This window comes from Albidovulum sediminicola, assembly GCF_025751575.1.
GTDB classification, from domain to species: domain Bacteria; phylum Pseudomonadota; class Alphaproteobacteria; order Rhodobacterales; family Rhodobacteraceae; genus Albidovulum; species Albidovulum sediminicola.
Genome location: NZ_JAOWLA010000014.1, coordinates 1 through 54,642, shown reverse-complemented (window position 1 = coordinate 54,642; position 54,642 = coordinate 1). Strand labels below are relative to the sequence as shown.

Sequence of the window (54,642 nt, the reverse complement as noted above, 5' to 3'; positions counted from 1 at the left end):
CCATGCGGTGGGTCAGAACCGGGCGCGCCAGCGCCAGGACATCCTCGGCCGAGGGCGCCAGGCGTCCGTCCAGCAGCGCGCGTGCCCGCACGCCCAGCATCAGCGCCTGCGCCGCGCGCGGCCCCGGGCCCCAGGCCACGGACCCGGCCACCGCCGCGCCCGCCTCGGGCTCGCCGGGGCGGCAGGCGCGGACCAGATCCAGGATAAGGTCGACCACTTTCTCGCCCACCGGCATCCGCCGGACGGTGCGCTGCGCGGCGATCAGGTCATCGGCGCCAAAGACCTGCGTGGCCTCGGCCATCTCGGTCCCCGTCGTCGCGATCAGGATGTCGCGCTCGGTCGCGCGGTCGGGGTAGTCCACGTCGATCTGCAACAGGAAGCGGTCCAGCTGCGCCTCCGGCAGGGGATAGGTCCCTTCCTGCTCGATCGGGTTCTGGGTGGCCAGCACATGGAAGGGTCGCCCCAGCGGCCGATGCTGGCCCGCAATCGTAACCTCGCGTTCCTGCATCGCCTGCAAAAGCGCCGACTGCGTGCGCGGGCTCGCCCGGTTGATCTCATCCGCCATCAGAAGCTGGCAGAAGACCGGCCCCTCGATGAAGCGGAAAGACCGCGTTCCGTCGGCTGCGGTCTCCAGCACCTCGGACCCCAGGATGTCGGCGGGCATCAGGTCCGGCGTGAACTGGATGCGCGAGGATTTCAGCCCCATCACGGTCGAAAGCGTATCGACCAGCATGGTCTTGCCCAGCCCCGGCAGACCGACCAGAAGCCCGTGGCCGCCGCACAGAAGTGCCGTCAGCGTCAGGTCAACGACCCTGTCCTGCCCGATGAAGCGGCGGTTGATGGAGCTCTTCGCCTCCGCCAGCCGGCGTCCAAGATCCTCGATTTCGGCGATCAAATCGGCGCCCGCGGTCATGACAATCGCTCCTTCCTCGTGGTAGTTCCACCATAAAGGCAGATATCGGAAGCGGCACCAATGACTAAAACGCCAGCCGAACAACAGATCGTGAAGCCCTCGGCGGAAAACCTCGCGGCGGCGGCGAAGGCGGCGGGCAAGAAGGGGCCGCCGCCCGTGCACCTGTGGAACCCGCCCTTCTGCGGCGACCTCGACATGGAGATCCGCCGCGACGGCACCTGGTTCTACCTCGGCACACCCATCGGGCGGCACGCGCTGGTCAAGCTCTTCTCCTCGATCATCCGCAAGGACGGGGAGGACTATTTCCTCGTCACCCCGGTGGAAAAGGTCGGCATCCGCGTCATCGACGCCCCCTTCGTCGCGGTGGACGCCAACGCCACGGGCGAGGGTCGCGAGCAGTCGATCACCTTCCTCACCAATGTCGAGGACGAGGTCACCGCCGGTCCCGACCACCCTATCCGGGTCGTCCGCGATCCGGAAACCGGCGAGCCCTCGCCCTACATCCTCGTGCGCGCCAACCTGGAGGCGCTGATCGACCGCAAGACCTTCTACCGCCTGATCGAGCTTGGCGCGCATGAGGCGCACGCGGGCGAAAGCTGGTTCGGGCTCTGGTCGGGCGGGCGCTTCTTCCCCGTGATCCCCTCGGCGGAGCTGGGCTGAGATGCCGAGGTTTGCGGCAAACCTGACGTGGCTCTTCCAGGAACTGCCCTTCATGGAGCGCTTCCGCGCCGCGAAGGATGCGGGGTTCGAAGGGGTCGAGGTGCTGTTCCCCTACGATCACCCGACGCAGGACATGCGCGACCAGCTGATCTTCAGCCGCCTGAGCTTCGTCCTGATGAACTGCCCGCCGCCAAACGCCACTGGCGGCCCACAGGGCTTCGCCGCCGTTCCGGGGGTCGAGGCGCGGTTCCGCCGCGACTTCGACCGCACGCTGCGCTTCGCACAGGTGCTCAAGCCGCTTCACATCCATATCATGGCGGGCGCGGCCGAAGGCCCGGAGGCAGAGGCCGTCTTTATCGAGAACCTGCGTTGGGCTGTGGCGCGCGCGCCGCGGCAGAGCCTGACGATCGAGCCGATCAACAGGATCGACATGCCGGGCTATTTCCTCGCCGACTACGACACCGCCGCGCGCGTGCTGGATGCGGTCGCGGCGCCGAACCTCGCGCTGCAATTCGACGCCTACCACGCCCACCGGATCACCGGCGACGTGATGGGCACCTGGGCTGCCCATGGCCACCGCGCGCGCCACGTTCAGGTCGCGGGCTTTCCAGGCCGCCACGAACCCCTGGGCGGAGAGATAGACTATCCCGCCTTCTTCGCGCGGCTCGATGCCGACGGCTACACCGGCTGGGTCAGCGGGGAATACGCGCCGGAAACGGTCACCGGCGCGGGCCTGGCCTGGATCGGCTGAACGCCTAGCAGCTGCCGCCGGCGCAGCCCTGTCCGGGTTGCTCCACCTCAAAGGTCGCATGGCGCAGGCCGAAATGCGCCTCCAGCATCGCCTTGACCCGGACCAGGACTTCTCGCGGCTCCTGACCCGCGGCCAGAACCAGATGCGCCTCAAGTGAATTGCGGTGCTCATCGATCTGCCACAGGTGAAGGTGATGGATGCCCGCCACCCCCTCGACCGCGTCGATGTGCCGCCGGATCTCCTCGGGGTCGAGCCCGGCGGGCGCGGCCAACATCAGGATACGGATCGCCGGGACGATCTCGACGAAACAGTGCCAGAGGATCCAGAGCGAGATCACCAGCGTGATCAGCGGGTCGGCCAGGCGCCAGTCGTACCACATGACCAGAAGCCCGCTCACGATGACGGCGACCGAGGTGCCCGCGTCCGACAGGTTGTGCAGGAAGGCCGCACGAATGTTCATGCTTTCGCGCGACAGCCGAAAGGTCAGCGCCGCCGTGATCAGATCGATCGCCAGCGCCAAGGCGGCAAGGGAGACGACAATCATCCCCTCGACCGGCGGCGGGTCGATCATCCGCTCGATCGCGGCGTATCCAAGCCAGAGGCAGATGACGATCAGCGTCGTGTAATTGACCAGCGCCGCGACGACCTCTGCCCGTCCGTAGCCGAAGGACATCACGGGATTGGCCGGCCGGCGGGCGATCCGGCGCGCCGCGAAGGCAATGACCAGCGCCAGCGCGTCCGAGAGGTTGTGGATCGCATCCGCGACAAGCGCAACCGAGCCCGAGATGACCCCGCCCGCGATCTGCGCCACCGTCAGGATCAGGTTGACCACGACCGCCGCCGCCACCTGCCAGTCGCCCCGCCCTTCAGGGTCATGCAAGTGACCATGGGAATGACGGTGTCCGTGATCATGGGGCAAGGTCGGCCTCGGTGTTCAGGGTCGCGCGCTCAGCGGATCACGCGGCGGTTGCAGCGTCAAGCGGGGGGCCTTCTGCCCCCCGCACCCCCCGAGAGTATTTGAGCCAGAATGAAAGAGGGGCGTCTTCTTCGAGCCGAATGTTCATTCTGGTCCAAATACTCCGGGAGCGCGAGGGCAGCGCCCTCGCTTCCATGCCCTCGGGATCAGTGCGCCTCGGCCCAGTTCGCGCCCTGCCCGGAATCGGCGATCAGCGGAACGTCCAGATGTACCGCGGGATGGGCCGCCCCCTCCATTGTCTTGCGCGCAGCCGTGATCAGGTCTTCGACGGCGCCGTCCTCGACCTCGAACAACAGTTCGTCATGAACCTGCAGGAGCATGGTCGCGGGCAGGCCGCGGATCGCATCCGGCATGCGGATCATGGCGCGGCGGATGATGTCGGCGGCGGCCCCCTGAATCGGTGCGTTGATCGCCGCGCGGCGGGCGAAGCCCGCGGTCGGTCCCTTGGCGTTGATCTCGGGCGTGTGGATCTTGCGCCCGAAAAGCGTCTGGACGAAACCCTTGTCCTTGGCGAAGGCGACCGTCCGGTCCATGTATTCGCGAATGCCGGGAAAGCGCTCGAAATAGGTGTCGATGAAAGCCTGCGCCTCGGCCCGCGGGATGCGCAGGTTCCGCGCGAGGCCGAAGCCCGAGATACCGTAGATGACGCCGAAGTTGATTGCCTTGGCCCGCCTGCGGACCTCGGGCGTCATCTCGTCCAGGGGCACCCCGAACATCTGGCTTGCCGTCATCGCGTGGATGTCGATGCCGTCTCGGAACGCCTGTTTCAGCGCCGGGATGTCGGCCACATGGGCGAGGATCCGCAGCTCGATCTGGCTGTAGTCGAGGCTGACGAGCCGCATGCCGGGACCGGCCACGAAGGCCTCCCGGATGCGGCGGCCCTCTTCGGTCCTGACGGGAATGTTCTGAAGGTTGGGGTCGGTCGAGGCCAGACGCCCGGTGTTCGCGCCAGCGATCGAATAGCTGGTGTGGACGCGGCCCGTGTCCGGGTTGATGTGGCCCTGCAGCGCGTCGGTGTAGGTCGATTTCAGCTTCGAGACCTGCCGCCAGTCCAACACCCGCGCGGCCAGATCGGCCGGGCGGCCAAGGTCGGTGTTGGCGGCGATGTCCTCCAGCACGTCGGCACCCGTGGAATAGGCGCCGGTCTTGCCCTTTTCGCCGCCGGGCACGCCCATGGCGTCAAAAAGGATCTCTCCCAGTTGCTTGGGCGAACCGACGTTGAAGGGTTGGCCGGCGATCTCATGGATCTCCGCTTCCAGCCCGGCCATCTTCTGGGCGAAGGCGTTCGACATGCGCGACAGCACGTTCGGATCGACGCGGATGCCCGCCATCTCCATCTCGGCCAGGACCGGGACCAGTGGGCGTTCCAGGGTCTCGTAAACCGTGGTCACGGCGGCGCGGTGCAGGTCGGGCTTGAAAGCTTGCCAGAGGCGCAGCGTCACGTCGGCGTCTTCGGCGGCGTATTTCACCGCGTCATCGACCGGGACCCGATCGAAGGTGATCGCGGATTTGCCAGAGCCCAGGAGCGACTTGATCTCGATCGGCTTGTGGCCGAGGTAGCGTTCCGAGAGCCCATCCATGCCGTGGTTGTGCAGCCCCGCGTGCATCGCGTAGCTCATCAGCATCGTGTCATCAAAGGGCGCGATGCGGATGCCGTGGCGGGCGAAGATCTTCCAGTCGTATTTCATGTTCTGGCCGATCTTGAGGATCGAGGCATCCTCCAGCACCGGTTTCAGCGCGGCCAGCGCCTCGTCCAGCGGCATTTGGCCATCGCTGAGCGCGTCGCCCGCGAAAAGGTCGCCACCCTGACGGTGGCCCAGCGGGATGTAGCAGGCCTGCCCCGGCACCACCGAAAGCGAGATGCCGACCAGCGCGGCGCGCATCTCGTCGAGGCTGGTGGTTTCGGTATCGACGGCGACATGGCCCGCCTCTCGGATCGCCGCGATCCAACGGTCGAGCGCGGCGCGGTCGCGGACGCATTCATAGTCACCGTGGGAGAAGGGCACCGGCGTTGACGCCGGCGCCGGGTCGTCGGCCGCCTTTTCGGCGTGATCCGGCGTCAGGCTGTTGTCCGCCATGACCGGCGGCTCGATCTTCAGCGCCTCGGCCACGCGGCGGGTCAGGGTCCGGAACTCCATCTGCGAAAGGAACGCCATCAGCGGTTCGGCCTCGGGGTCGCGCACCTCCAGTGCGTCGAGCGATTCGGTCACGGGTGCCTGCGCATCCAGCGTCACCAGCCGTTTCGATACCCGGATCAGGTCGGCGTTTTCGATCAGCGCCGCGCGGCGCTTGGGCTGCTTGATCTCTTCGGCCCGCGACAGGAGCGTTTCCAGATCGCCATATTCGTTGATCAGAAGCGCGGCCGTCTTGATACCGATGCCCGGCGCGCCCGGCACGTTGTCCACGCTGTCGCCCGCCAGCGACTGAACATCCACGACACGTTCGGGCGGGACGCCGAATTTCTCGATCACCTCGTCGCGGTCGATGGTGCGATTCTTCATCGCGTCGAACATCACGACGCCGTTGCCCACCAGTTGCATCAGGTCCTTGTCGGAGGAGATGATGGTGACTTCGCCCCCCGCCTCGGTCGCGCGCCGCGCCAGGGTCGCGATGATATCGTCGGCCTCATAGCCCTCCATCTCAAGACAGGCGACGTTGAAGGCGCGGGTGGCCTCGCGGGTCAGGGGGAACTGCGGGCGCAGATCCTCGGGCAGCTCGGGGCGGTTGGCCTTGTACTTGTCGTAGATGTCATCGCGGAAGGTCTTGGACGAATAGTCGAAGACGACCGCGATATGGGTGGGACCGGTCCTGCCCCGGTTCTGGGTCAACTGCCCCCAAAGCATGTTGCAGAACCCCGCGACCGCGCCGATGGGCAACCCATCGGACTTGCGCGTCAAGGGTGGCAGCGCGTGATAGGCGCGGAAGATGAAGGCCGACCCGTCGATCAGATGCAGATGGCAGCCCTTGCCAAAGGTCATGTCGCGTCTCCCCCTGCGCCGTCGTCACCGGAGTATTGTCACGTTCCGCGTGGAGGTTCCACCCGCCGCGGGTCCCGCAGGAAGGCGCTAGTGCGCGACGCTGTTGGAAAAGAGGTTGATGACCAGCACCCCGGCCAGGATCAGCCCGAGGCCCGAAAGGGCGGCGGCATCCAGGGTCTGGCGCGCCCAGAAATATCCCACCAGCGCAATCAGCACGATGCCCAGCCCCGACCAGATCGCGTAGACCACGCCCGTCGGCATGACGCGCAGGGGAAAGGACAGGCACCAGAAGGCGAAGGCATAGCCCGCAACGGTGACGACCGTGGGCGCGAGGCGGGTGAAACTGGCGGACCGCGCGAGCGCCGTCGTGGCGATCACCTCGGCGACGATGGCCGCCAGCAGGAAGGCATAGGCCTTGAACATGCCCACCCCCGGGGTCAGGACGGCCGAGCCGGCCTAGTGATCGTCATGCGCATGGTCGCGGTCGATCACGAATTTCTTGTCGCAATAGCCGCATTCGACGAAGCCCGCGTCGTGCGGGATCGTCAGCCAGACGCGCGGGTGGCCCAGCGCGCCCTCGCCCCCGTCACAGGCCACTTTCCAGGTCGTGACAACCTCGGTCTCGGGGGCGGGGATGGGCATGGGGCAAGCTCCGTCAGGCATTGGATTCCGGCGCGGCATGATAGCGATCCTGCGGGCGGCGGCAAGCCGCCCCGGCCGCTTTCACCGCCACACTGGTGAAGTCAGTCGATGCGCTGCAGCATCCGGCCCAGAACGCGGCCGCCCAGGATGTGCAGATGGTAGTGCGGCACTTCCTGCACGCCCGCCTCTCCGGCGTTGGAGATGGTGCGATAGCCGCCGCCGCCTTCGCCCGGCGTGGCGCCGACGATCCGACAGACCTCGGCCGCGGCGCGGGTGAAGTCCGCGATCTCCTCGGCGCTGGCGCCGGTCGCGAAATGGTCGAAGTTCACATAGGCCCCCTTCGGGATCACGAGCACATGGATCGGGGCCTGCGGACCAATGTCATGGAAGGCAAGCGTATGCTCGGTCTCCAGCACCGTGTTGTTGGGGATCTCGCCGCGCAGGATGCGGGCGAAGATGTTCTGCGGGTCGTAGGTATAGGCCATGTCGTTCCTCAGTCGTCAAAAAGATGCGGCGTCGATGCGAGCTTGCGCGCCTGTTCATCGGGGATGGACAGGAAGCGCGCAAGGGTGGCGGCATTGTCTTCGGCGCGGGCGCGCGGATCGAGGCACATATGTGCCGCGCCGGCGGCCTCGGCCAGCCGGTCGCCCTCAAGCGCGAACTGCCGGCGGATGGCAGGTAGCAAGGCCAACATGGTCGACGGCGGCGTGCGATCGCCCGCAAGGCCCACACGGTGCGCGTGCCCTTCCAGGTAGTCGTCGGAAAACTCGGTCCGGATTTCCAGCACCCGGACCCGCGCCGGGTCCGCGGCGCAGTCGCGGATCAGGTCCGCGTTGGAAGGATCGAGGCAGATCGCCAGGCGGTCGGTTCCGTAATGTTCGAAGATCATCCGCAGCACCGCGCGGCGGTGGCGTGATCGCTTGTCGAGGGATCGTTCGATGCCGCCAAGGTCAGGCAGGACCGACGCGGCCTCGTCGAAGATGTAGTCAAGCGCGGGCACGCCCGTCACCCCCCGGATGGCCGTGGCCAAGCGCTTTGCGACGTGCCATTTCTTGCAGGAGAGGACGAGGAGTTCGCGCCCAGCGCCGATGGTGCCGCCAGCTTCCCAGATCCGGGGCGCGAAGCGGCGCCCCTCCCGCCCGAGGCCGGTCATCAGGGCGACCGTCGGGCGGCCGCCGCCTGATGCGTCCACAACTCCGCTTTGCTGGTATTGCCGCGCCAGGCGCCGCCGCAGGCTCAACGCCCCGGCGCTGATCTTGCGCGCGAACAGGCTGTCTTGCGCCAGCAGGAAATCGTAGTGGTCGTCATGAAAGGTCGTTGGCATCCCGTAGTCGGTGAAGGCAAGGAAGGTCAGCGTTCTTGCCTGGATCTCGTTTGCGGGCACCAGATGGCGCACCAGCGTCTGGAAGAAGGTTTCGTCCGGGATCCAGGTGGCGCGGAAGAAGCGCACGACATCCGGGCGCGCGTCGCAGAAGACCAAGAGCTTGTCGATGGTGTCGCGCCTGAGGCACCACCACTGGCTGCCGATCATCATCCGCAGCCCCGCCGGAACCGGCCGCTTCAGCCCCAGGCGCCGCTGAAGCCCGAGGCTCCAGTAAAACAGCGCCTTGCGCCGCCGCTCGTTGAAAAAATGCCGGTAGATCAGGCGTTCCTCGCGGATGCCGGTCTTGATCCAGCCGCTTTGATGGAAATCGAAGCTTTCGATGTAATCGACATCCGCCGCATCCAGGAAGGCATGGGCCTGCGCGGCCGGTTTGATCGCCATGCAATCGCCGGAAATCATGTAGTAATGGGTCGCGTCCGGAAACGCCCTGCGCGCGGCCCGCACGGTCTCCAGCGTGGCGGCGACCAGGCTCCACTCGCCCCAGCCGCATTTGATGCGCCGCCGCGCGAAGGTGACGCCCGCCACCCCTTCCAGCCCCTGCCGGATGCGCGCGAAGGCGTCATCGCCCGACCGGCCGTCGAAATGGATCGCCACGCAGTCCCCGGCCTCAGCCAAGCTTGTTGCCTGGCGGATCACGCCCTCGGGGTCTTTGTGACACAGCAGGATGAAAGCGATCTTGGCCATGGACGATGCTGAACTTGAATAAGGCAGGCGCTTCGCTCAATAGCTTTTTCGGTGTTCGAATTGACAGAGGTTATTTCAGTTTCCTAAAGCTTTGTACGGTAGAGGCCGTCTTTCGGGCGGCTGTGACAAGGAAGTGGTTCATGGGTTTCCCCGGTACGTGGATGACCGAAAGCGAAAGCATGGTCTATCGCGTCGTCCCCAAATGCGCCTGTTCGACCATCGGGCAGATCATGTTCTACTCCGACCATGGGCGTTTCTTCGACGGCGACATCCACGATGCGACCGCCGGGCTGCACAAATGGGCGCAGGAGGAAAGCCAGGGCCCAATCGAGGCCAATGTCCGCGCCCACAGGTCCTATGCCTTTTCCTGCGTGCGCAATCCCTACACGCGCATCCTGTCCTCGTTCTTCGACAAGATCTGCGGCATCCAGCGCAACGGCAAGCGCTATCGCGGCAAGCTCGTCCCGATGCTGGTCCAGAAATACGGGATCGAGGTCGGAAGCCCGGATTCGGGGTTCGAGTTCGACCAGATCCGCAGCTTCCGGCGCTTCCTTTTGTTCGCGCGCGACACCATCCGCTGGCACCGGCCGATGGACCCCGACATCCACTGGTCCGCGATGTCGGGGCATATCGCGACCTTCATCGCCAACGGCGGGCGCTACGACCACATCCTGTGGACCGAGAGGTTCAACGAGGGCATGCAGACCGTGCTGGACAACGTCCCGACGCGCCACCCCGTGCATCTGTCCGAGATCCCCCGCTTCAACGAAAGCGAGGGGCACGGGCCAAAGCGCGCCCACCCGGTCGAGGACTACTTCGACGACCTTTCGATGCATCTGGTCTATGAGATCTACAAGCGCGACTTCCTGCTGTTCAGATACGATTTCGAAAATCCGGCCAACAAGATGCCGGTCGGGGAGATCGACCTGGACGAGGTGCACGCCAAGCTCGGGGAATGAGATGCCGGGCGGCCTGAAACCTCCGCGGACTGGCGAGACGGGGCAAGGCCCCGGGGTTCGGGCCACGGCGCTGCGCCTTTTGCCCCGCTGGCTCGTTCGCCACGCCGACTTCGGCTTCGCGGCGCTCCTGACGCTATCGGCGGCGGGCGTTTGGACCTTCGCCACCCTCGCCTCCGAGGTGATGGAGGGCGAGACCCACGCCTTCGATACCGCGCTTCTGCTGGCGCTCAGGACGCCCGGCACGCCTTCTGACCCGCTCGGCCCACCCTGGGTCGAGGAGATGGCCCGCGATGTCACTGCGCTCGGCGGGGTCGGCGTGCTGACCTTCCTGACGCTGGCGGTCACGGGTCTGTTGTGGTTGCAGTGCCGGCGCGGCTCGGCCCTGTTCCTGCTGGTCTCGGTCGGCATGGGGCTCGCGCTCAGCTCCGCCGCCAAGTCGCTTTTCGACCGGCCGCGCCCGGACCTCGTGCCGCATGGCTCGCATGTCTATACGGCCTCCTTCCCCTCGGGGCATTCGTTGATGTCGGCTGTGACCTATCTCACGCTCGCCGTCCTTCTGGCGCGAACCTTCCCGCAGCGGCGGCTCAAGGCCTATGTCGTGGCACTCGCCGTGCTGGTCACCGTTTCGGTCGGCGCAAGCCGCGTCTACCTCGGCGTCCACTGGCCCACGGATGTCTTCGCGGGATGGGCGGCGGGCGGCGCCTGGGCGCTGTTCTGCGCCGCCGTGGCGCGCGGGCTCGCACGGCGTGGCGCGATCGAGCCCGACCCCGGCGACTGAAGCCCCGCGCGGCCGGAAAAGGCCCGCCCCGACGGACGGCCCTTGCCTGCGCGGGCGCACGGGTGCTAGCTGGCGCCCAAGAGAACAGGGAGGAAACGGGCATGGAATACCAATCGCTCGAGCGGTTTTCGTTCTTCATCGGCATCGCGGCACTGACGCTGGTCTGCCTCGTACTCGTTCTCCTGTCGCCCTGGGCATGGGTCGGCGTCGCGATCTTCGGCGCCCTGACGCTGGTCGGCATCCACGACGTGCGCCAGACCCGTCACTCGATCCTCCGGAACTATCCGATCCTTGGCCACATGCGCTTCATGTTCGAAGGCATCCGCCCCGAGATCCGCCAGTACCTGATCGAAAGCGATCATGACGAACTGCCGTTTTCCCGCGACGAGCGCTCGATCGTCTACCAGCGCGCCAAGGGGGTGGAGGACAAGCGCCCCTTCGGCACCCGCGCCCGGGTCTACGACGCGGGCTACGAATGGATCACCCATTCCATCCAGCCCAAGCATATCACGGACACAAATTTCCGGGTCGACATCGGCGGGCCGGACTGCAAGCAGCCCTACAACGCCTCGATCTACAACGTCTCGGCGATGAGCTTCGGCTCGCTGTCCTCCAACGCGATCCTGGCGCTGAACAGCGGCGCGAAGGCCGCGGGCTTCGCCCATGACACCGGCGAAGGCGGCATCTCGCGCTATCACCGCCAGGGCGGCGGCGACCTGATCTGGCAGATCGCCTCGGGCTATTTCGGCTGCCGCACACCGGATGGCCGCTTCGACCCGGACCGCTTCGCCGAACAGGCCGCCGACCCGCAGATCAAGATGATCGAGGTAAAGCTGAGCCAGGGCGCCAAGCCCGGCCACGGCGGCATGCTGCCCGCCGCCAAGGTCACGCCGGAGATCGCCGAGGCGCGGGGGATCCCCATGGGCGTCGACTGCATCTCCCCCGCCGGGCACAGCGCGTTTTCCACGCCGCTGGAGTTCATGGCCTTCATCGCGAAGCTGCGCGAGCTGTCCAAGGGCAAGCCGGTCGGCTTCAAGCTTTGTATCGGTCACCGCCGGGAATTCATGTGCATGGTCAAGGCGATGCTGGAAACCGGGATCACCCCCGATTTCATCGTCGTCGACGGCAAGGAGGGCGGGACCGGCGCGGCGCCTCTGGAGTTCGCCAATCACATGGGGATGCCGCTGGTCGAGGGGCTCACCTTCACCCACAACACCCTGCGCGGCGCCGGGCTGCGGGACCGTATCCGCATCGGGGCCTCGGGCAAGCTCATCACCGCCTTCGACATCGCAAAGGCCTTCGCGCTGGGCGCGGACTGGGCGAATTCGGCGCGCGGCTTCATGTTTTCCATCGGCTGCATACAGGCGCAGGCCTGCCACACCAACCACTGCCCGGTCGGTGTCGCGACCCAGGACCCGCTGCGCGCCCGCGCGCTGGTGGTGCCGAACAAGACGCAGAGGGTGATCAATTTCCACAAGAACACGCTCAAGGCGCTGGGGGAACTGACCGGGGCCGCCGGCCTCGATCACCCCTCGGGCTTCCTGCCGCACCACCTGATCGTGCGCGAGACCGACCACGACATGGTCACCGGCGACGAGGTCTATCCCTACCTGCCCGAAGGCTTCCTGCTGCGCGAGGAGCAGGATCGTTTCGGCTACCTGCTGCGCTGGAAACGCGCCCACCCCGCAAGCTTCGCGCCACAAGGGGCCTATGTCTGAGTACGGTCATTCGCTGTGCTCGGCCGAGGGTGATACCGATGATCTCAATGCCTCGCGAACAAGGCCACGAGACGGGAGCCCGAAGTTGCGTTTAAGTGACAAACTCGATGCTTTCCTCGCCGGACGGACTATCGAAGGTACGAGGAGCATATCGCGGGGTGGCGCCAAGCGGCTGGGCCACACGACGTCGGCAAACCCAAAACTCTATTCTTTCGAAGCACGAAGCCAGCTGAATGGGACATGGCATGTGGATGGACCTCATGTGCCCCGCCTTGGGTTCATTGGCGCTTACTCCTACGTAAACAGTTTTAGCTACGTCAGAAACGAAACATTTATCGGCCGGTATACCTCTGTCGGTTGCCGCGTGAGCATCGGGGCGCTCAGACATCCGATCAGCAGCCTTTCGACGTCCAACCACCTGCTCTGTGACGCGCGGCCTTATACCGAAAAGGAAGCCGAGAGTGTCCGGTTCTACAGAAACACCAGGAGAAACGTGGTTATCGGTTCTGATGTATGGATCGGCGACGGAGCGGTCATCATGCCGGGCATAACGATTGCCGATGGTGCCGTTATCGGCGCGAACTCTGTCGTAACGCGCGACGTGGGGGCGCACGAGATCGTCGCGGGTGTTCCGGCAAAGACCATAGGCCGGAGGTTTTCGGAGCCGCTTTCCGAGCGACTTATCGAGGCCAAGTGGTGGGAATACCAGAACGACCTTCTGCGCACCCTGCCCACCGGAAATGTGTTCGCGTTTCTTGAGGCGGTGGAGGGTGCCCCTCTTCCACTTGCCGAACTGGCCACTTTCAAGATCCGAAAGTTCACGTCCGCGTTAAAGGCGTTGTTCCCGCGAACGTGACGGCCCACGATCTGATCCACGGCGCCGCGGATGGAAGCGACTGGCCATTCTGACGCCAGGGTCGCTTTGGATCGCGAACCAATGATTTTGAACCCGCCTGGAAGGATCGCAAGTCCGTTCTTTGTCGCTCCTGACTGTCGGCCAAGCGCATCCGAAAGACGATGTCGATCACTCTATCTCGAACGGCACCGCTTGGCGGGCGTTGTGGTTGATCGAGATGCGGTGGGTCAGCGGCGGGATGGAGCGGTGGCTGCATTCGCGCCATTCGCAGATGCGGCAGCTGGCGCCGATCGGTTCGAACCTTGTCGTTCGCTTGGTGTCGAGGTCGTCGGCATAGACGATCTGGTCCGCATGCGCGACCTCGCAGCCCAGGCCGATAGCGTAGTAGCGCGCGCGCTCGTCGAAGCTGGCGCGCCGCTCGGCCTTTGAGAAGGCAAGACAAAGATATCCGATGCCGTCGGAGGTGACGGCCAGCTGCCGCAGGATCTCCTGCCCCGTCGCGAAGGCCTGGTGGACGTTCCAGCGCGGGCAGCTGGCGCCGAAGCGGGTGAACTGGAAGGCCGTGGCGCTGTGGCGCTTGGTGACGGTGCCCGCGCGGTCCACGCGCACGAAGAAAAAGGGCACGCCCTTGTGCCCCGGGCGCTGAAGCATGCTCAGGCGGTGCGCGATCTGCTCGCGGCTTGCGCCGAAGCGCAGCGCCAACCGGTCGATGTCATGGCGTGCCTCGCGCGCGGCATCGGCGAAACGGGCGTAGGGCAGAAGCACCGCGCCGGCAAAGTAGTTCGCGAAGGTCATGCGACAGACCTCGCGCGCGCTGCTCGTGTGGAAACCGGCCTGGTCGAGCAATGTCTCCATCAGCCGCTTCTGTTCGAGAAGGCCGACCTGGTAGGCCATCTGGAACAGGTTCGTCGCCGGACTTGAGGCCTGGCTGAGATAAAGCCGCCGCCCCCGTTCGTCGAAGCGCCGGATGACGTTGCCACCGCCGTCATCGGTCAGGCTGATGGTGACGCCATGGGCCTTTTCCAGATGCTGCGCCAGCGCGTCCAGAGGGCCCTGGCCCGCGCCCGTCAGCCGGCCCGAGAACGCCTCGGCCGCGCGGTCCAGTTCGTCGATGTAGTTGTCGTGGCGGTGGAAGTAGTCGCGCACCTCCTCATAGGGTTGCGGGGTGATGGAGGCTTCGAGCCCGGGCAGCGAGGTGTCGAGCCGCCCAAGCTGCATGCGGGTGTTCTGGAAGACCTTGTAAAGGTGCAGGAACGCCTCGGCGAGGTTCGGGGCGGTGTTAGCCGCGGCCTTCAGCTCCTGGTTCAGCACCTTGTTTTCCGCGAAGACCGGATCGTTCAGGACCTCTTGCAGTTCGACCGAAACCTTGCCGGAGCCGTCCATCAGCAGTCCAGACAGGTCGAAGTCGAACTCGTCCACCAGCGACAGGATCACGGCGGCGGAGAGCGAACGCTGGTTGTTCTCGATCTGGTTCAGGTAGCTGGTGGAGATCGACAGCTTGCGGGCCAGTTCCGCCTGCGTCATCCCGCGTTCGAGACGGACGTTGCGGATTCTGGCGCCCGCGAAGATCTTCTTGGTGCCCTCGGCCATTTACGCAATTTCACTTTTTCTGTTTTGCATTTTGCATACTCACGCATTGTAACACGATCACTCCTAGATTCGAAGCCGATCCTGAGGCATGGCGGGACCCGGAGGGCCGCATTAGCGGCCGAGGGAGGAAAGAATGCCAGACGTCGCCTTGGCGACCGGCGCGGCCCTTGTGGGCGGCACCGGTGCGGAGGGGCATCCCGATGGCGGACGATCCTGCACCGAAGCATGAACCGACAAGCGCCGACCGGCACCGCAGGCACGCTCGCCCGCAGCCGATCAAGGACCGGCCTCGCGTCGGCATAGGGAAGGAGGAACCGATGCCCGGATACAAGGAAGTCTATGACACCTGGAAGGCAGATCCCCTGGGTCACTGGGCACGCGCGGCCGAGGCCGTAAGCTGGGTCAAGCCGCCTAGCACGATCCTCGACGACAGCGCCGCGCCGATTTACCGCTGGTTTCCAGATGCCGAGTGCAACACCTGCTACAACGCGCTCGACCGGCATGTCGAGGCAGGACGCGGCGATCAGCCCGCGATCATCCATGACAGCCCGGTGACGAACAGCAAGACGACGATCACCTATGCCCGGCTGCAGGACCGCGTGTCGCGCCTGGCCGGGGCGCTTGCCGCGCGCGGCGTCGCGAAGGGCGACCGCGTGGTGATCTACATGCCGATGATCCCGGAGGCACTGGTGGCGATGCTGGCCTGCGCCCGGATCGGGGCGGTGCATTCAGTCGTCTTCGGCGGCTTCGCGCCGCATGAGCTCGCGGTCAGGATCAATGACGCCGCGCCCAAGGCGGTGCTGAGCGCCTCTTGCGGGATCGAGGGCAGCCGGGTCATCGCCTACAAGCCGCTTCTGGACGAGGCGATCGCCCAGTCGCAGCACAAGCCCGATTTCACCCTGGTGTTCCAGCGGCCCCAGGCCGAGGCCGCGATGACCCCAGGCCGGGACTTCGACTGGATGGCCGAGGAGGCCCAGGCAAGCCCCGCGGGCTGCACGCCCGTGAAGGGGTCCGATCCGCTCTACATCCTCTACACCTCCGGCACGACGGGCCAGCCCAAGGGTGTCGTGCGGGACAACGCCGGCCATATGGTGGCACTGCTCTGGTCGATGCGGAACCTTTACAACGTGCGGGCAGGCGACGTGTTCTGGGCGGCCTCCGATGTCGGCTGGGTCGTGGGGCATTCCTATATCTGTTACGCACCGCTCCTGGCGGGCTGCTCGACGATGGTGTTCGAGGGCAAGCCGGTGGGCACACCCGATCCGGGCACCTTCTGGCGCATCGTGGAGGAGCATGGGGTCAAGGTGCTGTTCACCGCACCGACGGCCCTGCGCGCCATCCGGCGCGAGGACCCCTCGGCCGAATACCTTCACCGTCACGACCTGTCGGGACTTCAGGCGCTGTTCCTGGCAGGCGAACGCGCCGACCCCGACACCATCCGCTGGGCCCAGGAGCATCTGCAAAAGCCGGTGATCGACCATTGGTGGCAGACGGAAACCGGCTGGGCGATCGCCGCCAACCCACTCGGGATCGAGATGCTTCCGGTCAAGCCGGGCTCGCCCACCGTTCCAATGCCCGGCTATCAGGTCGAGGTGCTGGACGAAGGTGGCCACCCGGTCGCGCCTGGAACGCTGGGCGCCATCGCGATCCGCCTGCCCCTGCCCCCCGGCACCCTGCCGACGCTCTGGAAGGCCGAGGACCGGTTCCGCAAAAGCTACCTCACCGCCTTCCCCGGCTATTATGAGACCGGCGACGCGGGGATGAAGGACGAGGACGGCTATGTCTACATCATGGCCCGCACCGACGATGTCATCAACGTCGCCGGCCACCGCCTGTCCACCGGCGCGATGGAGGAGGTGCTGATCTCTCACCCAGATGTGGCCGAATGTGCGGTCATCGGCATCGGAGACAAGCTGAAGGGCCAGGCGCCGCTGGGGCTCGTCTGCCTCAACGTGGGCGCGGACCGCGACGAAGCGGAGGTTCAGGCCGAATGCGTCGCGCTGATCCGCAAGGAAATCGGCCCGGTCGCGGCGTTCAAGAAATGTATTGTGGTCAATGCGCTGCCGAAGACACGATCAGGCAAGATCCTGCGTGGAACCATGGTATGCATTGCGGACGGCACTCCGTGGAAGATGCCCGCGACCATAGACGACCCCGCCACGCTTGATGCGATCTCCGAACGGATCGCCGGGCTTGGCGAACCGACCAACTGACCCAGACCCGGAAAAGGAGATTGCTGTGAAAGACGTTGTCATTCTGGATGGTGCGCGCACCGCCATCGGCGCTTTCGGCGGCGCGCTGGCCGGCACCGCGCCGACCGATCTTGCATCGGCGGTGGCGCGTGAGGCCATGTCGCGCAGCGGCGTGGACCCCGCGCAGATCCAGCACGCGGTCTTCGGCCATGTGATCAATACGGAACCGAAGGACATGTACATGGGCCGCGTCGCGGCCGTGAACGCCGGTGTTTCCGAGGATGCGCCCTGCCTGACGGTGAACCGGCTTTGCGGTTCGGGCGCCCAGGCCATCGTCTCGGCGGCGCAGCACATCATGCTGGGCGATGTCGACTATGCGCTGGCGGGCGGCGCCGAAAGCATGTCGCGCGCGCCCCATTCGACCCAGATGCTGCGGACCGGCGTCAAGATGGGTGACGGCAGCTTCACCGACATGATGATCGGCGCGCTCAGCGATCCGTTCGGCGTCGGCCACATGGGCGTCACCGCCGAGAACGTGGCCGCCGAACACGGGATCACCCGCGATCAGCAGGACGCCTTCGCCGTGGAAAGCCAACGGCGCGCGGTGGCAGCCATTGAAGCCGGGCGCTTCAAGTCCCAGATCCTGCCGATCGAGGTGCGGGTCCGCCGTGACGTGGTGGCCTTCGACACCGACGAACATCCCAAGGCCGGCACCACGATGGAGACACTGGCCAAGCTCCGGCCCGCGTTCAAGAAGGACGGGACCGTGACGGCGGGCAATGCCTCGGGCCTCAACGACGGCGCGGCCGCGCTCGTGCTGGCCTCGGCCGAGGCGGCCGAGAAAGCGGGCCTGAAGCCTCGGGCCCGGCTTCTGGGATACGCCCACGCGGGCGTGCGCCATGAGGTGATGGGCATCGGCCCGGTTCCGGCGGTCGCCAACCTTCTGAAGAAGCTCGGCATGAATGCCGCCGATTTCGACGTGATCGAATCGAACGAGGCCTTCGCGGCCCAGGCCTGCGCGGTGAACGCGGGGCTTGGCCTCGATACCGCCAAGGTGAACCCGAACGGCGGCGCCATCGCGCTTGGCCATCCGATCGGCGCGACGGGCGCGATCCTCTCGATCAAGGCGCTTTACGAACTGGAACGCAGCGGCGGGCGCTACGGTCTTGTGACGATGTGCATTGGCGGCGGGCAGGGCATCGCGCTAGCCTTCGAGCGGATGAACTGACAACGCCGGGCGCCCGCCCGACCAGGCGGGCGTCCCGATCCAGGGACGGGAGGGAACCGACATGGCCGAGACCGACAAGGAAACCGGGGCGCTGGACATCGCCGAAACCGGGGCGCGTCTCCTGACGCTGACGCAACGCATGATGTCCGCCGCGGCGCAGGCGCAGGCGCATTCGGTGCGCACCGCGACCGGCTCCGAGTTCTCGCTGATGGACGCGGCGACGCTGGCCAAGGCCTACGGCGCGGTCTGGGCCGACGCCCTGTCGAACCCGGCAGAGTTCTGGGAGACCCAGATCAAGGCCGGAACGAACATGATGAACATGTGGCAATCGCTCCTCGCGCCAGAGGACGAGGCGGCGGGCGCCAAGCCCAAGGATCGGCGCTTCGCCGATCCGGCCTGGTCCGAAGACCCGATGTCGCGGGTCTATCGCGACGTGTTCCTTACCTTCGAGAAGGCGACGAAAGAGCTTCTGGACGGCCTTCCCAAGGAGTCGAAAGACCATCTTCGCGTCAGTTTCTACACGCGCCAGATGCTGAGCGCACTGTCGCCCTCCAACTACCTGCTGACCAATGCCGCCGCGCGCAAGAAATTCATCGAGACCAAGGGCGAAAGCCTGCTCAATGGGCTTGAGAACCTTCTTGTCGACCTTGAGCGCGGCGAAGGCCGGGTGGACCTGGCCACCAACGACCCGACTGCCTTCGAGGTCGGCGTCAACCTCGCCACCACCGAGGGAAAGGTGGTGTTCGAGAACGAACTGATGCAGCTCATCCAGTACGAGCCGCGCACGGAAAAGCAGCACGCGATCCCGCTGCTTCTGGTGCCGGCCTGGATCAACAAGTTCTACATCCTCGACATGCGGCCGGAAAACAGCCTGGTGCGCTACATGCTCGACCGCGGGCATTCGGTCTTCGTGATTTCCTGGGTGAACCCGACCAAGGCGCACGCCGACAAGGATTTCGCCGATTACATGAAGCTCGGGCCGCTGACGGCCCTCGACGTGATGCGGGACATCACGCAAGAGGAAAAGGCCAATATCCTTGGCTTTTGCATCGGCGGCATCCTCGTGACCGCGACGCTGGGCTATCTGGCCGCGACGGGCGACCAGCGCATCAACGCGGCCACGACGCTTGCCACGATGGTCGATTTCAATGACGTGGGGGAGATCGGCGTCTTCATCGACGACAACCGTCTGAAAGTGCTACGCGAGCACATGAAGGACAAGGGCTACCTTGAGAACCGCCACCTGCAGGACATGTTCTCGATGCTGCGGGAGAAGGACCTGATCTGGTCCTTCGTGGAGGCGAGCTATCTGCGCGGCGACAAGCCCCGGGCCTTCGACCTGTTGTTCTGGAACTCCGACTCCACCCGCCTGCCCGCAGCGATGCTGCTGTGGTATCTTGAGGAGGTCTACCTCCAGAACAAGCTGCGCACACCGGGCGGGCTTGAGATGAACGGGGTCCGCATCGACATTTCCAAGATCAAGACGCCCTTCTTCATCCTGGCAACCGAGGACGATCATATCGCGCCCTGGACCTCGATCTATCCCGCGACGCAGATCCTGGGCGGCGAGGTCGAATTCGTCCTCGGCGGGTCGGGACATATCGCGGGCGTCATCAACCCACCGGCCAAGCGCCCGAAATACGGCTTCCGTACCGCCGCGAAATACCCACCGACCACCGAGGGCTTCCTGGAAGCCGCGGTCGCGCATGAAGGCTCCTGGTGGCCGCATTGGGCGGAGTGGCTGGAGGCCAAGGACGGCCGCATGGTCGCCCCCCGCAAGCCCGCGACGCGCGGCCGCTACAAGGCGATCGAACCGGCGCCGGGCCGCTACGTCAAGGCGAAGTGAACGGCGCGCGCGACACGGTCGGTCGCCCGGCGGGTCAGGCCCGGCGGGCTTTCCGGGCATTTCCCACGCGCACGACATTCCCGACAGTGTCAGTCGGCGAGCGCTCCCATGGCAGGGCCTCGCTCGCACTCTTGCGCAGAAGCGCCGTCACCGTCTCGTTGATCCGCACGATCTCGAAGCCGGCGACATGCGCCAGAGCGCCAAGCGTCCCGGCGGTGAAGTCGGTGACATGGGCGATATGGAAATATGCCCATAGGTCGCGCCCATAGGCGCCTTCGGCCACCGCGTTAAGACCCGGCACTTCGACCAGCAGATAGTCGTCCGGGGACATTCGTTCCCGCACCTCGGCCAAAAACGCCTTGGGATCGTGGACGTGCTCACGGACATGGGGCAGAATGGAGACCTTTGGCCCCTCGGCAAGCCTGCTGGGAAAACTTGCTACTTCAAAGTCATGGCCATATTCCGCGCGGGCGAAGGCGATCGCCTCGACATCGAGGTCGAAGCCGTAGCGGGCCGACTGCGCGAGAAGCGTAAAGTCTGAGGCCTCGCAAAGCGTACAGGAGCGCTCCTCGAGCGCCATGTCCAGATACAAGGCACGCGTCTTGCGAATCGCCTGCCTGGGGCCGCGCGTCATCCGCCGAAACGCGCTGTAAAGTCCGAGAAGCGACGATCCTTCGGAGCGCGCCTTCCCGTCGTCCGTGACTTCGCCATCTGATCGGCTCCTCCCTTCCTTCACATCGAGCCTGATACCGTTGCGGATCAACGGCAAGGCGATGGAGGCTGACGACAGCGATAGGGTTGCAGAGCAGAAGTTAAAGCGCTCTTTTCGGGCGCCACACCCCCGCCGGGGCTTCTCGTTCCGGGTGCGAGATGCGGGGAAAGATCTGTGCATGCCGGCTCGCAGCCATTCGATCGCTACACCGGGCCGAAAAAGAAAAGGGCTCGGGTGCGTCCACCCAAGCCCCTGAAATCTATGGCGCACCCGAAGAGATTCGAACTCCTGACCCCCAGATTCGTAGTCTGGTGCTCTATCCAGCTGAGCTACGGGTGCGTGGGAGTGGCATTTAGCGGTGCCGCCGGGGCATTGCAAGGGCGAAAACGACAGAACCCGCAGGTTCGTCGCCAGGCAGGCGTCGCGGCCTATGCGGCCTTCGCGCGCGGGACGACCAGACGGAAGAGTGTGCCCTCCGCATCGGAGCGGACAAGCTCCAGCCGGCCCCCGTGTCCCTTCACCAGTTCGGCGGCGATCGCGAGGCCGAGCCCGGTGCCGCCTTTGCGTGCGCCCCCCTGGAACGGCTGGAACAGGTGTTCGCGCGCCCGCTCCGGCAGTCCGGGGCCGGTGTCGCCCACGCTGATCCACCAGCCGTCCTCGCCCTCCCCGATGGCAATCTCGACCGTGCCGGGCTGGCCGGTCTGTTCGATCGCCTGGCGGGCATTGCGCAGAAGGTTGGTCAGCACCCGGTAAAGCTGGTCGCGATCCGCCCGCACGACGATGTCGTTGGCGACATCCGTCACGATCTCGACCCCGCTGTCACCCGCGGCCAGGCGTTCGGTCTCTGCCACCTCGCGCGCCAGCGCCGCGAGGCCGAAGCGGCTGAGCGTGGGCGGCGGCTCCTCGGCCTTGCCAAAGGCCAGCGTCGTCTCGCAGAGCCCGACCGCGCGGCTGATCGACCCCACGAGCTTGGGCGCCGCGCGTTTCACCATCGGATCGTCGCTGCTTTCCATCCGGTCGGCAAAGATCTGCGCCGTCGCCAGGATGTTGCGCAGGTCGTGGCTAACCTTGGCAACCGCCCCACCAAGCTGGGCCAGCCGCTCCTTCTGGCGCAGGGACTGGGTCAGCTGCTTCTGCATCATCTGCAGCGCCACTTCCGCCTCGCGCAGTTCGACGACGCCGGATTGCGGCTCGATCACCCGGCGGGCGTCCTCGGGGGCGTCGGCGTAGGTGCGCATGCTGTCCACCACACGCTTGATCGGCGTGACCAGAACTCGGCGCACCGCGAAGAATAGAAGCGCCGCCGTCAGGACGGAGATCACCGCCGAAAGCCCCAGGATGCGCAGGCCGTAGTCGATCATCGCCTGGCGGAGCGGCGCGGCGGCCATCGTCGCCTCGATCAGGAGCCCGGCCCGCTTCACCGGGTCGCCAATCACGCGGATCACCCGGTCGCGCGGATCGAACAAGGCCGTGACCGCATCGCGGATCAGTTCCCAGGCCGGGGCATGGCGCAGATCGAAGGTCTCCTCAATCGGTCCCGGGATGGGCGAGGAGAGGACGAGCTGGCGGATCTCGTCCCGGCGCAGGACGACGTTGAACACCTCCGCATTGGCCAGAAGCTCGCGCTCCACCGCCTCGTCGATCATGTCGCCAGCGGCCAGCAGCGACAGCGAGGCGATCTGCGCGCGTTCCAGTCGCGACAGGATGTAATCCTCCCTGAAGCGTGCGACCGAGGGCACGAAGATCAGCACCTCCGCCAGCATGACGAAGACCATCGTCAAGAGCAGGAAGCGGCCTGACAGCGTGTTCAAAAACATAGAAACTTTCCCGGCGGATGACCGGCAGCTGATGATCTGGACCATGGCTAGCAAAACCGGCCCGCGAAGAACAGGGAATAGCGGGGCAAACATTCCCCCTTGCCCGCGCAAAGCGTGCAAAAATCCTCTGGGGCGAGTTGACTTGCCGACCGACCGCGTCTATGAGCCGGGCTTCGAATGACAGCGACCTTCGAATCCATCCGGGTTTGGGTCGCCCCTACCGGAGTTGAAGCAATGAAGCGCACCTTCCAACCGTCGAACCTCGTCCGCGCCCGCCGTCACGGCTTCCGCGCGCGCATGGCGACCAAAGGTGGACGCAAGATTCTGAACGCCCGCCGCGCGAAGGGCCGCAAGGTTCTCTCGGCCTGAGGCCAGAAACCGGCATTGACGGCATGATGCCGCCGGTGGCTCCCGTGGATGGGCAAGGCCCAGAGACGGTGACGCCGCCGGCGGTTTCCGTTTGTCTTGAGGTCCTGGCCAAGCGCGCGGATTTCCTGCGTGCGGCGCAGGCCCGGCGGCAGGGCACGCCCGCATTCCTCTTGCAGGCCCGTCGCCGCCGCCCGGAAGAACCCGGCGGCACAGCCATCCGCGTGGGCTTCACCTGCTCGAAAAAAGTGGGCAATGCCGTTGCCCGAAACCGCGCCAAGCGCCGCCTGAGAGAGGCCGCGCGCCTGATCCTTCCGCAGCACGGCCGCGCGGGTTGGGATTACGTGCTGGTGGGGCGCCGGGACGACACTGCGAACCGGGACTTCCAGCTTCTGTTGGGCGATCTGGTCCGGGCACTCGCCCAGGTCCACGGCAAGGACAGATGAGCCCGCTGGCCCATATCGTCGCGCTGCCGGTCCGGGCCTACCGGCTGCTCTTCAGTCCCTGGGTCGGGCATGGTTGCCGCTACCACCCCACCTGTTCCGCCTACGCGCTTGAGGCGCTGGAAAAACACGGCGCCTTCAAGGGCGCCTGGCTGGCGGCCCGGCGCATCCTGCGCTGCCACCCCTGGGGCGGCTCGGGCGTGGACAACGTCCCGGACTAGCGCTTTCGCAACCCGCGCAGGATCGTCTCGATGATCAGCCAAAGCAGGATGATCATCGGCAAGGCAGCCAGTTGAGTGCCTGCCGGGTGCTTCGCCTCCGTCCCCTGCTTGACCATCTTCAAGAGCACGCCAAGCCCCTTCGGCGGCTGACGAATCTCCGCGCGGAAATCGCGGACCGTCTTGACCAGGATCTTGCGGTCGCCTGCCGGGTCGCGCTTCATCATCCGCTTGCAAAGATCCAGCCGACCAAGAAGGTTGTTGAGTTCGTTCACCACCTCATCCAGCCAGAGAAGCCCGCTCTGCGCCTCTGTGGACATCTTGTCGAATGCGGCTGACCGCTGAAGCCTTAGCGTCGACTTCTGCTTGGCCATGAAATCAAGGATCTTCGACTGCGCGGCCTTGATCTTCTGCCGGTCCGACTCGCCGTTGGTGAACTTCTTGACCGCCTTGCGCAGTTCCTTCTGCAGCCGTGACAACCCCTTTTCGGCTTCGCGCAGGGCCTTGAAGGCGGCGGCATCTTCCGGTGTTGGCTTGGCCATCCTTTTCCTACCTTCCGCTCCCCTGCGGCAGCGTAGCAGCCGGTCACCACAAAGCAAGCAGCGCGGCGATTCCCCTTGGCGGCAAAGCCCGGACAGGGTAGGGGACGCGCATGCTTGACGATCTTGACGACATCCACCCGCTTTTCGCGGGGGCCCCGGCCTCGACGGAGTTCAAGAAGCTTCGCAAGCGCATCGTGCGAGAGACGCGCGAGGCGATCGAGGCCTATGGCATGATCGAACGCGGCGCGCGCTGGCTCGTGTGCCTGTCAGGCGGCAAGGACAGCTACACGCTTCTGGCGGTGCTGCACGAACTCAAGTGGCGCGGGCTCTTGCCGGTCGATCTGCTGGCCTGCAATCTCGACCAGGGCCAGCCGGGCTTTCCCGCGACCGTGCTGCCGGAATTCCTCACCCGCACGGGGGTCGAGCACCGGATCGAATACCAGGACACCTATTCGGTCGTCACCTCCAAGATCGCGCCGGGCGGGACGATGTGCAGCCTCTGTTCCCGGCTTCGGCGCGGGAACCTCTACCGCATCGCACGGGAAGAGGGCTGTTCAGCGGTCGTTCTCGGCCATCACCGGGACGACATCCTCGAAACCTTCTTCATGAACCTCTTTCACGGCGGTCGTCTGGCGACGATGCCGCCGAAACTGCTGAACGAGGACGGGGACCTTTTCGTCTACCGCCCGCTGGCCTTTGTGGCCGAGGCCGATTGCGAGAGATTCGCCCGCGCCATGCACTATCCGATCATCCCCTGCGACCTCTGCGGCTCGCAGGAGGGGCTTCAGCGCCAGCAGGTCAAGCAGATCCTCGACGGGTGGGAGGCACGCAGCCCCGGCCGGCGTCAGGTGATGTTCCGCGCGCTGATGAACGCGCGGCCCTCGCACCTGCTGGACTCCGCGCTTTTCGACTTCGCGGGCCTGACACGCGGGGCGCCTGCGGGGTCCGACACGCCGCCGAACCTGCGCGATCCGGACTGATCGCGCGGGTGCAACGCGGGGTTGACGGTACCGCCCCCCCCGGGCCCCAGCCTTCGGCACCCCTGCGATTGCAGGAAACCGCTTGACCTTTGATCGCCTGTTCTGTTGAACCGGCGCTGACCTTGAATGACTGGCGGTGTGTCCCTCATGGACGATCAGAACAAGAACCTCATCCTCGCAACCGTGCTTTCGGCGGCGGTCATCTTCGTGTGGTACACCTTCTTCACGCCGCCCATGCCGGAGCCCGACGCGACGGCGCCCGCCGAGGTGGCGGCCACCCAGTCCGTGCCCGCCGCGGCTGAGCCGACCCCGGCCCCTGCCCCCGAAACCGCCGCGACCACGACCGCCGCGCGGGTGGAGATCGACTCGCCCCGCCTCAAGGGCTCGCTGTCGCTCGCGGGCGGGCGCATCGACGACCTGCAACTGCACGATTACAAGCAGACGCTCGACGCAGGTTCGCCTGACGTGCGCCTGTTGGCCCCGGTCGGCTCCGCCGATGGGACGAAGCCTTATTACGCCGTCTACGGCTGGCAGCCCGCGGGCGGGCTTGATGCGGCCCTTCTGCCCGACGCGCGCACCGTCTGGTCCGCGCCCGAGGGCGCACGGCTGACGCCGGAAACGCCGCTGACGCTGACCTGGGACAACGGCGCGGGCCTGGTCTTCCACCGCATGGTCGCGCTCGACAGCAACTACATGTTCACGATCACCCAGTCGGTCGAGAACAACACCGGCGCGCCGGTCCGGCTTGCGCCCTACGGCATCATCGCCCGGCACGGCATCCCGGAAGACCAGCGCATCTACGTGCTGCACGAGGGGCTCGTGCGCGGCTTTGACGGCAAGCTGGAAGAGATCAAGTACGACAACATCCCCGAGCTTGACCTCGTCGCGGGCGAGGGCAACGCCGATATTCAGCAGGTGGCGGAGAACGGCTGGATCGGCTTCACCGACAAATACTGGATGGCCACCCTGATCCCGATGCCTGGCCAGGCCTTCACCTCGGTCGTGCGCTACGCCGCCGCCAACGACATCTACCAGGCCGAGACCCGCCTTCCGGTGATGGAGGTCGCGCCCGGCGCCAAGGGCGAGGCGACGACCATGCTCTTTGCCGGCGCCAAGGAATGGGAAACGATCAAGCGCTACGAGAACGACCCGGGTTTTCTTGACAGCCTCGCCGGGATCGAGGCCGATCCGGGCCGCCCGACGATCGCGGGCTTCATCGACTCAATCGACTGGGGCTGGTTCTTCTTCCTGACCAAACCGATGTTCTGGCTTCTGCACCTGCTGCACGGCCTGATCGGCAACATGGGCTGGGCGATCATCGCGCTGACCTTCGTGATCAAGACGCTGGTCTTCCCGCTGGCGCGGAAATCCTATGTCTCGATGGCGAAGATGAAGGAGCTTCAGCCCGAGATGGAGGCGATCAAGGCCCGCACGGGCGACGACCGGCAGAAGCTTCAGCAAGAGATGATGGCGCTCTACAAGAAGGAAAAGGTCAACCCGGCCTCGGGCTGTCTGCCGATCCTGCTTCAGATCCCGATCTTCTTCTCGCTCTACAAGGTGATCTACGTCACGATCGAGCTTTACCACGCGCCGTTCTTCGGCTGGCTGCGTGACCTTTCGGCCCCCGACCCCTCGTCGATCCTGAACCTCTTCGGCCTGCTGCCCTACGCCACGCCGGAGCAAGGCTCGCTGTTCTTCATGTTCTCGCTCGGGGTGCTGCCGATCCTGCTCGGCATCTCGATGTGGTTCCAGCAGAAGCTGAACCCCGCTCCGGCCGATCCGGCCCAGGCCGCGATCTTCGCCTGGATGCCGTGGATCTTCATGTTCATGCTGGGGTCCTTCGCCTCGGGCCTTGTGCTCTACTGGATCACCAACAACACGATCACCTTCATCCAGCAGTACACGATCATGTCGATGCACGGGAAACGCCCCGACCTCTTCGGCAATATCAAGGCCGGGATGAAACGCGGCCAGTCGGGCAAATGACCGCCCGGCTCGCCCTTCTGTGCCGGCATCCGATCAAGTCGATCGGATACGAGGAAATCACGCGCGCGACCCTGAGCGAGGGCCGCGCGCTGCCGTTTGACCGCGAATGGGCGGTCGCGCATGAAGCGGCGAAGTTCGGACGCGCGCTGAGCGAATGGGCGCCGAAGCTGAACTTCCTGCGCGGGGTTGTGGGTCACCGGCTCATGGCGATTCGCGCCACGACCGACACGGACAACCGCCGCGTCACGCTGACCCATCCTGAGGCCGCGCCGATCACGGTGGCGCCCGACGATCCCAAGGACGCCGAGCGCCTCATCGCCTGGCTTCGCCCGCTCTGGCCCGCCGAGCGCCCCGCGCCCGCCTTCGTCGGCCATATCCCCGGGCAGGCGATGACCGACTGGGCCGATCCCTTCATCTCGATCCTGAACCTTGCGTCGCTGCGCGAACTTTCCACCCGCATGGGGCAGGAGATCTCCCCCCACCGCTTCCGCGGCAACCTCTGGCTGGACGGGCTGCCCCCCTTCGCCGAGTTCGACCTGATCGGCAAGACGCTCCGCATCGGCGACGCGGAGCTTGAGATCCGCCAGCGCATCACCCGCTGCAAGGCGACCACCGTGAACCCCGACAGCGGGCAGTCCGATGCCGACACGCTGGCCGCGCTCAAGGCCGGCTGGGGCCACCAGGATTTCGGCACCTATGCCGTTGTGACCCGCTCGGGTGAGATCGCGCAGGACGACAAGGTGACGATCCTGTGACCCTCTCGTACCCCCTGGCCCCCGAACCCGACGACTTCGCCCGCGAACGCGGCCGCAAGCTCTTTGCCGGCGACGTCGCCTTCCTCAAGGGCGTCGTGGCAATGGACGGGCTCCCTCCCCCAGACAGGATCGAGGTCTGTTTCGCGGGGCGATCGAACGTGGGCAAGTCGAGCCTCATCAACGCGCTGACTGGCCGCAGGAGCCTCGCCCGCGCCTCGAACACGCCTGGGCGCACGCAAGAGATCAACTACTTCACCACCCCCGGCGGCCCCTACCTGGTGGACCTACCCGGCTACGGCTTTGCCGAAGCGCCTGTGGCGGTCGTCAGGAAGTGGCAGGCGCTGCTCAAGGACTATCTCTCGGGCCGCCAGACCCTGCGCCGGGCCTTTGTCCTCATAGACACCCGCCACGGTGTCAAATCCGTGGACGAGGAGATCCTGACGCTTCTCGACAAATCCGCCGTCACCTTCCAGGTGGTGATGACCAAGGCGGACAAGGTCTCGCTCAAGGACCGCGAAAAGGCCCTCGCACAGGTGCGCGGCGCGCTTGCCAAGCACCCCGCCGCCTACCCGGAAATCGTGCTGACCTCCTCCGAAAAGGGCGATGGGATCGAGACGCTCCGCGCCCTCATCGCCTCCCTCGAATAGCCCTTCTTCATTGCGCAAATACCCCGGAGGGGTCCGGGGAGGCAGCGCCTCCCCGGCGGATCGCCCGCGGCAGCGGGCGAAACCCTGTCAGACATGCTGTCCCGCGTTGACCTCGATCTCGGTCCCGGTGACATAGCTCGACGCCTCCGTGCACAGGAACCAGATCACATCGGCTACTTCCGATGGCTGGCCCAGGCGGCGCAACGGCAACCCTTCGACGATCTTCTCGGTCCCCGGCGACAGGATCGAGGTCTCGATCTCCCCCGGCGCGATCGCATTGACCCGCACGCCCAGGGGCCCAAAGTCATGCGCCATCTCGCGCGTCAGCGCCTTCAGCGCCGCCTTGGAGGTCGCATAGGCAGCGCCCGCGAAGGGATGCACCCGGCTTCCCGCGATCGAGGTCACGTTGACGACCGCGCCCTTCGCGGCGGAAAGCTCGTCCTTCAGCCCCCGCGCCAGCACGATCGGCGCGAAGAAGTTGACGTGGAAGACCTTGCCCCAGTCGCGCAGGTCGGTGTCGATGGAGTTCAGCCGGCTCCCCCCCTGCCCCTTGGGCGAGATCCCCGCGTTGTTCACCAGCGCGTGCAACTTGCCGCCAAGGCGCGCGCGAATGACCTCGATCGCCGCCATGGTCGCGGCCGGGTCGGCCAGATCGATCTCGATATGATCCTCGCGCCCGCCGCCCCAGGGGCAGCCCTCGGGGAAGGGGTGGCGGGAACAGGTCAGGATGCGCCAGCCTTCGCGCGCGAAGCGCTTCACCGTCGCATGCCCGATGCCGCGCGACGCGCCCGTCAGGAGGAGTGTCTTCTGTTCGGCCATTGGGCGATCTCCGTTTTTCCTGGCGGCAAACTAGGGCATCGCGGGCGAAAGGCAACTCCCCCAAGACACTTGGCAGGGCGGCCTCAAGGGGCTAACAAACGCGGGACAGCCCATGGGACGCCCGATGAGAAAGCAAGACATGAACCGTGACTGGATTGCCACCGCCCGGACCCTCTCCGAGGCGCTTCCCTATCTTCAGCGCTACGCCGGCGCGGTCGTCGTCGTGAAATTCGGCGGCAACGCGATGGGGGATGAGGACGCGATGGCCGAGTTCGCCCGCGACATCGTCCTGATGCGCCAGGTCGGCGTGAACCCGGTCGTCGTGCATGGCGGCGGGCCGATGATCAACGACCTTCTCGGCAAGCTCGGCATCAAGTCCGAGTTCGTCCGCGGCAAGCGCGTCACCGACAAGGCCACCGTCGAGGTGGTGGAAATGGTGCTCTCGGGCCTCGTCAACAAGCGGATCGTCCAGGCGATCAACGACCAGGGCGGGCGCGCCGTCGGTATCTCCGGCAAGGACGACGACCTGATCGTGTGCGAGGCTGACGACCCGGAACTGGGCTTCGTCGGCCGCCCGGTCGAGATGAACGTGCAGATCCTGCGCGATCTCTTCGGCGCGGGCATGATCCCGGTCGTGGCCCCTGTCGCCACCGGCCGTAACGAGAACGAGACCTTCAACGTCAACGGCGATACAGCCGCGGGCGCGCTGGCCGGCGCTCTCAAGGCCGATCGCCTTCTCCTGCTGACCGATGTTTCGGGCGTGAAGGACGAAAGCGGCTCCGTCGTCACCCAGCTTACCCCGCAAGAGGTCCGCGACCTGACTGACAAGGGCGTGATCGCGGGCGGCATGATCCCCAAGACCGAGACCGCGCTGGCGGCGCTTGAGGCCGGGGTGCGCGCCGTGGTGATCCTTGATGGCCGGGTCTCCAATGCCTGCCTGCTGGAACTGTTCACCGATCACGGCGCGGGCTCGATCATCCGCACGACCGAACCCCGGGTAAAGCCGCGCGGTCAGTGATAAGCCTTGAAGAGATCGCCGCGCTGGCCCGGCCGCATTTCCTTGCGGTCTTCGGCGCGCTGCATCCGGGCAACGAGGACGGCGCACCAGCCGGCACCGGGACGCTGGTGCTTCTTGGCCCCGCGGAGCCCGGTTTCTGGCCGCATCTGACCTCCGGGCCGGAGTGGCAGGACGGCGCCCCGGACCCCGTGGACCGCTGGTCGAAGCGGGTCATCGGACAACTGGCGGAGGCTCTGGGCGGGCAGCCGCTCTTCCCCTCGGACGGGCCGCCCTACCCGCCGTTCTTCCGCTGGGCGCTCGGCTCCGGCAGGGCCTGGGCCTCGCCCGTGCGAATTCTGGTTCATGACCTGGCAGGGCTTTGGGTTAGTTACCGGGGTGCGATCGCGCTGCCGCAGCGGCTTGCCCTGCCCGATCCGCCCGAGAGCCCCTGCACCCGCTGCGCGGCCAAGCCCTGTCTCACCGCCTGTCCCGTGGCGGCGCTGACGGGCGCGGACTACAACCTTGCCGCGTGCCACGCCTTTCTGGACCGGAGCGAAGGCCACGCGTGCCTTTCCTCGGGTTGCGCGGTTCGCCGCGCTTGCCCGGTGTCACAAGCCTATGGCAGGTTGTCGGAACAATCCGCGTATCACATGAGGCAGTTTCACAAATGACACCAGCCGGGCACCGCCGCCTGATTCTCACACGCCACGCGAAATCCGCCTGGGACGATCCCCGGCTTGAAGACTTCGACCGCCCGCTGAACCGGCGCGGCCGCCGTGCGTCGCTGGAACTGGGCGAGTGGCTGCATTCGCGCGGATACGAGCCCGAAGAGGTGCTGTGCTCCACCGCCAAGCGGACGCGGGAAACCTGGGCGACAGTGTCCGCCGCGGCGCTTGAGGTAACCCCGAAGGTGGAGTTCATCGACGCGCTCTATCACGCCGGGCCGGACGTGATGCTGGAGACGTTGCGCAAGGCTTCGAGCGATTGCGTGATGATGATCGGCCACAATCCCGGCATTGCCGCGCTGGCCTCGATGCTGCCGGCGCGCGCGCCGATGGACCCGGACTTCCCGCGCTATCCGACCGGCGCGACGCTGGTGGTGGATTTCGATATCCCGGCCTGGGAAGAGGTCGGCGCCGGAAAGGGCTCCGTTCTGGATTTCTTCGTGCCTTCGGGCCGCGACTAACCAAAGGAAAAGCCCCGGCGAACAGGCCGGGGCTTCGGTTTTCGGCGCCCGCGTTCAGTGCCCGAGGATCTGGCTGAGGAACAGCTTGGTCCGATCGGACTGCGGGTTGTTGAAGAACTCCTTGGGCTCGTTCTGCTCGACGATCTGGCCCTGGTCCATGAAGATCACGCGGTTCGCCACGGCCTGGGCAAAGCCCATCTCGTGGGTCACGCAGAGCATCGTCATCCCCTCTTCGGCAAGCTCGATCATGGTGTCGAGCACTTCCTTGATCATCTCCGGATCAAGCGCCGAGGTCGGTTCGTCAAACAGCATGATCCGCGGCTTCATGCAAAGCGACCGCGCGATGGCCACCCGCTGCTGCTGGCCGCCCGAAAGCTGACCGGGGTACTTGTGGGCCTGCTCCGGGATCTTGACCTTGGAAAGGTAATGCATCGCGGTTTCCTCGGCCTCTTTGCGCGGGATCTTGCGAACCCAGATCGGGGCCAGCGTGCAGTTTTCCAGGATCGTGAGGTGCGGGAACAGGTTGAAGTGCTGGAACACCATCCCGACCTCGGAGCGGACCTTGTCGATGTTCTTGAGGTCCGAGGTCAGTTCGGTGCCATCGACCACGATCTGGCCGGCCTGATGTTCCTCAAGCCGGTTGATGCAGCGGATCAGCGTCGATTTCCCCGACCCCGAGGGGCCGCAGATGACGATCCGTTCGCCGCGGTTCACGGTCATGTTGATGTCACGCAGGACGTGGAACTGACCGTACCACTTGTTCATGTTGGTGATCTGGATCGCGACCTCGTCCGACACCTGCATGTGGCTGCGGTTGATCTCTCGGGTAATGGCGTGCGGGTCCGACATGGGAACCTCCTTAACGATGATCGCGCTTCAGCTTGCGTTCGAGGTACATGGAGTACCGCGACATGCTGAAACAGCAGGCGAAGAAGATGAGGCCGACGAAGATGTAGGGCTCCCAGTAGATGCCCTTCCATTCGATCGCGGCCCGGACGACCTTGGTCACGCCCTGCAACGGGTCGTGCAGACCGACCAGCGCGACAAGCGTGGTGTCCTTGAAGAGCCCGATGAACGAGGAGACGATCCCCGGGATCGAGATCTTCAGCGCCTGCGGCATGATGATCAGCCGCTGCGCCTGCCAGTAGTCGAGGCCGAGCGCATCGGCCGCCTCGTACTGGCCGCGCGGAAGCGCCGCGAGACCGCCCCGCACCACCTCGGCGATATAGGCCGCCGAGAAGAAGGTGACGAGGATGATCACGCGCAGGATCAGGTCGAAGTTCGTCCGCGGCGGCAGGAAGTACTGCAAAAGCAGCGACGCTGTGAACAGCATGGTGATCAGCGGCACCCCCCGGATGAACTCGATGAAGCCCACCGAAAGCGCCTTGATCAGCGGCATGTCCGAGCGCCGGCCAAGCGCCAGCAGAATGCCCATCGGGAGCGAGGCCGCAATCGCCGTCACGCCGATGACGAAGGCCAGAAGGAAGCCCCCGAACTCATCCGAGTCGACATGCGTGATGCTGAACGGAAGGAGCGAATGCAGTGCCCCGGTGATATGCGACTGCACCGCAAGCCACCAGACCATTGCCGCCACCACCCCGGCGCCGGTTCCAACCACTACACCCAGCTGGCCCTTGGTCAGGCTGTAGACCAGCGCCAGGATGGCAAAACCCGCGAGCGCGCCGATTGGCCCCCAGATCGATCCGCCCCACAGCAGGTAGAAGCCGATCGCCGGATAGAGCAGCGTCAGGATCATGAGCTTGCGGGGCGCCAGCCAGGCAACGGCGGTCAGCGCGCCCAGCACGATCACTACGGCCAGAAGCGCGGCCACGCCCGCATCGGCACCAGCGATCGCCTGCGGAAAGGCTACGGAAATCCCGATCAGGGCCAGCACGGTCAGGACCGTGACCACCCCGGCCATGATCGTGTTGACGGTGCGGTTGCCGAGGTAAAGCACCGGCGCCAGGGCCACGAACATCAGAGCGAAGGCCAGCGTCGGACGCCAGAAGAGCGGCTGCGGATAGAACCCGAAGAGGTACTGGTGCCAGCGCTCGCGCACCATGGCCCAGCAGGCGCCGGTCGCCCCCTCTCCGTGGCGGGCTGCGATGATCTCCCGGCACTCCATGAGCGAACCGGCCTCCCAGACGCCGTTGAGCAGCCAGGGTAGCGCCCCCTTGACCAGGAGGACGACGGTCAGAAGCCCAAGGATGGTCAGAATGGCGTTGAGCGGGCTGGAGAACAGATTCTCCCGCGCCCATTTGATGGCCCCGCGCTGCGAGGCGGGCGCCTCTTGCGGCGGAAGCATTTCCTTGCGGACGAAGGTCGCTTTCGTCATCTCAGCGCTCCTTCAGCTTCATGGCTGTGTTGAAGACGTTCATCCCGGAGGAGATGATCAGGCTCAGGACCAGATAGATCAGCATCATGAGCAGCATGCACTCAAGCTCGCGCCCCGTCTGGTTCAGCGTGATGCCGCCCAGCGTGCCCTTGAGGTCCAGGTAGCTGATCGCCATGCCAAGCGTCGTGTTCTTGGTCAGGTTCAGATACTGGCTGATCAGCGGCGGCACGATCACCCGCAGCGCCTGCGGCAGGATCACCAGCCGCATGGTGCGTCCCGGGCGCAGTCCCAGCGCATAGGCCGCCTCGCTCTGCCCCTTGGAGATGGCGAGAATACCCGCGCGGACCGCCTCGGCGATAAAGGCGCCGGTATAGAGCGAGATCGCGATCAGGAGCGCTGTGAAGGAATGCGCGACGTTGATCCCGCCCTGGAAGTTGAACCCCTTGAGCTCGGGATATTCCAGGTGGAAGCCAAGCGCATAAAGCAGGGCGATGATCGGCGCAAAGAGGATGATGAGGCTTTTCCACCAGGTGACGGGGCGCTCGCCCGTCGCCTCCTGCACCGACTTGGCGTTGGCGATCAGCCTCCCGTTGATCCAGACGCAGAGCGCGATCAAGGCCAGCGCCGCCACAACCGACAGGTTGATCGGAACATCGAGGATGCTGAAACTGCCCAGCGGGTGGTCGAGATAGGGCCGCGGGATGCTCGTCCCGCGGTTGGTGAAGGCAACGGAATCGAAGAGGATCTTCGAGGCCGCCGGCGCCTCGCCCGCCGCTGCCATCTCCTCGGTCACGCGGAAATCGCGCGGGGCCGGCGCCGTTTCGGAGAAGACGACGAAGGCGAGGATGATCCAGAGAAGCAGGGGAATGTTGCGGAACGTCTCGACATAGACGGTCATCAGCCGCGACACGACCCAGTTGTGCGACAGGCGCAGCACACCCGCCATCACGCCGATCACCGTGGCAAGGATACAGCCGATGAAAGCCACCAGAAGCGTGTTGAGGAGCCCCACGAAGAGCGCCCGCCCATGCGTGCTGTCATTCGTGTAGGGTATCAGCTGCTGGTCGATGTCGTAACCGGCGCGCTGGAACAGGAAGCTGAAGTTGATGTCCTTGTCCTTGGCGGCCAGGTTCACGATCGTGTTGTTCAGAAGCCAGGCCAGAAAGGCCAGGAAAAGCACGAGCACGACGATCTGGATCGTATAGGACCGGTACCGCGTGTCGTAGACGAGCATGCTCAGCCGAAAGGGTTCTTTCGGCACGCTTGCAACATGAGCCATGGAATTCTCCCCGACGATAGTCCGGTTATCCGACCGGACGGCAATCCGCGGGGTTCTGTCGCCCCGGCTGGATCGATCGTTCTTATCGCTTGACGAAAAGGGCGCGCCGTTGGGCGCGCCCTCTGTGCTTGCCGATCAGCGGAACGGCGGAGCGTACTGAAGACCGCCCTGGGTGTAGAGCGCGTTCAGACCGCGCGCGAGACCGATGGAGGTCGACTCGCCGATCGTGGCGGCGAAGATCTCGCCATAGTTGCCGCTCGCGGCGATGGCGCGCTTGGCCCATTCCTTGTCGAGGCCCATCATCGCGCCCAGATCGCCCTCAAGGCCGAGGAGGCGCTTGACTTCCGGATCCTGGGTGGAGGCGGCGACCTCTTCGATATTGGCCTGGGTGATGCCCTTCTCCTCGGCCGCGACGAGCGCGTAGAAGCTCCAGCGGACGACGTCGCCCCAGTTGTTGTCGCCATGGCGCACGGCCGGCCCAAGCGGTTCCTTCGAGATGATCTCGGGCAGGATCACATGGTTTTCGGCATCCGGCATGGTCGCGCGGACGGCGGCGAGGCCGGAGGCGTCGGTGGTGAACGAGTCACAGGCGCCGGCCAGGTACTGGCGCTGCGCTTCGGAGTCGTCGGCGACGGTCACGGGCGTGTAGCTGATGTTGTTCGCCTTGAAGAAGTCGGCGAGGTTCAGCTCGGTCGTGGTGCCGGTCTGGATGCAGATCGTGGCCCCGTCCAGTTCCTTGGCGGAGGACACGCCGAGGTCCTTGTGAACCATGAAGCCCTGGCCGTCGTAGTAGTTGACCGCCACGAAGTCGAGCTTGAGGTCGTTGTCGCGCGAGAAGGTCCAGGTGGAGTTGCGCGCCAGCATGTCGACCTCGCCCGAGGCCAGCGCGGTGAAGCGCGTCTCGCCGGTGGTCGGCACATATTTCACCTTGGACGCATCGCCGACGACAGCAGCGGCGACGGCCTTGCAAACCGCGACGTCGAAGCCCTGGTAGTTGCCGTTCGCATCCGGGGCGCCGAAGCCGGTCAGGCCCGTGTTCACGCCGCAGATCAACTCGCCGCGGGCCTTGACATCGTCAAGGGTGCCAGCCGAAGCGATGCCCGCCAGCAGGGCCGAGGCCGCCAGCGTGCCTAGGAAAACCGATTTGTTCATTCTTACCTCTTCCTGAATTTCCACCCTCTCCGGGCGGTTCTGTTCTAGCCTTGCGGCCGGGTGATCTTGATGGGTTCAAGTCCCATTGAGCGCAAGTTTGCGAATATTCGCCTACCCGCGTCAAGCTGGGAACACGATGGAGCGACCTCACGTCAAGCTTTAATCGCCTTTTCGGCCGTCATCTCGCATTCACGCAGGGCCGTGGGAAATTTCTGTCACGTATCCACGGCAATCAGTTTAAGGAAGTTATGCGCAGACATGAAATCCGCGGCCTTCTTGGTGGCGACCGCTGCGGCCTCTTCGTCCTCGCCCCAAAGCTCCGCCTGCCAGCATTCATCGATTCGACTCAGGGTCAGGGCCTCCTCGGCCGTCAACCGGCCGTGGTGAATCGCGAGTCCAAGAACGAGCGAGCCGGAAATGCCGACGAACTCGTGCAGGGCTGTCAACTCGAATGGCGACAGCCTGCGAACCTCCCGCGCGAGCGCGCCGATGCTTTGCCCGGGTTGTTCCAACGGCACGACGCCGGGCCCGGTGGAAAGCGGCGCGCCCAGTTCCGACCGCGCCCAGTCCAGAAGCGGATCCCAGCCCGCCGACTGGCGCGCGACAAGCCCCTCGGGGCCTTCCGCGCGGTAACACAACAAGTCGGAGGCCCCGTAGGCCGCGATCAATTCGGCAACCTCTTCGAACTGGGCCGAGACCTTGTCGACCGCGGCATTTGCCGCGCGCGTGAGTGGCATCGACATGGGGTCGACGGCACTCTCCTGGGCCTGCCACTCCTGCGCGATGGCCAGTGCGAGGGGCTGCGTCGGAACCACCAGCGGCGCCTTGGCCGGTGTCCTGACCTGCCGCTCATCGAGCCAGACCCCCCAGCCGCCCTCGCAGGGCCGTGCGCTTGCCTCGGTCCAGAACCGTTTTGCCGTCCAGCCGCTCACATCCCCCTCCATAGTTCGTCAAGCACACCGTCGAGGTCGTCGAAAGAGCCCAGGACGCAGGCTGCGCCCGCCTCGGAAAGCGCCTCGGGACTATGGTAGCCCCAGGCCACCCCGATCGCCGGCATGCCCGCCGCGCGCGCCATCTCGATGTCATAGGTCGTGTCGCCCAGCATCACCGCGTCGGCCGAACCCACCCCGGTTTCGGCAACCGCCGCCAGCAGCATCGACGGGTGCGGCTTGGAGGGGTGGTCGTCCGCGACCTGGCGGGTCAGAAACCGCCCCGCCAACCCATGGGCGTCGAGGATATGGGTGAGGCCCCGCCGGGACTTGCCCGTCGCGATGCCGAGCATCACCCCCTCGCGCGCGTCAAGCGCGTCGAGCGCCGCCCGCGCGCCGGGAAACAGCGGCGACAGCCGCCCCGCGCGCAACTGGCCGAAGGCGGACTTGTAAGCCTCCACCGCCGTGCGCCGGGTGGGTTCGCCCGCCTGCGGCAGGAGCCTGGCAATCGCCTGGTCCAGCGAAAGTCCGACGATGGACAGCACCTCGTGCCGCGGCGGCAGGGCGTGATCCACGGCGGCAAAGGCCTCTGACATCGCGGCGACGATATGATCCTGGCTGTCGACGAGAGTCCCGTCGACATCGAAGACCACCAGCCTCGGGGTGCTCATGTCTCGTCCTCGAACGGGTCGGCGGGGGCGTCGGCCTCGGCCCAGCCCACCGTTTTCCACGTGCGTTTCATGTGGTCCGGCAGGGGTGCGGTCAGGGTGACGCGCTTGCCGGTGATCGGATGGTCGAAGCTGATTGAGCGGGCGTGCAGGTGCAGCTTGCGGCTGATCTCTCCGCCAAGCTGCGCGCCCCAACCGTCGCCCAGGTTTTCCTGCCCCGATCCGCCATACTTGCCGTCCCCGACGATGGGATGGCCGATCTCGGCCATATGGGCGCGCAACTGGTGCGTGCGCCCGGTCACGGGAACGAGGCCAACCCAGGCCGCGCGCGACCCCAGCGCATCGATCACCGCGTAGTCGGTAGTGGCGCGCTTGGCGCCCTCGGTCTCATCGATCTTCGAGGGGTGGACCGCGATCATCTTTTCGCCCTCTCCGCCACGGCCGTGACCGGGGGCCTTCACAAGGCCGAAGCGGATGGTGCCCATGCGCGGGCTCGGCACACCGGCGACGGCGGCCCAGTAGATCTTGCGGGTCGTGCGCGCCCGGAACGCCTCGGACAGCGCGCGGGCGATGCGGTCGGTGCGGGCCAGAAGCAGAACGCCCGAGGTGTCCTTGTCCAGCCGGTGGACCAGCTTGGGGCGGTCCTTGTAGCCGAACTTCAACGCCTCGGTCAGCCCATCGACGTGGCGATGCCCCTGCCCCGATCCCCCTTGCGAAGGCAGACCCGGCGGCTTGTTCAACGCGATGATATGTTCATCCTTCCACAGGACCGCCGACTGGATCATCCGAACGTCGGCCTCCGGCAGGCCAGGGGTCTGCACCCGCTCGACCGCAGGGGCGGCGTCGGGCAAAGGCGGCACGCGCACCTCCGCCCCAGGGCCCACGCGGGTCGAGGCCTTGACGCGCCCGCCATCGACCCGAAGCTGGCCGGTGCGGCACATCTTTTCGATCGCGCCTTGGGTGACATGCGGGAAACGGCGTTTGAGCCAGCGGTCCAGCCGGCTTTCGCCCTCTTCCTCGGTAACGGTCAGGTTCTGGACGCTCATGCAAAGGCCCAACGTGTAAAGGACATGCCCGCGACGATCGCCGCAAGCGACAAGACGACGGAGCCTGCCACATAGGCCGTCGCGATCGTGGTCTGGCCGCGCTCCCAGATCGTCAGCGCGTCGAGAGAGAAGGCCGAGAACGTCGTGAACCCGCCCAGAACCCCGGTCATGAGGAAGGGCGCCAGCCGCATCCCGTCCCGGTGGGCAAGCACGACAACCATCACCCCCATCAGGAAGGACCCCGCCACGTTCACCGCCACGGTCCCCCAGGGGAAACCGGGGCCGATCAGCCGCATCGCGGCGACATTCGTCATATAGCGGGCCGAAGCACCGATTGCGCCGCCAAGGGCGACCTGGAGCAGGGTCTGGATCATGCCGTCTTCCTGTGGCGGGGCGGCGGCAATGTCAACCGGCAAGACCGCTAGGCATTCCGCTTGTCCCTGAGCTTGGCGAACCAGTCGAGCCGCTTCTTCAGCTCGCGTTCGTAGCCACGCTCGACCGGTTGGTAGAAGACCGGGCGCCGCATGGTTTCAGGGAAGTAGTTCTGCCCCGAAAACCCGTCCTCTGCGTCATGGTCATAGGCGTAGCCCGCGCCAAAGCCCTGTTCCTGCATCAGCCGCGTGGGCGCGTTCAGGATATGCTTCGGCGGCGGCTCCGAACCGGTGCGCCGGGCGGCGTCGCGCGCGGCCTTGTAGGCGACATAGCCCGCGTTCGACTTCGGCGCGAGCGCGAGGTAGGTCACCGCCTGCGCCAGGGCCAACTCGCCCTCTGGGCTGCCCAAGCGTTCATAGGTTTCCCAGGCGTGCAGGCAGACGGTCTGCGCCTGCGGATCGGCCAAGCCGATATCCTCAACCGCCATGCGGGTGATGCGCCGCGCGAGAAAACGGGGGTCCTCCCCCCCTTCGAGCATCCGGGCGTACCAGTAAAGCGCTGCGTCGGGATCGGACCCGCGCACGGATTTGTGAAGCGCGGAAATCAGGTTGTAATGTTCGTCGCCCGACTTGTCGTAGCGGGCCGCGCGGCGCATCAGGCGCTTGGCCAGCGCCTCCGCCGTCAGGGGTTGGTCCACCTTCCAGGCCGCGACCTGTTCCACGAGGTTCAGAAGCGCCCGCCCATCCCCGTCCGCCATCTCCAGCAGCGCCTCGCGTGCGGGCGCCTTCAGGGGCAGCGGGCGGCCCAGTTCCTGCTCCGCCCGCTGCACCAGGCGTTCAAGGTCGGCCAGCGTCAGCCGTTCCAGCACGATGACCTGCGCCCGGCTAAGGAGCGCCGCGTTCAGCTCGAAGGAAGGGTTCTCCGTCGTCGCCCCGACCAGCAGGATGGTCCCGTCTTCCATATGCGGCAGGAAGCTGTCCTGCTGCGCCTTGTTGAAGCGGTGGATCTCGTCCACGAACAAGAGCGTGCCACGACCCTGCGCGTGGCGCAGCTTCGCCGCCTCGAATACCTTGCGAAGTTCAGGCACGCCGGAAAAGATCGCGCTGATCTGAACGAAGCTCAGCTCGGTCGCATCCGCCAGAAGCCGGGCGATCGTCGTCTTGCCCACCCCCGGCGGTCCCCAGAGGATCAGCGACGACAGGCTGTCGGCCGCCAGCATCGCGCCGAGCGGACCATCCGGCCCCAGGATCTTTTCCTGGCCGATCACCTCGCCAAGCGTGCGCGGGCGCAGACGGTCGGCCAAGGGCCGTGCCCCCGGATTGGCGTTCGTCGTCGGCGGTGTGTCGAAAAGATCGGCCATGCGCGCAGAATACGTTCCCCCGCGACCGAGCGAAAGGCCGCTCGTGGCCAAGCGGGGCTTAGTGCATGTGGGGAACGAAGCGGATGCTAACCGCCTGATACTGCACGCCGTCGATATCCATGACCCGCCCCGCAGGTGACATTTCCAGGCCACACCGTGCAGCCCAGCGGCTCCAGTTCGTCGGCAGCAGCGCCAGCATCTGAGAGATGCCCAGTTCCCGCGCGGCGCGCGACATTTCCAGGACCATGCGCGCATGCACCCCGCGACGGATCGCGGCGGGGACCGATTGCTGGACGAAACCGCGCGTCACCTCCCAGATCTGCGGGTCTACCGGGGCTTCCTCGTAAAGCAGATCGCTCGGGATCGCGTCGAGCAGACCGCGCTGCGCATCGCGGATCATGTAGCTGTAGACACCGCAGCGCGCGGTGGTCGGTGTCATCCTGAGGCCGCCCAGGACCTCACCATAGTCATGCACGACGAGCCAGCGGCTGGCAGGGGTGTCGTACTGATCGTACTCCATCCCCATGGCTTCGGGCAGATTCCACTTGTTGTGCACGATGAAGGACTGTCGACGCGCGCGCATGAAATTGGCGAAAAGCTCGCCATGATTGTGCAAATTAGCGAAAGAGAGTGTCGTGCTTTCCATGCCCTACCGTGGCCTGCGTTCGTTGTGTCTTGTTCCCGGTTTCGGTGGTTACGCCTTCCTGCCTATATCAATCGATAATCGCGCGCGCGCTGCACCGCCTCGGCCGTCGTGCGGGCGAGCAGGGTCTGGCGCGCCGAGTTCAGCCGCGCCTTCAGCGCGCTTTCGGAGATCTTCAGCTTTGCCGCCGCCGCAGCGTAGCGATCGCCATCGGCGATCAGGCGCAGCGCCTCGGCCTGGGCCTTCGAGAGGCTTGTCGGCGGCTCGGTCATGTCATGCAGGTTGTTGATGATCGCGGCGAAGTCCGCAATCTCGGCGTCCGTGTATTCGCGGTCCGAGCGGCTGGCCGAGGCGATCGTCCGGGACTTGATCGGACCGCAGGCGACCGCGAAACCGTAGATCATCCCGTAGTCGCGCGCTTGGCCAAGGATGTCGAAGGGATCAGGGATGGTGATCTCACTCCAGCGGGCCGTGCCCGTGGTGCTGAAGCCCCAAGCAATGATCGGGTCACGCAGGGCGAAGGCCTCCTCGGTGTAGCGATCGATCCATTCCGCCGGATAGGTCTGGTGGTGCAGGAGCGGCAGCGCGAAACGAATATGCAATGCAAAGAAAAATCCGCCCGGCGACATGAGTGACAGGCGATGCAGGTGGAGTTCTATACCTGTACGCAACGACATGATTTTACTGTTTTCAACTTAGGATATGTCCTTTTAGACAAGTTGCCTTTTGGGCGGTCAACTGTATTTTCTGGAATATATCCATGAGGTTGAAAGTGTGGTCGAAAAACTGGTGCTTTCCTCGATGGGCGGCACCTCAGGCCCTCGGTAACCGCGTTCGTGACATGGTGTAGCTGTAATCAGTGATTGTGTTTCCTGGCGATTGTCGCGAACGCGGACCGCAAATCGGTCAAAGACTTGCAGGTTGGAACCGGTTCTGTAGCCTGAATGCGGGCAGATTGGGTGGGGCAGACTCCAGGTGGAAGCCCCGCAGTTTTCGACACCGCAACTGCCATGAGAAAACCCCCGCAGCGCTCTCTCTGCGGGGGTTTGTTTTTCTTATGGCATGCGGCCGGACCTTGACCCGGCCGCGCTATCCCCTTGGGATCAGCCCTCGGCGGCCTCTTCGGCCTCGACGCGGGCCCGGTCGCCCGCACCCTTGGCGGAGGTGTCGCGGTCGACGAATTCGATGATCGCCATCGGCGCCATGTCGCCATAGCGGAAGCCCGCCTTCATGATGCGGATGTAGCCGCCCTGGCGCTCCTTGTAGCGCGGGCCGAGCACCTCGAAGAGGCGCGCGACATGCGCGTCCTGCTTGAGCTGCGCCGCAGCCTGGCGGCGGGCGTGCAGGTCGCCGCGCTTGGCGAGCGTGATCAGCTTCTCGACGATCGGACGCAGTTCCTTCGCCTTCGGAAGGGTGGTCTTGATCTGTTCGTGTTCGATGAGCGAACCGGCCATGTTGGCCCAGAGCGCCTTGCGGTGCTCATGAGTACGGTTCAGTCGGCGGTAGCCGCGAGCGTGACGCATGTTAATCTCCTATCGCGTTTTGCTTTGTCCGGCGGGCGTGGTCCTCGCTCCGCTCTCCTTGGGGCTTTTGCCCGGATAGTCCCCGCCTTCGCGGGCATTTTGCAGGGGCCGTCTACCCGACGGCCCCCGTAAAGGTCAATCAGAACTGGTCCTCGAAGCGCTTGGCGAGGTCCTCGATGTTCTCCGGCGGCCAGTCCTCGACTTCCATGCCGAGGTGCAGGCCCATGCCCGAGAGCACTTCCTTGATCTCGTTGAGCGACTTGCGGCCGAAGTTCGGCGTGCGCAGCATCTCGGCTTCGGTCTTCTGGATCAGATCGCCGATGTAGACGATGTTGTCGTTCTTGAGGCAGTTGGCCGAACGGACCGAAAGCTCCAGCTCGTCCACCTTCTTGAGAAGCAGCGGGTTGAATTCCAGCCCGTCGTCCTCGGCGCCCTTCTGGGCCGATTCCGGCTCTTCGAAGTTCACAAAGATGCCCAACTGGTCCTGGAGAATGCGCGCGGCATAGGCCACGGCGTCTTCAGGGGTCAGCGAGCCGTCGGTCTCGACCTTCATCGTCAGCTTGTCGTAATCGAGCACCTGGCCCTCACGGGTGGGCTGGACTTCGTAGCTGACCTTCTTGACCGGCGAATAGATCGCGTCGATCGGGATCAGGCCGATGGGCGCATCCTCGGGCCGGTTCTTGTCGGCGGCGACGTAGCCCTTGCCCGTTTCCACGGTCAGTTCCATGAACAGGTCGGCGCCGTCGTCGAGGTGGCAGACCACGTGATCCTTGTTCAGGACCTCGATGCCATTGGACTCGGAGATATCGCCAGCGGTGACGATGCCCGGCCCCTTGGCGGAGATCGTCAGGCGCTTCGGCCCTTCGACTTCCATCTTCAGGCTGACGCCCTTGAGGTTCAGCACGACATCCGTCACGTCCTCGCGAACGCCAGAAATCGAGGAGAACTCGTGCAGGACGTTGTCGATCTGGACAGAGGTGATCGCGGCACCTTGCAGCGACGACAGCAGAACGCGGCGCAGCGCGTTGCCAAGAGTGAGGCCAAAGCCGCGCTCAAGCGGTTCGGCCACAAGCGTTGCCTGGCGCTGAGGGTCGTTGCCAGGCCGTACGTCAAGCTGCGCCGGCTTGATCAACTCGTCCCAGTTCTTATGGATCATGAGGTTTGCCTCCATACCTGTTCCAGGACCATGTCCGTAATCCGGGAACGCCCGAGGAAAAACACGAAAGCGGACCGGGGCCGGGCGAATCGCCCGGCCCCGGCCGCCAGATAAATTCGTCAGACGCGACGACGCTTCGGCGGACGGCAGCCGTTGTGCGCGATCGGAGTGACGTCGCGGATCGACGTGATGTTGAAGCCGACGGCGGCCAGCGCGCGAAGCGCCGATTCACGGCCCGAACCGGGGCCCTGAACTTCAACTTCGAGCGTCTTCACGCCATGTTCCTGTGCCTTGCGGCCCGCGTCTTCGGCGGCCATCTGGGCGGCGTAGGGGGTCGACTTGCGCGAACCCTTGAAGCCCATGGTGCCGGCCGAGGACCAGGCAATCGCGTTGCCCTGGACGTCCGAGATCAGGATCTTGGTGTTGTTGAAGGAGGAGTTCACATGCGCCACGCCAGCGGCGATGTTCTTGCGCTCCTTGCGCTTCATGCGGGTCTTGTCACGAGCCATATCTGAACCCTCCCCTTACTTCTTCTTGCCGGCGATCGGTTTCGCCGGGCCCTTGCGGGTGCGGGCGTTGGTGTGGGTGCGCTGACCGCGAACCGGCAGGTTCTTGCGGTGACGCAGGCCGCGGTAGCAGCCGAGGTCCATCAGGCGCTTGATGTTCATCTGGACTTCACGGCGAAGGTCGCCTTCAACCGTGTAGTTCGCGTCGATGTGTTCGCGGATGGCGAGCACTTCGGCGTCGGAAAGCTCGTTCACACGGCGGGTCGGCTCGATCTTGACCGCCTCGCAAATCTTGTGAGCGACGTCGTTGCCGATGCCGTGGATATACTGAAGGGCGATGGGGACGCGTTTCCCCGTCGGGATGTTGACGCCAGCAATACGTGCCACGCGTGTCTTCCTTTCGTTGCGGTTCCGTAGCCCCGGAACCTTTTTTCACAACTTGGCTCGCGGCATGCGCCCGAGCCGGCTTGGTCTGACTTGATTCGCTGCGAGAAAACCTGCGCAAATCAAGACGATTCCCTTGCGGGACGCCGTGACCTAGAGGGTTTCCCGCAGGTCGTCAAGGGCAGAAGGTCAGTCCAGCACCCCGGCGATGGATCTGGCGACATCCTCGATCTCGGCCAGGCCGTCCACCGCGCGCAGCTTGCCCTTCGCGTAGTAGTAGCCGATCAGGGGCGAGGTCTTCTTGTAGTATTCCATCAGCCGCTGCTTGAGGCTTTCCTCATTGTCGTCGGCCCGCCGCTTGAAGTCCGCCTTTTGGCCGCAGCTGGTGCAGACGCCATCGGCGGGGATGGGCTTGGTCAGGTCGTTGTAGACCTCGCCGCAGGTCCCGCAGGTCGAACGCGCGGTGATCCGCGACACCAGCGCGGCGTCGTCCACCTGCATCTCGATCACGGCGTCAAGCTGCATCGCGTGACGATCAAGCAGCGCGCCCAGGGCGTCGGCCTGCGCCAGAGTGCGCGGGAAGCCGTCGAAGATGAAGCCGCCGCCGGTCGCGCCGTTCAGCTTTTCCTCGATCAGACCGATGACGATCTCATCCGTGACCAGTTCGCCGCGGTCCATGACCGCCGCGACGCGCTGGCCCATCTCGGTCCCGCTGGTGCGCGCCTCGCGCAGCATGTCGCCCGTGGACAGCTGCACCATCTCGCGTTCCTCGACCAGGCGGCGGGCCTGAGTTCCCTTGCCCGCCCCCGGCGGTCCGAGAAGAATGATATTCGGCATGGATCCCCCTTAGCGGCGCGACGGCGTCTTCTTGGTACCGTTGCGCTTGCGGCCGCGAAGCTGCGACTTTTCGATCAGGCCTTCGTACTGATGGGCCAGAAGATGCGACTGGATCTGGTTGATCGTGTCCATCGTCACCGACACCACGATCAGCACCGAGGTGCCGCCGAAGTAGAAGGGGATGGCCAGCTGCGAGCGCAGGATCTCCGGCAACAGGCAGACGAGCGCCAGGTAGCCCGAGCCGACGACAAGAATGCGGCTGACGACATAGTCAAGATACTCTTCGGTCTTCTTGCCCGGTCGGATGCCGGGGACAAAGCCGCCCTGGTTCTTCAGGTTCTCCGCCACGTCATCGGATTTGAACGACACGTTCGCGGTGTAGAAGTAAGCGAAGAAGACGATCATCGCGGTGAAGAAGGCCAGATACAGCGGCTGGCCGGGGCCGAAGAAGGCCAGGATCGTCGACATAACAGGGCCGGTCTGCGACCCCGAGAAGGTCGAGATTGTCGTCGGCAGCAGCAGCAGCGAGGAGGCGAAGATCGCCGGAATGACGCCCGCCGGGTTGACCTTGATCGGCAGGTGGCTCGACTGGCCGTCATAGACCTTCATGCCGACCTGACGGCGCGGATACTGGATATGGATCTTGCGCAGCGCGCGCTCCATGAAGACGACGAAGGCGATCACGACCACCACCATCAGGAACACGCCCAGGATCAGCGCGATCGAGACGTTGCCGGCCCGGCCCTGGCTCAGGAACTGCGCGAGCGCTTCGGGAATATTGGCGACGATGCCGACGAAGATGATGAGCGAGGTGCCGTTGCCGACCCCGCGCGAAGTGATCTGTTCGCCCAGCCACATCAGGAACATGGTCCCGCCGACCAGGGTGATAACGCAGGCTGCCTGGAAGAACAGGCCCGGATCATGGGCAAGTTCCCCGGCCTCAAGGCTTTTCGCGAGGCCAAAGGCCTGGAAGGTCGCCAGCGCCACCGTGCCGTAGCGAGTGTACTGGTTGATCTTCTTGCGGCCCTGCTCGCCCTCTTTCTTCAGCTGTTCTAGCGCTGGCACCATCGAGGCCAACAGCTGCACGATGATAGAGGCGGAGATGTAGGGCATGATGCCAAGTGCGAAGATCCCCATGCGGCCAAGCGCGCCGCCGGTGAACATCTGCAACATGCCCCCGATGCCCTGGGAGGCACCTTCCATGAACTTCCGCAGCGCATCGGCGTCGATACCCGGAACCGGGATGTAGGTTCCCAGCCGGTAAACGATCAGAAGACCGATGGTGAAGAAGATCCGCTGGCGAAGATCGGTCGCCTTGCCGAGCGCGCCCCAGGACAGGTTCGCCGCCATTTGCTCTGCAGCAGATGCCATTCGCAGTCTCTTTCATGCAGAGCGCCGCCAACCGTTTTCCGGTCGGCGGCGCTTGGAAAACTGAAGCCTATGTAAGCGGCGCGCACGCCGCCGACAACCGCTTATTCAGCCGCCGGTGCGGCCGCGACCGTCAGCGCACCGCCAGCCTTGGCCACCGCTTCGACCGCGGCCTTGGAGGCGCCGGTGACGACGATGTTGAGCTTGGACGAGAAATCGCCCTTCGCCAGAACCCGCACGCCATCGAGCTTGCGACGCACCACACCGGCCGCGACCAGCGCGTCCTCGGTGATGTCAGCCTTGACGTCGAGCTTGCCGGCATCGACGAATTTCTGGATCACACCCAGGTTGACCACCGCGAAGGATTTCGCGTTCGGCTTGGTGAAGCCGCGCTTCGGCAGGCGGCGGTAGAGCGGCATCTGGCCGCCTTCGTAACCGTTCAGCGCCACGCCCGAGCGGGATTTCTGACCCTTGATACCACGGCCAGCGGTCTTGCCCTTGCCGGAACCGGGACCACGCGCAACGCGCTTGGATTTCTTCGCCGCGCCCGGATTGTCGCGGAGTTCGTGCAGTTTCATGTCGCTTCTCCTAGCCGGAACACCTCCCCGAAGCGATGCGGGAGGGACACGGCGTTTCTTGGTTCTCGTGAATCGGACCCGAGGGCCACCGGGGGCGTATAGCCCCATGCCCATCCGGGATCAAGAGGGCGGCCGCAGCCGCCCTCTCTTGGCGTTTCTCCCCTGCGGCCCCTCAGGACGGGGTCGGCCAGACGAAATCGGGGCGAAGGCCTGAATGGACCGGGCGACCGTCATTGGGCTTGTCATAACCCTTCGTCTCATCCCAGAAGGCGTGGTAGCTCGCCGCCGGGAACGACGCGTCGTAGCCCATGATGTTCGGCACCGCGACGCGGATGCGTTTCTGCTTGTCGTCCAGCATGACGACTCCCCCACATTCGGTGCACAGACAGATCTCAAGCGGCCCGTCCGGGTTCGAAGCGTTGAACGGCACGCGCTTGAGCTTTTCGGGGTGATCGACCTTAAGGTCGCCGTGGTTGAAGAAGGCGACATGCGTGGTGTGCTGCCCGGTCACGGACTTGCAGACATTGCAATGGCATTCGTGGTTATCGATGGGGTCGTGGTCGGAATGCGTGTGAACATGGGCGCAACCGCCCTCATATTTATGTGACATGAAACCTCCCTGAATTGCGCGGGCGCCTCCTCGCGCCCGGTGGCGCCGTCCTAGGCTATCACGAGGTTTCCGATTCGCGAGGGCAGGCTTGCGACTCCGCCCTAGGAGGAGCGGCGGATCCTTGTGTCCGCCGCGGTTCCGCCTTCGATCCGGTTGATCTGCTCCAGCACATGATCGGCGAGCGCCATGTATTCGGCCAGCCGCCGCTGGTCGGCAATCTCGCTGCTGTCGCGCTTGTTGGCGTCGGGCGCCTCGGCGAGGGGCTTGACGCGGGCCAAGACCTGGTTCGCGACCAGAAGCTCCTGGACCTTCATCGCCCAGTCTCGGTCCTCGGTCACGCGCAGTTCCAGGAAGTTGGGCTTTCCGGCGAAGTGCTGTCGGGCGTGCTGTTCGTAAACCCGGCGCTGGCTGATCCAGGCCGCGAGCGCCATCTCCGGACAGGCGAAGAACTCGTGCGCCATACCACCCAGTTTGCGAAGGACCGGGCAATCGGACTCGCCGGTCGGGACCCCGAAGCGCAGCACATGCTTGAGCCGCGAGCGCAGCCAGGATCTTTCGTCACGCGTGTTCAGGATGAACACGGCGTCGGGAAACCAGGCCTCCAGACTGTGGAACGAGGCCTGCTCGCCGTCGGTGTAGCAGTCAGCCTGCGCGAAGTAGGCGCGCCCGTCCTCGGTGTGGGACTGAACCGGCCAGGCGATGTTATGCACGCTCGATAGGCCGACGCGCCCGAACAGCGCATGCAACGAGGTCGTGCCAGTCTTGTTGAAACCGATGCAGAAGACCTTCGCCCCGCCTCGCGCAGCCGGCGCGGCCAGACCGCGCAGCCAGTTCATACCCAACACACCGTTACTCCTTCATCTCGGACCAGGTCGTCGCGAGGCAACCGACCGACGCGCGCGTCCCTGCAGCGACCCGGCTGCGGTTTTCTAGCGCAAGGCTATGCCGGACGCACGGGTTCAGCAATTCTCCGCCCCAACAGAGGAAACAGATCCCCGGATATCGCCGCATTGTTTCCCCAGAAAAAGCAGAAGCGCCCCGGAGGCTTCCCCCCGGAGCGCTTCAAAAATCAGTCGATCAAGCGCTTAGCCGCGCTCTTCGATGATCTGCACAAGATGCGGGATCTTGTTGACCATGCCGCGAATCGCGGGCGTGTCTTCCAGTTCGCGCGTCTTGTTCATCTTGTTCAGACCGAGGCCGATCAGCGTCTGGCGCTGAACGTCCGGGCGGCGGGCGGGCGAAGCGATCTGCTTCACGACGATGGTTTTCTTGGCCATGTCAGAGGCTCCTTACGCTTCGGCCGATTCCGGCTCGGACTTCTTGAGGACATCGCCCACCTTCTTGCCGCGACGCTGCGCGACCATGCGGGGGCTGGCTTCCTTCTTGAGACCGTCCATCGTGGCGCGGATCATGTTGTAGGGGTTTTGCGACCCCAGCGACTTGGCGACGACGTCCTGGACGCCCAGCATCTCGAAGACGGCGCGCATCGGGCCGCCCGCGATGATCCCGGTACCCGGAACGGCGGTCCGCATCACGACGCGGCCCGCACCGTGGCGGCCCTCGATGTCGTGGTGCAGCGTGCGGCCGTCGCGCAGCGGAACGCGGACCATCGAGCGCTTGGCCTGCTCGGTCGCCTTGCGGATCGCTTCCGGCACTTCCTTGGCCTTGCCCTTGCCGAAGCCGACGCGACCGCGCTGGTCACCGACCACCACGAGTGCTGCGAACCCGAAGCGCTTGCCGCCCTTCACCGTTTTTGAGACGCGGTTGATCGCAACAAGACGATCGGCGAATTCCGGGGTTTCCTCGCGCTCGCGACGGTCCTCGCGACGCTCCCGGCGGTTTTCTCTCTCTGCCATAAGGCATTCCTTGCTTGGTGGCGCGGGCTGCGCGCCGTTTGGGCCAATCCTGGTGTTCCCCGACCGTGCCGGGGACCCGGATCATCGGGGTGGCGCGCCCTTACACCGGGACGCCACCCGCATGGATCAGAACTTCAGGCCGCCTTCGCGGGCCGCATCGGCGAGCGCCTTGATCTTCCCGTGGAACAGGAAGCCGCCGCGGTCGAAGTAGCACACTTCGACACCGGCTTTCTTGGCGCGCTCGGCGATCGCCGCACCGATCTTCTTCGCCGCTTCGATGTTGTTCTGACCAACGACACCCAGATCCTTTTCGAGGCTGGAGGCCGAGGCGAGCGTCACACCGTTGACGTCGTCGATCAGCTGAACGCTGATGTTCTTGTTGGAACGATGAACCGAGAGGCGCGCGCGCCCATCGGCCATCGACCGCAGTTTGTTCCGGACGCGCAGGCGGCGCTTGAGGAACAGTTCCCGTTTGCTGTTTGCCATGGCTCGCGTCCTTACTTCTTCTTGCCTTCCTTGCGGAAGATGAATTCACCCTTGTAGCGGATGCCCTTGCCCTTGTAGGGCTCCGGGCCGCGCCATTCGCGGATATTCGCCGCGACCTGGCCCACCTGCTGGGGATCGATGCCTTCGACCACGATTTCGGTCTGCTTCGGGGTCGTGACGGTCACGCCCTGCGGCACTTCGAAATTCACTTCGTGGCTGTAGCCGAGCGACAGCTTCAGGATGTTGCCCTGGATGGCGGCACGGTAGCCGACGCCCTGGATCTCGAGTTCCTTCTTGAAGCCGGTGGTGACGCCGGTCATCAGGTTCTCGATCATCGAGCGGGACATGCCCCACTGCTGACGCGCACGCTTCGAGGTGCCGCGCGGCTGGACCGTGACGGCGCCGTCGGCGAGCGTGATGGTGACATCGTCGGTCGCGGTGAACGACAGCGTGCCTTTCGGACCCTTCACCTCGACCTTCTGGCCAGAGATGTTGGTGGTGACGCCAGCCGGAACCGGAACGGGTTTCTTGCCGATACGAGACATCGAACCCTCCTTAGAACACGGTGCAGAGCACTTCGCCACCAACATTGGCGGTCCGTGCGGCTGCATCCGACATCACGCCCTTCGGCGTGGAGACGATGGAAACGCCCAGGCCGTTGCGGACGGAGGGGATCTCCTTCACGCTGGCATAGACGCGGCGGCCCGGCTTCGAAACGCGCTTCAGCTCCCGGATGACCGGGGTGCCTTCGAAGTACTTCAGGCTGATTTCCAGCTCCGGCTGGCCGCCAACGGCGGTGACAGCTTCGTAGCCACGGATGTAGCCCTCGTCCTTCAGCACGTCGAGGACCCAAGCGCGGAGCTTGGAGGCCGGGGTGCGAACGGTGGATTTGCCGCGCATCTGGGCGTTCCGGATGCGGGTCAGCATATCGCCGAGAGGATCGTTCATCGACATGATCCTGACCTCCTTACCAGCTCGACTTGACCATGCCGGGGATCTGGCCCATCGAGGCCAGGTCGCGCAGCATGATACGAGAGAGCTTGAGCTTGCGATAATAAGCGTGCGGACGGCCCGTGAGCTGGCAGCGGTTGTGCAGCCGGGTCGCCGACGAGTTGCGGGGCATCTCGGCCAGTTTGAGCGTCGCCTTGAAACGCTCTTCCATCGGCCGGGACTGGTCTTCGATCACCGCCTTCAGCGCGGCGCGCTTGGAAGCATGCTGCTTCACCAGCTTCGCGCGCTTCACTTCGCGGTTCACCATGGATTTCTTTGCCATTCGTCGTTCCTCCGCGATCAGCTGTTGAAGGGCATGTTGAATTGCTTCAACAGCGCCTTCGCTTCCGCGTCGGTACGCGCGGTGGTGCAGATGATGATGTCCATGCCGAGAACTTCATCGACCTTGTCGAAGTCGATCTCGGGGAACACGATATGTTCCTTCAGGCCCATCGCGTAGTTGCCACGGCCGTCGAACGAGCTGCCCTTCACGCCGCGGAAGTCGCGGACGCGGGGAAGCGCCACATTGATCAGGCGATCGAGGAATTCGAACATCCGGTCGCCGCGCAGCGTGACCTTGGCGCCAAGGGGCATTTCCTCACGGACGCGGAAGCCGGCGATCGACTTCTTGGCTTTCGTGACGACAGCCTTCTGACCGGCGATGAGCGACAGCTCTTCAGCCGCGTTCTTCACCTTCTTGGTGTCCTTGACGGCTTCGCCGACGCCCATGTTCAGCACGATCTTGTCGAGCTTCGGGATCTGCATGTCGTTCTTGTAGGAGAATTCCTCCTTCAGAGCGGCACGGATCGTACCCTTGTAAAGCGCCTTGAGGCGCGGGGTATAGGTTTGCGCGTCCAGCATCAGATCGCCTCCCCGGTGGTCTTGGCGAAGCGCACCTTCTTGCCGTCTTCCTCACGGAAGCCGACGCGGGTGGCCTTGCCGTTCTTGTCCATGAGCGCGAGGTTCGACAGGTCGATCGGCATCGCTTTCGGCTGGCGGCCGCCCTGGCTGGTCTGCGTCTGACGGGTGTGGCGGATCGCGACGTTCACGCCCTCAACCACGGCCTTGTTGGCCTTGGGATCGACGGACTGAATTTCGCCCTGCTTGCCCTTGTCCTTGCCGGCAAGGACGACGACGGTGTCGCCTTTACGGAGTTTCGCAGCCATCACAGCACCTCCGGCGCGAGCGAGATGATCTTCATGAAGTTCTTCGCGCGCAGTTCGCGAACGACCGGCCCGAAGATACGGGTACCGACCGGCTCGCCCTGGTTGTTCAGGATGACGGCGGCGTTGCGGTCGAAGCGGATGGACGTGCCATCTTCGCGACGAACTTCCTTGGCGGTGCGCACGACGACGGCCTTGCGGACGTCGCCCTTCTTCACGCGACCGCGCGGGATGGCTTCCTTGACCGACACCACGATGATGTCGCCGACGCTGGCGTAGCGGCGGTGGGAACCACCCAGAACCTTGATGCACTGAACCCGGCGGGCGCCGGAGTTGTCAGCAACATCCAGATTGGTCTGCATCTGGATCATTTGGTTTCTCCCGACCTGTGGGGCCTAAACCCCAGGGTTTCGTTCAGCAGGAGGTTGCGGGGTAAGGCCTCAGGCCTCCGTCACAACCGTCCAACGTTTCGTCTTCGAGATCGGCGCGCACTCTTCGATGCGAACGGTGTCACCGATCTTGAACTTGTTCTCCGCGTCGTGCGCCCGGTATTTCTTGGACTTACGAACGGTTTTCTGGAGCAGCGGGTGCTTGAAGCGGCGCTCGACGAGGACGGTGATCGTCTGCTCGTTCTTGTCCGAGGTCACGACGCCTTGCAGGATGCGTTTGGGCATGGATCTGGACCTCTTACTTCGCGGCTTCGGCGGCTTTGGCGTTCAGGACCGTCTGGATGCGGGCGACGTCACGGCGGACGGCGCGCATGCGGGCGGTGTTCTCAAGCTGGCCGGTGGCCTGCTGGAAGCGCAGGTTGAAGGCTTCCTTCTTGAGTTGGGTCAGCTCATCACGGAGCTGGTCCGGCGATTTGCCGGTCAGTTCTTTGGCGTTCATTCGCCTCTTCCTTTCAACATCACCAGAGGGCCCGTTTGGGTGACCCTGTGTCCGGTGGAGTCAACGACAACAAGCGAATCCGGGAAACCCGGAATCGCAGGATGCGTCCCTATAAGGGAGGGGGTCGGGGAGGGCAAGGGAAAGTTTCAGATCACGATACGCGCGGGGCCGGGCATGGCCCAACTCGGCCTCGGGGCGCCGTGCGCATTAGGCGCGGAACCCGAGCCACCTGTCGTCAGCGCCCCGCCGCAGCTAGGGCGCCGTGGCACCGATGCACGATCACTGTTTGGGCGTAATCTTTCCAGCGAAACTGTGCCGGACAATCTTGCCGCTCTCTACAATATAGGTTTCGGTCGCGTATTCGTAGATGTTGCGCGGCGACTCGCCACTCCAGATGAGCAAGGCCGTGTTACCCGAGATGTTCATGCCATCTGAGTTCATCGTGATGTCGGGCTGCGAGAATTCCTGCACGAATTCCTCGTAGAAGTCGCGGATCGCGTCGCGCCCCGAATAGATCTTCGTGGGCGTGATCAACGTCGCTTCGTCATCATAGGTTGCCAAGATCTGATCCACGTCGAGCGCACCGACCCCCCGCAGATTTGCCATCAATACATCCTCGGTGCTTTCTTGGGCCGAAGCTTCGCACACAAACGCCAATGGCAACACGATCGCCGAAATCAGTTTTGTCATAAGTCTTCTCCCCCAGTCTGGCTTCAACGCCGCGCGTCAATCTTGCGGGGTCGCGCCGCGAGGGGAATTCTACTGACCTGCCACTGGTCTTTCATCCAGCCACGACCGGAGCCCGGTGGTTATTTACGCCTATTGGCGCGGGTTGAGCAATCGCCCGTCGCGCGGAGCTTTCATCTCGCGCAGCGGGACGGGCGATTGCG

General features: G+C 65.1%; 63 protein-coding genes and 1 tRNA gene (1 of these 64 only partly in view). 19 read left to right on the top strand and 45 right to left on the bottom strand.

The window, feature by feature from the left end:
• Positions 1-913, bottom strand: the 5' portion of a protein-coding gene (locus OE647_RS14760; protein ID WP_263722515.1) for an AAA family ATPase. It extends 95 nt beyond the left edge of the window; only the first 913 of its 1,008 coding nucleotides appear in the window; its start codon is at positions 911-913; the stop codon falls past the left edge of the window.
• Positions 914-973: 60 nt separating this feature from the next.
• Here OE647_RS14760 and OE647_RS14755 point away from each other — a divergent pair, with 60 nt between their 5' ends.
• A complete protein-coding gene (locus OE647_RS14755) occupies positions 974-1,573 on the top strand; it encodes a DUF1285 domain-containing protein (RefSeq protein WP_263722514.1) in 600 nt (199 codons plus the stop codon).
• Position 1,574: 1 nt separating this feature from the next.
• Positions 1,575-2,324, top strand: coding sequence for a hydroxypyruvate isomerase family protein (locus tag OE647_RS14750; RefSeq protein ID WP_263722513.1), 750 nt, complete (start codon positions 1,575-1,577; stop codon positions 2,322-2,324).
• Positions 2,325-2,328: 4 nt separating this feature from the next.
• Here the strand turns inward: OE647_RS14750 and OE647_RS14745 are convergent, their stop codons facing one another.
• The 6 genes from OE647_RS14745 to OE647_RS14720 all read right to left on the bottom strand — a co-directional run bounded on the left by OE647_RS14745 (position 2,329) and on the right by OE647_RS14720 (position 8,988).
• Complete coding sequence (locus OE647_RS14745; protein WP_263722512.1) at positions 2,329-3,204, bottom strand: cation diffusion facilitator family transporter; 876 nt, start codon at positions 3,202-3,204, stop codon at positions 2,329-2,331.
• 242 nt (positions 3,205-3,446) lie between these two features.
• Complete coding sequence (gene polA / locus OE647_RS14740; protein WP_263722511.1) at positions 3,447-6,278, bottom strand: DNA polymerase I; 2,832 nt, start codon at positions 6,276-6,278, stop codon at positions 3,447-3,449.
• 87 nt (positions 6,279-6,365) lie between these two features.
• Positions 6,366-6,701, bottom strand: coding sequence for a DMT family transporter (locus OE647_RS14735; protein WP_263722510.1), 336 nt, complete (start codon positions 6,699-6,701; stop codon positions 6,366-6,368).
• Positions 6,702-6,734: 33 nt separating this feature from the next.
• Positions 6,735-6,920: a zinc-finger domain-containing protein gene (locus OE647_RS14730; RefSeq protein WP_263722509.1), complete on the bottom strand. Its 186-nt coding sequence runs from the start codon at positions 6,918-6,920 to the stop codon at positions 6,735-6,737.
• A gap of 101 nt (positions 6,921-7,021) precedes the next feature.
• Entirely contained in the window at positions 7,022-7,405 is a 384-nt protein-coding gene (locus tag OE647_RS14725; protein ID WP_263722508.1) for an HIT domain-containing protein, read from the bottom strand.
• Positions 7,406-7,413: 8 nt separating this feature from the next.
• Positions 7,414-8,988 (bottom strand): beta-1,6-N-acetylglucosaminyltransferase, encoded by a 1,575-nt coding sequence (locus tag OE647_RS14720; RefSeq protein WP_263722507.1) that lies wholly within the window; start codon positions 8,986-8,988, stop codon positions 7,414-7,416.
• Positions 8,989-9,128: 140 nt separating this feature from the next.
• Between OE647_RS14720 and OE647_RS14715 the strand changes: the two genes are divergently transcribed.
• The 4 genes from OE647_RS14715 (at position 9,129) to OE647_RS20150 (ending at position 13,299) form a co-directional block, all read left to right on the top strand.
• Positions 9,129-9,947 carry a sulfotransferase family protein gene (locus OE647_RS14715; RefSeq protein ID WP_263722506.1) on the top strand — a complete coding sequence of 273 codons (819 nt, stop codon included), beginning with the start codon at positions 9,129-9,131 and terminating at the stop codon, positions 9,945-9,947.
• Position 9,948: 1 nt separating this feature from the next.
• Positions 9,949-10,725 carry a phosphatase PAP2 family protein gene (locus OE647_RS14710; RefSeq protein ID WP_263722505.1) on the top strand — a complete coding sequence of 259 codons (777 nt, stop codon included), beginning with the start codon at positions 9,949-9,951 and terminating at the stop codon, positions 10,723-10,725.
• A gap of 101 nt (positions 10,726-10,826) precedes the next feature.
• On the top strand, positions 10,827-12,443 hold the full coding sequence (locus OE647_RS14705) for an FMN-binding glutamate synthase family protein (protein ID WP_263722504.1): 1,617 nt from the start codon (positions 10,827-10,829) through the stop codon (positions 12,441-12,443).
• 85 nt (positions 12,444-12,528) lie between these two features.
• Positions 12,529-13,299, top strand: coding sequence for a CatB-related O-acetyltransferase (locus OE647_RS20150; protein WP_318527953.1), 771 nt, complete (start codon positions 12,529-12,531; stop codon positions 13,297-13,299).
• Positions 13,300-13,467: 168 nt separating this feature from the next.
• Here OE647_RS20150 and OE647_RS14695 read toward each other — a convergent pair whose 3' ends face one another.
• Positions 13,468-14,889, bottom strand: a complete 1,422-nt coding sequence (locus OE647_RS14695) for a helix-turn-helix domain-containing protein (RefSeq protein WP_263722503.1) — start codon at positions 14,887-14,889, stop codon at positions 13,468-13,470.
• Positions 14,890-15,206: 317 nt separating this feature from the next.
• Here OE647_RS14695 and OE647_RS14690 point away from each other — a divergent pair, with 317 nt between their 5' ends.
• The 3 genes from OE647_RS14690 to OE647_RS14680 all read left to right on the top strand — a co-directional run bounded on the left by OE647_RS14690 (position 15,207) and on the right by OE647_RS14680 (position 20,155).
• Positions 15,207-17,102 carry a propionyl-CoA synthetase gene (locus tag OE647_RS14690; RefSeq protein WP_263722502.1) on the top strand — a complete coding sequence of 632 codons (1,896 nt, stop codon included), beginning with the start codon at positions 15,207-15,209 and terminating at the stop codon, positions 17,100-17,102.
• 25 nt (positions 17,103-17,127) lie between these two features.
• Positions 17,128-18,309 carry an acetyl-CoA C-acyltransferase family protein gene (locus OE647_RS14685; protein WP_263722501.1) on the top strand — a complete coding sequence of 394 codons (1,182 nt, stop codon included), beginning with the start codon at positions 17,128-17,130 and terminating at the stop codon, positions 18,307-18,309.
• 61 nt (positions 18,310-18,370) lie between these two features.
• Positions 18,371-20,155 carry a PHA/PHB synthase family protein gene (locus OE647_RS14680; RefSeq protein ID WP_263722500.1) on the top strand — a complete coding sequence of 595 codons (1,785 nt, stop codon included), beginning with the start codon at positions 18,371-18,373 and terminating at the stop codon, positions 20,153-20,155.
• Between the two features lie 34 nt (positions 20,156-20,189).
• Here the strand turns inward: OE647_RS14680 and OE647_RS14675 are convergent, their stop codons facing one another.
• From OE647_RS14675 to OE647_RS14665, 3 genes are all read right to left on the bottom strand, one after another.
• Positions 20,190-20,924, bottom strand: coding sequence for a class I SAM-dependent methyltransferase (locus OE647_RS14675; RefSeq protein WP_263722499.1), 735 nt, complete (start codon positions 20,922-20,924; stop codon positions 20,190-20,192).
• Between the two features lie 205 nt (positions 20,925-21,129).
• A tRNA-Arg gene (locus OE647_RS14670) sits at positions 21,130-21,206 on the bottom strand.
• An 89-nt stretch (positions 21,207-21,295) separates the two neighbouring features.
• Entirely contained in the window at positions 21,296-22,684 is a 1,389-nt protein-coding gene (locus OE647_RS14665; RefSeq protein ID WP_263722498.1) for a sensor histidine kinase, read from the bottom strand.
• 234 nt (positions 22,685-22,918) lie between these two features.
• Here OE647_RS14665 and rpmH point away from each other — a divergent pair, with 234 nt between their 5' ends.
• Genes rpmH through yidD form a run of 3 tightly spaced genes read left to right on the top strand, consistent with a single transcriptional unit; the run spans position 22,919 to position 23,714 of the window.
• On the top strand, positions 22,919-23,053 hold the full coding sequence (gene rpmH, locus OE647_RS14660; RefSeq protein ID WP_263722497.1) for a 50S ribosomal protein L34: 135 nt from the start codon (positions 22,919-22,921) through the stop codon (positions 23,051-23,053).
• Positions 23,054-23,076: 23 nt separating this feature from the next.
• Entirely contained in the window at positions 23,077-23,496 is a 420-nt protein-coding gene (gene rnpA, locus OE647_RS14655; protein WP_263722496.1) for a ribonuclease P protein component, read from the top strand.
• Complete coding sequence (gene yidD / locus OE647_RS14650; protein ID WP_263722495.1) at positions 23,493-23,714, top strand: membrane protein insertion efficiency factor YidD; 222 nt, start codon at positions 23,493-23,495, stop codon at positions 23,712-23,714. The genes rnpA and yidD overlap by 4 nt, the downstream gene beginning before the upstream one ends.
• Here the strand turns inward: yidD and OE647_RS14645 are convergent.
• Entirely contained in the window at positions 23,711-24,253 is a 543-nt protein-coding gene (locus tag OE647_RS14645) for a hypothetical protein (protein WP_263722494.1), read from the bottom strand. The genes yidD and OE647_RS14645 overlap by 4 nt on opposite strands.
• 110 nt (positions 24,254-24,363) lie before the next feature.
• Between OE647_RS14645 and ttcA the strand changes: the two genes are divergently transcribed.
• From ttcA to yihA, 4 genes are all read left to right on the top strand, one after another.
• Positions 24,364-25,233: a tRNA 2-thiocytidine(32) synthetase TtcA gene (gene ttcA, locus OE647_RS14640; RefSeq protein ID WP_263722493.1), complete on the top strand. Its 870-nt coding sequence runs from the start codon at positions 24,364-24,366 to the stop codon at positions 25,231-25,233.
• Positions 25,234-25,380: 147 nt separating this feature from the next.
• Positions 25,381-27,219: a membrane protein insertase YidC gene (gene yidC / locus OE647_RS14635; RefSeq protein WP_263722492.1), complete on the top strand. Its 1,839-nt coding sequence runs from the start codon at positions 25,381-25,383 to the stop codon at positions 27,217-27,219.
• A complete protein-coding gene (locus OE647_RS14630; RefSeq protein ID WP_263722491.1) occupies positions 27,216-27,974 on the top strand; it encodes an MOSC domain-containing protein in 759 nt (252 codons plus the stop codon). The genes yidC and OE647_RS14630 overlap by 4 nt, the downstream gene beginning before the upstream one ends.
• Positions 27,971-28,621, top strand: coding sequence for a ribosome biogenesis GTP-binding protein YihA/YsxC (gene yihA / locus OE647_RS14625; RefSeq protein ID WP_263722490.1), 651 nt, complete (start codon positions 27,971-27,973; stop codon positions 28,619-28,621). The genes OE647_RS14630 and yihA overlap by 4 nt, the downstream gene beginning before the upstream one ends.
• Positions 28,622-28,708: 87 nt before the next feature.
• On the opposite strand, the gene OE647_RS14620 is transcribed toward yihA, so the two are convergent.
• Positions 28,709-29,440, bottom strand: coding sequence for an SDR family NAD(P)-dependent oxidoreductase (locus OE647_RS14620; RefSeq protein ID WP_263722489.1), 732 nt, complete (start codon positions 29,438-29,440; stop codon positions 28,709-28,711).
• Between the two features lie 139 nt (positions 29,441-29,579).
• On the opposite strand from OE647_RS14620, the gene argB reads away from it, so the two are divergent.
• Genes argB through OE647_RS14605 form a run of 3 tightly spaced genes read left to right on the top strand, consistent with a single transcriptional unit; the run spans position 29,580 to position 31,623 of the window.
• Positions 29,580-30,458: an acetylglutamate kinase gene (gene argB, locus OE647_RS14615; protein ID WP_263722572.1), complete on the top strand. Its 879-nt coding sequence runs from the start codon at positions 29,580-29,582 to the stop codon at positions 30,456-30,458.
• Positions 30,458-31,108, top strand: coding sequence for a ferredoxin (locus tag OE647_RS14610; RefSeq protein WP_412174962.1), 651 nt, complete (start codon positions 30,458-30,460; stop codon positions 31,106-31,108). The genes argB and OE647_RS14610 overlap by 1 nt, the downstream gene beginning before the upstream one ends.
• Positions 31,105-31,623, top strand: coding sequence for a SixA phosphatase family protein (locus tag OE647_RS14605; protein WP_263722488.1), 519 nt, complete (start codon positions 31,105-31,107; stop codon positions 31,621-31,623). The genes OE647_RS14610 and OE647_RS14605 overlap by 4 nt, the downstream gene beginning before the upstream one ends.
• Positions 31,624-31,677: 54 nt before the next feature.
• On the opposite strand, the gene OE647_RS14600 is transcribed toward OE647_RS14605, so the two are convergent.
• The 32 genes from OE647_RS14600 to OE647_RS14445 form a co-directional block, all read right to left on the bottom strand.
• Positions 31,678-32,472, bottom strand: coding sequence for an amino acid ABC transporter ATP-binding protein (locus OE647_RS14600; protein WP_318527952.1), 795 nt, complete (start codon positions 32,470-32,472; stop codon positions 31,678-31,680).
• Between the two features lie 10 nt (positions 32,473-32,482).
• Entirely contained in the window at positions 32,483-33,958 is a 1,476-nt protein-coding gene (locus OE647_RS14595; protein WP_263722487.1) for an amino acid ABC transporter permease, read from the bottom strand.
• Position 33,959: 1 nt separating this feature from the next.
• The gene (locus OE647_RS14590) at positions 33,960-35,237 is read right to left on the bottom strand and encodes an amino acid ABC transporter permease (RefSeq protein ID WP_263722486.1); all 1,278 of its coding nucleotides are present in this window, start codon (positions 35,235-35,237) and stop codon (positions 33,960-33,962) included.
• Between the two features lie 135 nt (positions 35,238-35,372).
• Entirely contained in the window at positions 35,373-36,389 is a 1,017-nt protein-coding gene (locus OE647_RS14585; RefSeq protein WP_263722485.1) for an amino acid ABC transporter substrate-binding protein, read from the bottom strand.
• A 215-nt stretch (positions 36,390-36,604) separates the two neighbouring features.
• Positions 36,605-37,321 (bottom strand): ATP12 family chaperone protein, encoded by a 717-nt coding sequence (locus OE647_RS14580; RefSeq protein ID WP_263722484.1) that lies wholly within the window; start codon positions 37,319-37,321, stop codon positions 36,605-36,607.
• Entirely contained in the window at positions 37,318-37,989 is a 672-nt protein-coding gene (locus OE647_RS14575; protein WP_263722483.1) for an HAD-IA family hydrolase, read from the bottom strand. Before OE647_RS14575 ends, OE647_RS14580 begins: the two co-directional genes overlap by 4 nt.
• Positions 37,986-39,032 (bottom strand): RluA family pseudouridine synthase, encoded by a 1,047-nt coding sequence (locus OE647_RS14570; RefSeq protein ID WP_263722482.1) that lies wholly within the window; start codon positions 39,030-39,032, stop codon positions 37,986-37,988. Before OE647_RS14570 ends, OE647_RS14575 begins: the two co-directional genes overlap by 4 nt.
• The gene (gene crcB / locus OE647_RS14565) at positions 39,029-39,406 is read right to left on the bottom strand and encodes a fluoride efflux transporter CrcB (RefSeq protein WP_263722481.1); all 378 of its coding nucleotides are present in this window, start codon (positions 39,404-39,406) and stop codon (positions 39,029-39,031) included. Before crcB ends, OE647_RS14570 begins: the two co-directional genes overlap by 4 nt.
• Positions 39,407-39,453: 47 nt before the next feature.
• A complete protein-coding gene (locus OE647_RS14560) occupies positions 39,454-40,764 on the bottom strand; it encodes a replication-associated recombination protein A (RefSeq protein ID WP_263722480.1) in 1,311 nt (436 codons plus the stop codon).
• A gap of 58 nt (positions 40,765-40,822) precedes the next feature.
• Complete coding sequence (locus OE647_RS14555) at positions 40,823-41,410, bottom strand: acyl-homoserine-lactone synthase (protein WP_263722479.1); 588 nt, start codon at positions 41,408-41,410, stop codon at positions 40,823-40,825.
• 62 nt (positions 41,411-41,472) lie between these two features.
• Positions 41,473-42,084 (bottom strand): autoinducer binding domain-containing protein, encoded by a 612-nt coding sequence (locus OE647_RS14550; protein WP_263722478.1) that lies wholly within the window; start codon positions 42,082-42,084, stop codon positions 41,473-41,475.
• Positions 42,085-42,510: 426 nt separating this feature from the next.
• Complete coding sequence (gene rplQ / locus OE647_RS14545) at positions 42,511-42,930, bottom strand: 50S ribosomal protein L17 (protein ID WP_263722477.1); 420 nt, start codon at positions 42,928-42,930, stop codon at positions 42,511-42,513.
• A 139-nt stretch (positions 42,931-43,069) separates the two neighbouring features.
• Entirely contained in the window at positions 43,070-44,086 is a 1,017-nt protein-coding gene (locus OE647_RS14540; protein WP_263722476.1) for a DNA-directed RNA polymerase subunit alpha, read from the bottom strand.
• A gap of 119 nt (positions 44,087-44,205) precedes the next feature.
• Positions 44,206-44,595, bottom strand: a complete 390-nt coding sequence (gene rpsK / locus OE647_RS14535; RefSeq protein ID WP_263722475.1) for a 30S ribosomal protein S11 — start codon at positions 44,593-44,595, stop codon at positions 44,206-44,208.
• A gap of 15 nt (positions 44,596-44,610) precedes the next feature.
• On the bottom strand, positions 44,611-44,979 hold the full coding sequence (gene rpsM / locus OE647_RS14530) for a 30S ribosomal protein S13 (protein WP_263722474.1): 369 nt from the start codon (positions 44,977-44,979) through the stop codon (positions 44,611-44,613).
• Between the two features lie 186 nt (positions 44,980-45,165).
• Positions 45,166-45,813 carry an adenylate kinase gene (locus OE647_RS14525; protein ID WP_263722473.1) on the bottom strand — a complete coding sequence of 216 codons (648 nt, stop codon included), beginning with the start codon at positions 45,811-45,813 and terminating at the stop codon, positions 45,166-45,168.
• Between the two features lie 9 nt (positions 45,814-45,822).
• Positions 45,823-47,184, bottom strand: coding sequence for a preprotein translocase subunit SecY (gene secY, locus OE647_RS14520; protein WP_263722472.1), 1,362 nt, complete (start codon positions 47,182-47,184; stop codon positions 45,823-45,825).
• 101 nt (positions 47,185-47,285) lie between these two features.
• Positions 47,286-47,759: a 50S ribosomal protein L15 gene (gene rplO / locus OE647_RS14515; RefSeq protein WP_263722471.1), complete on the bottom strand. Its 474-nt coding sequence runs from the start codon at positions 47,757-47,759 to the stop codon at positions 47,286-47,288.
• A 172-nt stretch (positions 47,760-47,931) separates the two neighbouring features.
• Positions 47,932-48,369 (bottom strand): GFA family protein, encoded by a 438-nt coding sequence (locus tag OE647_RS14510; RefSeq protein WP_263722470.1) that lies wholly within the window; start codon positions 48,367-48,369, stop codon positions 47,932-47,934.
• Between the two features lie 101 nt (positions 48,370-48,470).
• Positions 48,471-49,205 carry a sulfotransferase gene (locus OE647_RS14505; RefSeq protein ID WP_263722569.1) on the bottom strand — a complete coding sequence of 245 codons (735 nt, stop codon included), beginning with the start codon at positions 49,203-49,205 and terminating at the stop codon, positions 48,471-48,473.
• A 249-nt stretch (positions 49,206-49,454) separates the two neighbouring features.
• Positions 49,455-49,646, bottom strand: a complete 192-nt coding sequence (rpmD, locus tag OE647_RS14500) for a 50S ribosomal protein L30 (RefSeq protein WP_263722469.1) — start codon at positions 49,644-49,646, stop codon at positions 49,455-49,457.
• A 12-nt stretch (positions 49,647-49,658) separates the two neighbouring features.
• Positions 49,659-50,225: a 30S ribosomal protein S5 gene (gene rpsE / locus OE647_RS14495; RefSeq protein WP_263722468.1), complete on the bottom strand. Its 567-nt coding sequence runs from the start codon at positions 50,223-50,225 to the stop codon at positions 49,659-49,661.
• A 126-nt stretch (positions 50,226-50,351) separates the two neighbouring features.
• Complete coding sequence (gene rplR, locus OE647_RS14490; protein ID WP_263722467.1) at positions 50,352-50,711, bottom strand: 50S ribosomal protein L18; 360 nt, start codon at positions 50,709-50,711, stop codon at positions 50,352-50,354.
• A gap of 11 nt (positions 50,712-50,722) precedes the next feature.
• Positions 50,723-51,256: a 50S ribosomal protein L6 gene (gene rplF, locus OE647_RS14485; protein WP_263722466.1), complete on the bottom strand. Its 534-nt coding sequence runs from the start codon at positions 51,254-51,256 to the stop codon at positions 50,723-50,725.
• A 10-nt stretch (positions 51,257-51,266) separates the two neighbouring features.
• On the bottom strand, positions 51,267-51,665 hold the full coding sequence (rpsH, locus tag OE647_RS14480; protein ID WP_263722465.1) for a 30S ribosomal protein S8: 399 nt from the start codon (positions 51,663-51,665) through the stop codon (positions 51,267-51,269).
• A 13-nt stretch (positions 51,666-51,678) separates the two neighbouring features.
• Positions 51,679-51,984, bottom strand: a complete 306-nt coding sequence (rpsN, locus tag OE647_RS14475; protein WP_263722464.1) for a 30S ribosomal protein S14 — start codon at positions 51,982-51,984, stop codon at positions 51,679-51,681.
• Positions 51,985-52,001: 17 nt separating this feature from the next.
• Positions 52,002-52,562 (bottom strand): 50S ribosomal protein L5, encoded by a 561-nt coding sequence (rplE, locus tag OE647_RS14470; RefSeq protein WP_263722463.1) that lies wholly within the window; start codon positions 52,560-52,562, stop codon positions 52,002-52,004.
• Positions 52,562-52,867 carry a 50S ribosomal protein L24 gene (gene rplX, locus OE647_RS14465; protein ID WP_263722462.1) on the bottom strand — a complete coding sequence of 102 codons (306 nt, stop codon included), beginning with the start codon at positions 52,865-52,867 and terminating at the stop codon, positions 52,562-52,564. The genes rplE and rplX overlap by 1 nt, the downstream gene beginning before the upstream one ends.
• A complete protein-coding gene (gene rplN / locus OE647_RS14460) occupies positions 52,867-53,235 on the bottom strand; it encodes a 50S ribosomal protein L14 (protein ID WP_035714274.1) in 369 nt (122 codons plus the stop codon). Before rplN ends, rplX begins: the two co-directional genes overlap by 1 nt.
• A gap of 69 nt (positions 53,236-53,304) precedes the next feature.
• Positions 53,305-53,538 carry a 30S ribosomal protein S17 gene (rpsQ, locus tag OE647_RS14455; protein WP_263722461.1) on the bottom strand — a complete coding sequence of 78 codons (234 nt, stop codon included), beginning with the start codon at positions 53,536-53,538 and terminating at the stop codon, positions 53,305-53,307.
• Between the two features lie 13 nt (positions 53,539-53,551).
• Positions 53,552-53,752, bottom strand: a complete 201-nt coding sequence (gene rpmC / locus OE647_RS14450) for a 50S ribosomal protein L29 (RefSeq protein ID WP_263722460.1) — start codon at positions 53,750-53,752, stop codon at positions 53,552-53,554.
• A gap of 279 nt (positions 53,753-54,031) precedes the next feature.
• Positions 54,032-54,442, bottom strand: a complete 411-nt coding sequence (locus OE647_RS14445; protein WP_263722459.1) for a nuclear transport factor 2 family protein — start codon at positions 54,440-54,442, stop codon at positions 54,032-54,034.
• Between the last annotated feature and the right edge of the window lie 200 nt (positions 54,443-54,642).

Coding starts and splice junctions, on each gene's coding strand:
- OE647_RS14755 (WP_263722514.1), top strand. CDS start 974: ATGACTAAAACGCCAGCCGAACAACAGATCGTGAAGCCCTCGGCGGAA.
- OE647_RS14750 (WP_263722513.1), top strand. CDS start 1,575: ATGCCGAGGTTTGCGGCAAACCTGACGTGGCTCTTCCAGGAACTGCCC.
- polA (WP_263722511.1), bottom strand. CDS start 6,278: ATGACCTTTGGCAAGGGCTGCCATCTGCATCTGATCGACGGGTCGGCC.
- OE647_RS14735 (WP_263722510.1), bottom strand. CDS start 6,701: ATGTTCAAGGCCTATGCCTTCCTGCTGGCGGCCATCGTCGCCGAGGTG.
- OE647_RS14730 (WP_263722509.1), bottom strand. CDS start 6,920: ATGCCCATCCCCGCCCCCGAGACCGAGGTTGTCACGACCTGGAAAGTG.
- OE647_RS14725 (WP_263722508.1), bottom strand. CDS start 7,405: ATGGCCTATACCTACGACCCGCAGAACATCTTCGCCCGCATCCTGCGC.
- OE647_RS14720 (WP_263722507.1), bottom strand. CDS start 8,988: ATGGCCAAGATCGCTTTCATCCTGCTGTGTCACAAAGACCCCGAGGGC.
- OE647_RS14715 (WP_263722506.1), top strand. CDS start 9,129: ATGGGTTTCCCCGGTACGTGGATGACCGAAAGCGAAAGCATGGTCTAT.
- OE647_RS14710 (WP_263722505.1), top strand. CDS start 9,949: ATGCCGGGCGGCCTGAAACCTCCGCGGACTGGCGAGACGGGGCAAGGC.
- OE647_RS14705 (WP_263722504.1), top strand. CDS start 10,827: ATGGAATACCAATCGCTCGAGCGGTTTTCGTTCTTCATCGGCATCGCG.
- OE647_RS14695 (WP_263722503.1), bottom strand. CDS start 14,889: ATGGCCGAGGGCACCAAGAAGATCTTCGCGGGCGCCAGAATCCGCAAC.
- OE647_RS14690 (WP_263722502.1), top strand. CDS start 15,207: ATGCCCGGATACAAGGAAGTCTATGACACCTGGAAGGCAGATCCCCTG.
- OE647_RS14680 (WP_263722500.1), top strand. CDS start 18,371: ATGGCCGAGACCGACAAGGAAACCGGGGCGCTGGACATCGCCGAAACC.
- OE647_RS14665 (WP_263722498.1), bottom strand. CDS start 22,684: ATGTTTTTGAACACGCTGTCAGGCCGCTTCCTGCTCTTGACGATGGTC.
- rpmH (WP_263722497.1), top strand. CDS start 22,919: ATGAAGCGCACCTTCCAACCGTCGAACCTCGTCCGCGCCCGCCGTCAC.
- rnpA (WP_263722496.1), top strand. CDS start 23,077: ATGATGCCGCCGGTGGCTCCCGTGGATGGGCAAGGCCCAGAGACGGTG.
- yidD (WP_263722495.1), top strand. CDS start 23,493: ATGAGCCCGCTGGCCCATATCGTCGCGCTGCCGGTCCGGGCCTACCGG.
- OE647_RS14645 (WP_263722494.1), bottom strand. CDS start 24,253: ATGGCCAAGCCAACACCGGAAGATGCCGCCGCCTTCAAGGCCCTGCGC.
- ttcA (WP_263722493.1), top strand. CDS start 24,364: ATGCTTGACGATCTTGACGACATCCACCCGCTTTTCGCGGGGGCCCCG.
- yidC (WP_263722492.1), top strand. CDS start 25,381: ATGGACGATCAGAACAAGAACCTCATCCTCGCAACCGTGCTTTCGGCG.
- OE647_RS14630 (WP_263722491.1), top strand. CDS start 27,216: ATGACCGCCCGGCTCGCCCTTCTGTGCCGGCATCCGATCAAGTCGATC.
- OE647_RS14620 (WP_263722489.1), bottom strand. CDS start 29,440: ATGGCCGAACAGAAGACACTCCTCCTGACGGGCGCGTCGCGCGGCATC.
- argB (WP_263722572.1), top strand. CDS start 29,580: ATGAACCGTGACTGGATTGCCACCGCCCGGACCCTCTCCGAGGCGCTT.
- OE647_RS14605 (WP_263722488.1), top strand. CDS start 31,105: ATGACACCAGCCGGGCACCGCCGCCTGATTCTCACACGCCACGCGAAA.
- OE647_RS14600 (WP_318527952.1), bottom strand. CDS start 32,472: ATGTCGGACCCGCACGCCATTACCCGAGAGATCAACCGCAGCCACATG.
- OE647_RS14595 (WP_263722487.1), bottom strand. CDS start 33,958: ATGACGAAAGCGACCTTCGTCCGCAAGGAAATGCTTCCGCCGCAAGAG.
- OE647_RS14590 (WP_263722486.1), bottom strand. CDS start 35,237: ATGGCTCATGTTGCAAGCGTGCCGAAAGAACCCTTTCGGCTGAGCATG.
- OE647_RS14585 (WP_263722485.1), bottom strand. CDS start 36,389: ATGAACAAATCGGTTTTCCTAGGCACGCTGGCGGCCTCGGCCCTGCTG.
- OE647_RS14575 (WP_263722483.1), bottom strand. CDS start 37,989: ATGAGCACCCCGAGGCTGGTGGTCTTCGATGTCGACGGGACTCTCGTC.
- OE647_RS14570 (WP_263722482.1), bottom strand. CDS start 39,032: ATGAGCGTCCAGAACCTGACCGTTACCGAGGAAGAGGGCGAAAGCCGG.
- crcB (WP_263722481.1), bottom strand. CDS start 39,406: ATGATCCAGACCCTGCTCCAGGTCGCCCTTGGCGGCGCAATCGGTGCT.
- OE647_RS14560 (WP_263722480.1), bottom strand. CDS start 40,764: ATGGCCGATCTTTTCGACACACCGCCGACGACGAACGCCAATCCGGGG.
- OE647_RS14555 (WP_263722479.1), bottom strand. CDS start 41,410: ATGGAAAGCACGACACTCTCTTTCGCTAATTTGCACAATCATGGCGAG.
- OE647_RS14550 (WP_263722478.1), bottom strand. CDS start 42,084: ATGTCGTTGCGTACAGGTATAGAACTCCACCTGCATCGCCTGTCACTC.
- rplQ (WP_263722477.1), bottom strand. CDS start 42,930: ATGCGTCACGCTCGCGGCTACCGCCGACTGAACCGTACTCATGAGCAC.
- OE647_RS14540 (WP_263722476.1), bottom strand. CDS start 44,086: ATGATCCATAAGAACTGGGACGAGTTGATCAAGCCGGCGCAGCTTGAC.
- rpsK (WP_263722475.1), bottom strand. CDS start 44,595: ATGGCTCGTGACAAGACCCGCATGAAGCGCAAGGAGCGCAAGAACATC.
- OE647_RS14525 (WP_263722473.1), bottom strand. CDS start 45,813: ATGCCGAATATCATTCTTCTCGGACCGCCGGGGGCGGGCAAGGGAACT.
- secY (WP_263722472.1), bottom strand. CDS start 47,184: ATGGCATCTGCTGCAGAGCAAATGGCGGCGAACCTGTCCTGGGGCGCG.
- rplO (WP_263722471.1), bottom strand. CDS start 47,759: ATGAAACTGCACGAACTCCGCGACAATCCGGGCGCGGCGAAGAAATCC.
- OE647_RS14510 (WP_263722470.1), bottom strand. CDS start 48,369: ATGTCACATAAATATGAGGGCGGTTGCGCCCATGTTCACACGCATTCC.
- OE647_RS14505 (WP_263722569.1), bottom strand. CDS start 49,205: ATGAACTGGCTGCGCGGTCTGGCCGCGCCGGCTGCGCGAGGCGGGGCG.
- rpmD (WP_263722469.1), bottom strand. CDS start 49,646: ATGGCCAAGAAAACCATCGTCGTGAAGCAGATCGCTTCGCCCGCCCGC.
- rpsE (WP_263722468.1), bottom strand. CDS start 50,225: ATGGCAGAGAGAGAAAACCGCCGGGAGCGTCGCGAGGACCGTCGCGAG.
- rplR (WP_263722467.1), bottom strand. CDS start 50,711: ATGGCAAACAGCAAACGGGAACTGTTCCTCAAGCGCCGCCTGCGCGTC.
- rplF (WP_263722466.1), bottom strand. CDS start 51,256: ATGTCTCGTATCGGCAAGAAACCCGTTCCGGTTCCGGCTGGCGTCACC.
- rpsH (WP_263722465.1), bottom strand. CDS start 51,665: ATGTCGATGAACGATCCTCTCGGCGATATGCTGACCCGCATCCGGAAC.
- rpsN (WP_263722464.1), bottom strand. CDS start 51,984: ATGGCAAAGAAATCCATGGTGAACCGCGAAGTGAAGCGCGCGAAGCTG.
- rplE (WP_263722463.1), bottom strand. CDS start 52,562: ATGCTGGACGCGCAAACCTATACCCCGCGCCTCAAGGCGCTTTACAAG.
- rplX (WP_263722462.1), bottom strand. CDS start 52,867: ATGGCTGCGAAACTCCGTAAAGGCGACACCGTCGTCGTCCTTGCCGGC.
- rplN (WP_035714274.1), bottom strand. CDS start 53,235: ATGATCCAGATGCAGACCAATCTGGATGTTGCTGACAACTCCGGCGCC.
- rpsQ (WP_263722461.1), bottom strand. CDS start 53,538: ATGCCCAAACGCATCCTGCAAGGCGTCGTGACCTCGGACAAGAACGAG.
- rpmC (WP_263722460.1), bottom strand. CDS start 53,752: ATGAACGCCAAAGAACTGACCGGCAAATCGCCGGACCAGCTCCGTGAT.
- OE647_RS14445 (WP_263722459.1), bottom strand. CDS start 54,442: ATGACAAAACTGATTTCGGCGATCGTGTTGCCATTGGCGTTTGTGTGC.